The organism is Brooklawnia propionicigenes (assembly GCF_030297015.1).
Lineage (GTDB): Bacteria > Actinomycetota > Actinomycetes > Propionibacteriales > Propionibacteriaceae > Brooklawnia > Brooklawnia propionicigenes.
This window is the reverse complement of record NZ_AP028056.1, coordinates 2,241,971-2,299,641: the sequence shown is the minus strand read 5'-3', so window position 1 is coordinate 2,299,641 and position 57,671 is coordinate 2,241,971. Positions and strand designations below refer to the sequence as shown.

General features: G+C 63.9%; 56 protein-coding genes, 2 pseudogenes and 1 CRISPR repeat array (2 of these 59 running past the window's edge). Of the genes and pseudogenes, 43 read left to right on the top strand and 15 right to left on the bottom strand.

The genetic code is table 11. The features are described from left to right. Positions 1-99 carry the 3' end of an Acg family FMN-binding oxidoreductase gene (locus QUE25_RS10465; protein WP_286264753.1) on the top strand. It extends 1,143 nt beyond the left edge of the window, so the window shows 99 of its 1,242 coding nt (coding positions 1,144-1,242); its start codon lies beyond the left edge, outside the window; the stop codon is at positions 97-99. Positions 100-180: 81 nt separating this feature from the next. Here QUE25_RS10465 and QUE25_RS10460 read toward each other — a convergent pair whose 3' ends face one another. Continuing rightward, positions 181-867 carry a class I SAM-dependent methyltransferase gene (locus QUE25_RS10460; protein ID WP_286264751.1) on the bottom strand — a complete coding sequence of 229 codons (687 nt, stop codon included), beginning with the start codon at positions 865-867 and terminating at the stop codon, positions 181-183. Between the two features lie 67 nt (positions 868-934). On the opposite strand from QUE25_RS10460, the gene QUE25_RS14905 reads away from it, so the two are divergent. Continuing rightward, the gene (locus QUE25_RS14905; RefSeq protein WP_425332710.1) at positions 935-1,423 is read left to right on the top strand and encodes a GNAT family N-acetyltransferase; all 489 of its coding nucleotides are present in this window, start codon (positions 935-937) and stop codon (positions 1,421-1,423) included. Positions 1,424-1,597: 174 nt separating this feature from the next. Then, positions 1,598-2,644: an alpha/beta fold hydrolase gene (locus QUE25_RS10450; protein ID WP_286264747.1), complete on the top strand. Its 1,047-nt coding sequence runs from the start codon at positions 1,598-1,600 to the stop codon at positions 2,642-2,644. Here QUE25_RS10450 and QUE25_RS10445 read toward each other — a convergent pair. Continuing rightward, entirely contained in the window at positions 2,641-3,648 is a 1,008-nt protein-coding gene (locus tag QUE25_RS10445) for an NAD(P)-dependent alcohol dehydrogenase (RefSeq protein ID WP_286264746.1), read from the bottom strand. The genes QUE25_RS10450 and QUE25_RS10445 overlap by 4 nt on opposite strands. A gap of 503 nt (positions 3,649-4,151) precedes the next feature. Here QUE25_RS10445 and QUE25_RS10440 point away from each other — a divergent pair. The 4 genes from QUE25_RS10440 (at position 4,152) to QUE25_RS10425 (ending at position 6,816) form a co-directional block, all read left to right on the top strand. After that, positions 4,152-4,973, top strand: a complete 822-nt coding sequence (locus tag QUE25_RS10440) for a class I SAM-dependent methyltransferase (RefSeq protein ID WP_286264744.1) — start codon at positions 4,152-4,154, stop codon at positions 4,971-4,973. Between the two features lie 216 nt (positions 4,974-5,189). Further along, on the top strand, positions 5,190-5,663 hold the full coding sequence (locus tag QUE25_RS10435) for a type IV secretory system conjugative DNA transfer family protein (protein WP_286264743.1): 474 nt from the start codon (positions 5,190-5,192) through the stop codon (positions 5,661-5,663). Then, positions 5,660-6,151 (top strand): DUF4913 domain-containing protein, encoded by a 492-nt coding sequence (locus QUE25_RS10430; RefSeq protein WP_286264741.1) that lies wholly within the window; start codon positions 5,660-5,662, stop codon positions 6,149-6,151. Before QUE25_RS10435 ends, QUE25_RS10430 begins: the two co-directional genes overlap by 4 nt. Before the next feature lie 332 nt (positions 6,152-6,483). Continuing rightward, a complete protein-coding gene (locus tag QUE25_RS10425) occupies positions 6,484-6,816 on the top strand; it encodes a hypothetical protein (protein ID WP_286264739.1) in 333 nt (110 codons plus the stop codon). Positions 6,817-7,428: 612 nt separating this feature from the next. On the opposite strand, the gene QUE25_RS14900 is transcribed toward QUE25_RS10425, so the two are convergent. The 5 genes and pseudogenes from QUE25_RS14900 to QUE25_RS10410 form a co-directional block, all read right to left on the bottom strand. Beyond that, a complete protein-coding gene (locus QUE25_RS14900; protein ID WP_425332772.1) occupies positions 7,429-7,542 on the bottom strand; it encodes a hypothetical protein in 114 nt (37 codons plus the stop codon). A gap of 26 nt (positions 7,543-7,568) precedes the next feature. Next, positions 7,569-7,964: pseudogene (locus QUE25_RS14895) on the bottom strand (primase 1D-like protein); the annotation flags it as partial. 781 nt (positions 7,965-8,745) lie between these two features. After that, positions 8,746-9,882, bottom strand: coding sequence for an ISAs1 family transposase (locus QUE25_RS10420; protein ID WP_286264634.1), 1,137 nt, complete (start codon positions 9,880-9,882; stop codon positions 8,746-8,748). An 88-nt stretch (positions 9,883-9,970) separates the two neighbouring features. Beyond that, positions 9,971-10,900, bottom strand: a complete 930-nt coding sequence (locus tag QUE25_RS10415) for a hypothetical protein (RefSeq protein WP_286264737.1) — start codon at positions 10,898-10,900, stop codon at positions 9,971-9,973. A gap of 485 nt (positions 10,901-11,385) precedes the next feature. After that, the gene (locus tag QUE25_RS10410; RefSeq protein WP_286264735.1) at positions 11,386-11,664 is read right to left on the bottom strand and encodes a hypothetical protein; all 279 of its coding nucleotides are present in this window, start codon (positions 11,662-11,664) and stop codon (positions 11,386-11,388) included. Between the two features lie 27 nt (positions 11,665-11,691). Between QUE25_RS10410 and QUE25_RS10405 the strand changes: the two genes are divergently transcribed. Both QUE25_RS10405 and QUE25_RS10400 read left to right on the top strand, forming a co-directional pair. After that, positions 11,692-11,964: a transposase gene (locus QUE25_RS10405; protein ID WP_286264732.1), complete on the top strand. Its 273-nt coding sequence runs from the start codon at positions 11,692-11,694 to the stop codon at positions 11,962-11,964. After that, positions 11,961-12,845, top strand: a complete 885-nt coding sequence (locus tag QUE25_RS10400) for an IS3 family transposase (protein WP_286264730.1) — start codon at positions 11,961-11,963, stop codon at positions 12,843-12,845. The genes QUE25_RS10405 and QUE25_RS10400 overlap by 4 nt, the downstream gene beginning before the upstream one ends. Here QUE25_RS10400 and QUE25_RS10395 read toward each other — a convergent pair. Continuing rightward, a complete protein-coding gene (locus QUE25_RS10395; protein WP_286264715.1) occupies positions 12,810-13,022 on the bottom strand; it encodes a hypothetical protein in 213 nt (70 codons plus the stop codon). The two genes, QUE25_RS10400 and QUE25_RS10395, sit on opposite strands and share 36 nt — an antisense overlap. A gap of 92 nt (positions 13,023-13,114) precedes the next feature. On the opposite strand from QUE25_RS10395, the gene QUE25_RS10390 reads away from it, so the two are divergent. Further along, on the top strand, positions 13,115-13,897 hold the full coding sequence (locus QUE25_RS10390) for an IS630 family transposase (protein ID WP_286264713.1): 783 nt from the start codon (positions 13,115-13,117) through the stop codon (positions 13,895-13,897). Then, positions 13,897-14,268 (top strand): transposase, encoded by a 372-nt coding sequence (locus QUE25_RS10385; RefSeq protein WP_286264711.1) that lies wholly within the window; start codon positions 13,897-13,899, stop codon positions 14,266-14,268. The genes QUE25_RS10390 and QUE25_RS10385 overlap by 1 nt, the downstream gene beginning before the upstream one ends. 796 nt (positions 14,269-15,064) lie before the next feature. Here QUE25_RS10385 and QUE25_RS10380 read toward each other — a convergent pair. After that, entirely contained in the window at positions 15,065-16,129 is a 1,065-nt protein-coding gene (locus QUE25_RS10380) for an AlbA family DNA-binding domain-containing protein (RefSeq protein WP_286264709.1), read from the bottom strand. Between the two features lie 218 nt (positions 16,130-16,347). On the opposite strand from QUE25_RS10380, the gene QUE25_RS10375 reads away from it, so the two are divergent. The 9 genes and pseudogenes from QUE25_RS10375 to QUE25_RS10335 all read left to right on the top strand — a co-directional run. Further along, on the top strand, positions 16,348-16,923 hold the full coding sequence (locus QUE25_RS10375) for a recombinase family protein (RefSeq protein WP_286264707.1): 576 nt from the start codon (positions 16,348-16,350) through the stop codon (positions 16,921-16,923). Between the two features lie 447 nt (positions 16,924-17,370). Next, entirely contained in the window at positions 17,371-18,504 is a 1,134-nt protein-coding gene (locus QUE25_RS10370) for a hypothetical protein (RefSeq protein ID WP_286264705.1), read from the top strand. Positions 18,505-19,252: 748 nt separating this feature from the next. After that, complete coding sequence (locus QUE25_RS10365; protein ID WP_286264703.1) at positions 19,253-19,837, top strand: hypothetical protein; 585 nt, start codon at positions 19,253-19,255, stop codon at positions 19,835-19,837. A 28-nt stretch (positions 19,838-19,865) separates the two neighbouring features. After that, complete coding sequence (locus QUE25_RS10360) at positions 19,866-20,651, top strand: transposase (RefSeq protein WP_286264701.1); 786 nt, start codon at positions 19,866-19,868, stop codon at positions 20,649-20,651. A gap of 300 nt (positions 20,652-20,951) precedes the next feature. After that, positions 20,952-21,857, top strand: coding sequence for a hypothetical protein (locus tag QUE25_RS10355; RefSeq protein WP_286264699.1), 906 nt, complete (start codon positions 20,952-20,954; stop codon positions 21,855-21,857). A 243-nt stretch (positions 21,858-22,100) separates the two neighbouring features. Then, a complete protein-coding gene (locus QUE25_RS10350) occupies positions 22,101-22,283 on the top strand; it encodes a hypothetical protein (RefSeq protein ID WP_286264696.1) in 183 nt (60 codons plus the stop codon). A 6-nt stretch (positions 22,284-22,289) separates the two neighbouring features. Beyond that, the gene (locus QUE25_RS10345) at positions 22,290-23,279 is read left to right on the top strand and encodes an SDH family Clp fold serine proteinase (protein WP_286264695.1); all 990 of its coding nucleotides are present in this window, start codon (positions 22,290-22,292) and stop codon (positions 23,277-23,279) included. Positions 23,280-23,442: 163 nt separating this feature from the next. Continuing rightward, entirely contained in the window at positions 23,443-23,586 is a 144-nt protein-coding gene (locus QUE25_RS10340) for a hypothetical protein (RefSeq protein WP_286264693.1), read from the top strand. A gap of 244 nt (positions 23,587-23,830) precedes the next feature. After that, positions 23,831-25,486: direct repeats of the CRISPR family, unit length 37 nt; unit sequence GTTTCTATGCGCTTTGACGCGCGAGGTTCCTCGGAAC. A 340-nt stretch (positions 25,487-25,826) separates the two neighbouring features. Beyond that, positions 25,827-26,114: pseudogene (locus tag QUE25_RS10335) on the top strand (IS256 family transposase); the annotation flags it as partial. A 281-nt stretch (positions 26,115-26,395) separates the two neighbouring features. Here QUE25_RS10335 and QUE25_RS10330 read toward each other — a convergent pair. Both QUE25_RS10330 and mobC read right to left on the bottom strand, forming a co-directional pair. Further along, positions 26,396-28,069: a relaxase/mobilization nuclease domain-containing protein gene (locus tag QUE25_RS10330; RefSeq protein WP_286264691.1), complete on the bottom strand. Its 1,674-nt coding sequence runs from the start codon at positions 28,067-28,069 to the stop codon at positions 26,396-26,398. Then, positions 28,066-28,461, bottom strand: a complete 396-nt coding sequence (gene mobC, locus QUE25_RS10325; RefSeq protein ID WP_286264689.1) for a plasmid mobilization relaxosome protein MobC — start codon at positions 28,459-28,461, stop codon at positions 28,066-28,068. Before mobC ends, QUE25_RS10330 begins: the two co-directional genes overlap by 4 nt. Positions 28,462-28,679: 218 nt before the next feature. On the opposite strand from mobC, the gene QUE25_RS10320 reads away from it, so the two are divergent. From QUE25_RS10320 to QUE25_RS10310, 3 genes are read left to right on the top strand one after another with little or no spacing between them, the layout of a single operon-like run. Further along, entirely contained in the window at positions 28,680-30,290 is a 1,611-nt protein-coding gene (locus QUE25_RS10320; protein WP_286264687.1) for a class I SAM-dependent DNA methyltransferase, read from the top strand. Continuing rightward, positions 30,271-31,461 (top strand): restriction endonuclease subunit S, encoded by a 1,191-nt coding sequence (locus QUE25_RS10315; protein WP_340312689.1) that lies wholly within the window; start codon positions 30,271-30,273, stop codon positions 31,459-31,461. Before QUE25_RS10320 ends, QUE25_RS10315 begins: the two co-directional genes overlap by 20 nt. A gap of 3 nt (positions 31,462-31,464) precedes the next feature. Further along, positions 31,465-34,626, top strand: coding sequence for a type I restriction endonuclease subunit R (locus QUE25_RS10310; protein ID WP_286264685.1), 3,162 nt, complete (start codon positions 31,465-31,467; stop codon positions 34,624-34,626). 148 nt (positions 34,627-34,774) lie between these two features. On the opposite strand, the gene QUE25_RS10305 is transcribed toward QUE25_RS10310, so the two are convergent. Then, on the bottom strand, positions 34,775-35,878 hold the full coding sequence (locus QUE25_RS10305; RefSeq protein ID WP_286264682.1) for a HigA family addiction module antitoxin: 1,104 nt from the start codon (positions 35,876-35,878) through the stop codon (positions 34,775-34,777). A gap of 478 nt (positions 35,879-36,356) precedes the next feature. Between QUE25_RS10305 and QUE25_RS10300 the strand changes: the two genes are divergently transcribed. From QUE25_RS10300 to QUE25_RS10285, 4 genes are all read left to right on the top strand, one after another. Next, a complete protein-coding gene (locus tag QUE25_RS10300; protein ID WP_286264681.1) occupies positions 36,357-36,794 on the top strand; it encodes a multiubiquitin domain-containing protein in 438 nt (145 codons plus the stop codon). Then, positions 36,791-37,171, top strand: a complete 381-nt coding sequence (locus tag QUE25_RS10295; RefSeq protein ID WP_286264679.1) for a hypothetical protein — start codon at positions 36,791-36,793, stop codon at positions 37,169-37,171. The genes QUE25_RS10300 and QUE25_RS10295 overlap by 4 nt, the downstream gene beginning before the upstream one ends. A 19-nt stretch (positions 37,172-37,190) precedes the next feature. Further along, on the top strand, positions 37,191-38,651 hold the full coding sequence (locus QUE25_RS10290; protein ID WP_286264678.1) for a ThiF family adenylyltransferase: 1,461 nt from the start codon (positions 37,191-37,193) through the stop codon (positions 38,649-38,651). Positions 38,652-38,941: 290 nt separating this feature from the next. Next, positions 38,942-39,160, top strand: a complete 219-nt coding sequence (locus tag QUE25_RS10285; RefSeq protein ID WP_286264677.1) for a hypothetical protein — start codon at positions 38,942-38,944, stop codon at positions 39,158-39,160. Positions 39,161-39,352: 192 nt separating this feature from the next. On the opposite strand, the gene QUE25_RS14890 is transcribed toward QUE25_RS10285, so the two are convergent. Together QUE25_RS14890 and QUE25_RS10280 are read right to left on the bottom strand one after the other, a co-directional pair. Beyond that, positions 39,353-39,940: an RBBP9/YdeN family alpha/beta hydrolase gene (locus QUE25_RS14890; protein ID WP_425332771.1), complete on the bottom strand. Its 588-nt coding sequence runs from the start codon at positions 39,938-39,940 to the stop codon at positions 39,353-39,355. 316 nt (positions 39,941-40,256) lie between these two features. Continuing rightward, positions 40,257-41,123 carry a DUF1295 domain-containing protein gene (locus QUE25_RS10280; protein ID WP_286264676.1) on the bottom strand — a complete coding sequence of 289 codons (867 nt, stop codon included), beginning with the start codon at positions 41,121-41,123 and terminating at the stop codon, positions 40,257-40,259. 122 nt (positions 41,124-41,245) lie between these two features. Between QUE25_RS10280 and QUE25_RS10275 the strand changes: the two genes are divergently transcribed. The 3 genes from QUE25_RS10275 to QUE25_RS10265 all read left to right on the top strand — a co-directional run bounded on the left by QUE25_RS10275 (position 41,246) and on the right by QUE25_RS10265 (position 44,721). Further along, complete coding sequence (locus QUE25_RS10275) at positions 41,246-43,120, top strand: AMP-dependent synthetase/ligase (protein ID WP_286264675.1); 1,875 nt, start codon at positions 41,246-41,248, stop codon at positions 43,118-43,120. Between the two features lie 4 nt (positions 43,121-43,124). Further along, entirely contained in the window at positions 43,125-43,559 is a 435-nt protein-coding gene (locus tag QUE25_RS10270) for a DUF2177 family protein (RefSeq protein WP_286264674.1), read from the top strand. Between the two features lie 346 nt (positions 43,560-43,905). Further along, complete coding sequence (locus QUE25_RS10265) at positions 43,906-44,721, top strand: tyrosine-type recombinase/integrase (RefSeq protein WP_286264673.1); 816 nt, start codon at positions 43,906-43,908, stop codon at positions 44,719-44,721. A 209-nt stretch (positions 44,722-44,930) separates the two neighbouring features. Here the strand turns inward: QUE25_RS10265 and QUE25_RS10260 are convergent, their stop codons facing one another. Further along, positions 44,931-45,635 (bottom strand): hypothetical protein, encoded by a 705-nt coding sequence (locus tag QUE25_RS10260; protein ID WP_286264672.1) that lies wholly within the window; start codon positions 45,633-45,635, stop codon positions 44,931-44,933. 391 nt (positions 45,636-46,026) lie between these two features. Here QUE25_RS10260 and QUE25_RS10255 point away from each other — a divergent pair, with 391 nt between their 5' ends. The 13 genes from QUE25_RS10255 to QUE25_RS10195 form a co-directional block, all read left to right on the top strand. Continuing rightward, the gene (locus QUE25_RS10255; RefSeq protein ID WP_286264671.1) at positions 46,027-46,806 is read left to right on the top strand and encodes a ParA family protein; all 780 of its coding nucleotides are present in this window, start codon (positions 46,027-46,029) and stop codon (positions 46,804-46,806) included. Positions 46,807-46,865: 59 nt separating this feature from the next. After that, positions 46,866-47,207, top strand: coding sequence for a hypothetical protein (locus QUE25_RS10250; RefSeq protein ID WP_286264670.1), 342 nt, complete (start codon positions 46,866-46,868; stop codon positions 47,205-47,207). After that, the gene (locus QUE25_RS10245; protein WP_286264669.1) at positions 47,188-47,544 is read left to right on the top strand and encodes a hypothetical protein; all 357 of its coding nucleotides are present in this window, start codon (positions 47,188-47,190) and stop codon (positions 47,542-47,544) included. The genes QUE25_RS10250 and QUE25_RS10245 overlap by 20 nt, the downstream gene beginning before the upstream one ends. Next, positions 47,541-49,205, top strand: coding sequence for a sigma-70 RNA polymerase sigma factor region 4 domain-containing protein (locus QUE25_RS10240; protein ID WP_286264668.1), 1,665 nt, complete (start codon positions 47,541-47,543; stop codon positions 49,203-49,205). The genes QUE25_RS10245 and QUE25_RS10240 overlap by 4 nt, the downstream gene beginning before the upstream one ends. A 182-nt stretch (positions 49,206-49,387) precedes the next feature. Next, a complete protein-coding gene (locus tag QUE25_RS10235; RefSeq protein ID WP_286264667.1) occupies positions 49,388-49,792 on the top strand; it encodes a hypothetical protein in 405 nt (134 codons plus the stop codon). Beyond that, positions 49,789-51,204, top strand: a complete 1,416-nt coding sequence (locus QUE25_RS10230; RefSeq protein WP_286264666.1) for a M23 family metallopeptidase — start codon at positions 49,789-49,791, stop codon at positions 51,202-51,204. Before QUE25_RS10235 ends, QUE25_RS10230 begins: the two co-directional genes overlap by 4 nt. Next, positions 51,201-51,767, top strand: a complete 567-nt coding sequence (locus QUE25_RS10225) for a DUF6668 family protein (RefSeq protein WP_286264665.1) — start codon at positions 51,201-51,203, stop codon at positions 51,765-51,767. The genes QUE25_RS10230 and QUE25_RS10225 overlap by 4 nt, the downstream gene beginning before the upstream one ends. Positions 51,768-51,782: 15 nt before the next feature. Continuing rightward, positions 51,783-52,034, top strand: coding sequence for a hypothetical protein (locus QUE25_RS10220; protein ID WP_286264664.1), 252 nt, complete (start codon positions 51,783-51,785; stop codon positions 52,032-52,034). Positions 52,035-52,096: 62 nt separating this feature from the next. Then, entirely contained in the window at positions 52,097-52,759 is a 663-nt protein-coding gene (locus QUE25_RS10215) for a DUF8175 domain-containg protein (protein ID WP_286264663.1), read from the top strand. A 2-nt stretch (positions 52,760-52,761) separates the two neighbouring features. Beyond that, entirely contained in the window at positions 52,762-54,402 is a 1,641-nt protein-coding gene (locus QUE25_RS10210; protein WP_286264661.1) for a hypothetical protein, read from the top strand. Beyond that, entirely contained in the window at positions 54,386-55,891 is a 1,506-nt protein-coding gene (locus QUE25_RS10205) for an SCO6880 family protein (protein ID WP_286264659.1), read from the top strand. Before QUE25_RS10210 ends, QUE25_RS10205 begins: the two co-directional genes overlap by 17 nt. After that, positions 55,888-57,384 carry an ATP/GTP-binding protein gene (locus QUE25_RS10200; protein ID WP_286264657.1) on the top strand — a complete coding sequence of 499 codons (1,497 nt, stop codon included), beginning with the start codon at positions 55,888-55,890 and terminating at the stop codon, positions 57,382-57,384. The genes QUE25_RS10205 and QUE25_RS10200 overlap by 4 nt, the downstream gene beginning before the upstream one ends. Then, positions 57,381-57,671, top strand: the start of a protein-coding gene (locus tag QUE25_RS10195) for a type IV secretory system conjugative DNA transfer family protein (RefSeq protein ID WP_286264655.1). Its footprint extends 1,458 nt past the window's final position; only the first 291 of its 1,749 coding nucleotides appear in the window; the start codon lies at positions 57,381-57,383; the stop codon falls past the right edge of the window. The genes QUE25_RS10200 and QUE25_RS10195 overlap by 4 nt, the downstream gene beginning before the upstream one ends.

Genomic DNA, 57,671 nt, shown 5'->3' with positions numbered 1-57,671 from the left:
GCTGGCCAGAGCCTGCTCGCGTTTCGTGTCGGCTACCCCGAACGCGCCGCGAACCCCAGCCCCCGCCGCGATCTCAGCGACGTCGCGCGGGGACGCTGACGCGGGACGACACCGATTAGGTGCTCGCGAAGACGATCTCAGCGCTCGATTCGGCAGCCATTTCGGTGAGACCGTTGAGCGTCAGTGGCGGCGGATCAGCACGACCACATCGTCGAGGGTCGCGGGTTGACCGTCAGGTGCGGTGGCCTGCCGGGAACGGACCTCGGCAAGCAAGACATCCCAGACGTCGTGGTCGAGCTGAAGTTGCTCGACTTCTTCTCGTGGGCTGAGGAAGCGATGCTCGTGTCCGTGGGGCGCGTCGGACCAATGTGGCGCCGCCGCATGTGAGGTGATCAATAGGTATCCGCTGGCCGCGACGCGTTCGGCGGCTTGGCGGAGGATGCTCTCGCGAGGCAGGTCCACGGGCGAGTGCAGGAAGCTCACGGATACGAGGTCAAAGGCGCCGGCGGGTACCGTCGCGAGGTCCGCGGCGAGAAACCGGGCGCGGTCGGGTCCGAGGCCGCTCGCCTCGGCGGCCGCGGTGGCGTGGCGAATCGCGGTGGCCGAGATGTCGATACCGGTAGCCTGCCAGCCGTGCTGCGCAAGCCAGATCACATCGGCGCCCTCTCCGCAGCCCAGATCGAGGGCACGGCCCGGGACGAGCGTGCCGGCGATATCGGCGAGTACCTGATTGACCTTGCCGGACCAGACTTGGTCGGCGCCGGCATAGCGTTCCTCCCAGAAGTCGACCGGCGCGATCTCTGGCCACGCTCCTGGGTCGTGCCCCGCGGTGTCGGAGTCACTGCCATCCCAAGGGTTATCCGTCATGCGTCCATCCTGTGCGGCGCGACCGTAACTACGCAACAGTCTTGCGGTGTCAACAACAATTGGACGCATGTCCCCTGCCCCGCCGCGCATTCAGATCCGCCGTTACGAAAGACTCGACGCCGCTGCCACGCTGGCCATCCTTGTTGCCGCCATAACGCAGACCGCTGGGGCTGACTACACGTCGGAGCAGATCGAGGCTTGGGTCAGGTCGGGGCAGACGGACCCCGCGAGCTGGCATCTGGCCATGAGCAGCAGGAACAGCTTCGTCGCGACGGTCAACGGCGAAGTAGCGGGGTTCTCGGATGTTGCCCCAGATGGATACATAGCCATGATGTTCGTCTCCCCTGACCATCGGGGGATCGGCATCGGGCGACGGCTTCTTGCTGAGGCTGAGCAGCAGGCTCGCGAAGCCCGAACTCCGGGTCTCCAGTCCGATGTGAGCATTACGGCTCGGCCATTGTTCGAAAGGTGCGGTTTTCGGCTGGTGAAGGTTCAGCATCCAGTCAGGGATGGAGTTCTCCTCACGAATTTCAGGATGGAGAAGCTGCTGCAATAGGGTCGGGTTCGGCGGCCCCGCGTCCGTCATTTCTCATTGCGTCCGTCAGTGCTCATCTCTCATCCTCGACGACCGTGGCACTGAAAGGACTGTGGCCCTGAAGAAACTGTGGCACTGAAGAAGCTGTATCACTGAGGTATGGCCCGGCCGGGCTGTCGACGGAAGGTGGATCAGATGAGGGTTGCGATCTCGACCGCGGCGGCTGTCACCCTTGCCGCCGGTGGAGCGTTTGGCTGGTACGCGTGGAACAACACGAGCTACGCGCGACGCGACGCCGCGCGGGTGCACGCCGCCGGATACGTGCAGCGGTCGCACACCCTGCACAGCGGCATCAACCTGGCCTACGCGGAGGGACCTGACAATGGGCCGCCCGTCCTGCTGTTGCATGCGCAGACCTCGGCATGGCAGACCTACAACCGCGTCCTGCCCGGCCTCGCGCGGGACTTTCATGTGTTCGCGATCGACCTGCCCGGCCACGGTGCGTCGTCTCGCACGCCCACCGGATACGACGTGCACACGCTCACCGCGGAGGTCGCCGAATTCGCCCGCCAGGTCATCGGGCAGCCTGCGATCGTCTCCGGGCACTCCTCCGGCGGGCTCATCGCGGCACAACTCGCCGCCGAATTCCCCGAGTTGGCGCAGGCCTTGCTGTTCGAGGATCCGCCGTTCTTCTCCACCGACCCCGACCGCGCGCCCCGCACGTTCAACTATGTCGACCTAGCGACGCCGGCACACGAGTTCGTCCACCAGGAGGTCGAGCACGACTTCACGAGCTGGTATCTGGAGCACAACGCCTGGATCGGGTACTTCGGTCGCAGCCGCGACCGAATCGTCTCCTACGCGAAGAACTACCGCCGCTCCCATCCGGATCGCGCACTGAGTCTCTGGTTCGCGCCACCGAGAACGAACGAGGTATTCGCCCACCTGAACCAGTTCGATCCCGCGTTCGCCGACGCCTTCTACACCTTCAGCTGGCAGCAGGGTTTCGACCAGGCCACAACGCTGAGCCGTGTCCGCCAGCCCGCGATCCTCGTGCATGCGAACTGGCGAATCACCGAAGCCGGCATCCTCGAGGGGGCCATGACCGACGAGGATGCCGCTCGGGCCTGTGCTCTCATGCGGGACTGCCATCTCGAACGCGTGGCCACCGGTCATGGATTCCACGTCGAGAAACCGGCCACGTTCGTCGACCTCATGCAGCGGCTGGCAGTACGAACCTAGACCTCGACCGGTGCCGGCGCGGCGTCGTCCAGCAGCACCAGTGGCTTGATCAGATCGGAAGGCTTGTCCTTCATCAGCATCACCGCCTGCTCGACGCCCTCGATGCCGGTGAACCGATGAGTCACCAGCCTCGCGGGATCGAGCCTGCCCGTGACCACCAGTGAGGCCAGCTTCTCCATGCGGAGCCGACCCCCTGGCATCAACCCGCCGTGCACCGATTTATTGCCCATGCCACAACCCCATTCGAGGCGCGGAAATATCACGTGATCGCCCTCGTCCAGGTAATTGACATTGCCGATGCATCCGCCGGGCTTAACCATTTGCACGGCCTGCACGAAGGTCTTAGCGTCACCGCCGGCAACAATCACTCGATCAACTCCGCCGCTCAGTGCAAGAATTTGGTCGGCAATGTCGCCCACATGATAATCGATGATCTGCGTCGCGCCGTATTCCCTGGCCAGCGCAACGCAGTTCGGGCGCGAACCCACCGCGTAGATCTCGGACGCCCCGTGAATCGCGGCGCCCGCCACGCTCATCAGCCCGACCGGACCGATTCCCACGACGGCTACGGTATCGCCAAACTCCACCCCGGCCAGCTCCACGCCATAGAGCCCGGTCGACACCATGTCCGACAGCATGCAGGCGGCGGCGAGGTCCATTCCGGCGGGCAACAGGGCGAGGTTCCCGTCCGCATCGTTGACGTGGAAGAACTCCGCGAAAACTCCATCCTTGGAGTTCGAAAACTTCCAGCCGCCCAGCAGACCGCCGGAGTGCATCGCGAATCCCGCCTGCGCCTCCCGTGAGCTCCAGTCGGGCGTGACGGCAGCCACCAGCACCCGGTCACCCGGCTTGAAATCGCGGACGAGCGCGCCCACCTCGACCACCTCGCCCACCGCCTCATGCCCCAGAACCAGATCGAAGCGCTCGCCGATCGACCCCGACCAGACAGTGTGAATGTCCGAGGTGCATGGGGCGAGGGCAATCGGACGACAGATGGCGTCCAACGGGCCACATGTGGGCCGAGGCTTGTCAACCCAGCCAGTATGGCCGATCCGCGTCATTGCGTAGGCTTTCATGAAACACCCCCAATTATGATTTAAAAGCCGACAATTAAGAGCTAAACCAATTCGATTGAAAAACAGGACCGGACAGCAAATAGACGGCGACCACAAACACTTGCCACTGTGCAATCGTGTTGTGGATAACAATATGAGACGTCGCTGACAATGTCGATACGTTACATTACGTGACAAATCGCCACCATGGCGCGCGAGGAAGCGAGCAGGACGAGGGCGCCCGATCCCTTGTGCCGCCCCTTCTCCTGCCCGACCGGCTAGCCGACTGGTCGGAGCCCCCGGCGTGACCAATGCGGCGGGAGTCGGTTACGCCCCAGCCAGCGCACGGAGTCCATCCGGGACGACTCATCGGCGATCGGACGCGTCGGTCGGCAAACATGCGGCCGACCCGCTGCTCGGCGACCAAATGCCGCCCCACCTACAGTGGGCATATGGTCACTCCAGCCTCGCCGACACCTCCGGCGGATGACGCCGCGCACCGTCACCCCGAGATCGCCCAAGCGTTCGGGTCGATTGCGGAGAAGTACGACCGCGCACGACCTCGGTACCCGGCCGCACTCATCGACGCCATCGCCGAGCGGCTACCCGGCCACACGCTCCTCGATCTCGGGATCGGCACCGGAATCTCGGCCGAGCCCTTCCGAGACCGCGGGTTCGCGGTGCTCGGCGTCGAACCCGATCCGAAGATGGCCGCACTCGCACGCAAGAAGGGTTTCGAGGTCGAGGCCGGCCGATTCGAGGATTGGGATCCAGCAGGGCGGACGTTCGACGGCGTGATCGCCGGGCAGACCTGGCATTGGGTCGATCCGATCACCGGCGCCGCGAAGGCCGCCATCGTGCTGCACCCCGGCGGTCGACTCGCGGTCTTCTGGAACGCAGCCATTCCGTCGCCGGAGGTCGCTGCCGAGTTCGCGAAGGTCTTCGAGTCGCTCGATACGGGACTCCCCTTCAACCCCTGGACCGCCTCGCCGCAAGCCGATCCCTACGGATCGATCATCGACCAGACAGCCGACGGCCTGCGCGCGACCGGCGCCTTCGGGGCGGTGGAGCGCCTGACCTTCGACTGGCAGTCGACGGTCGGACGCGACGCCTGGCTTGAGCAGACCTCGACCGCCGGCGGCATCAACCGCCTTCCGAAGGACAAGCTCGACGTGCTTCTCCGGGGGCTGGGAGAGGCGATAGACGCGGTCGGTGGGACGCTCGTGATCGACTACACGACGGTTGCCGCGATCATCGAGCGTCTGCCCGATTAAATCGAGCGCCTGCCCGATTAATCAGACTAAGAACTCGCGCCGACCAACTCGCTGGCGTCGTACAGCCTGTCCCAAGGATGGCACCTCAGCCGCCGGGCCTCTCTCGTCACCGCGCTCACCGCCGCCATCGCCGAAGCCGCTGAAACCCTCGCCGCCCAAAGCACCGGCGGCCGGCTCCCCACACCCTTACTCGGTGTCCTGGATGAAGCCGCCAACGTGTGCCGCTGGACCGACCTACCGGCGCTGTACTCCCACTTCGGATCCCGCGGCATCATCCTGATGACCATCCTCCAATCCTGGTCCCAAGGCGTCGACGTCTGGGGAGAATCCGGCATGCGCAAACTCTGGTCAGCAGCCAACATCGCCATCTACGGCGGCGGCGTCAAAGAACGCGACTTCCTCGACACCCTCGCCACCATGATCGGCGACTACGACAAGACCACCCGCTCCGTGTCCGTCGGCAAAGGTCACCGCAACATCACCCAACAACTCAACAGACAACGCATCCTCGACCCGGCCGACCTCGCAGCCATGCCACCCGGCAGAGCTGTGGTGTTCGCGTCTGGCGCCCGACCCACTCTCATCGCCACCCAACCTTGGATGACCAGCCCTGACGCGGCCGCAATCCGGGCATCCGTCGACGCCCACGACCCCAGCCGAGACACCCAACTACAGGAGACCTCAACATGACCGGCATCCCCGACTGGACCACCGACCCTGAGTGGCCTACAGACCATCCCACGACCCCGCAATCGGAGACTTCTGAAGCGGTGGACGAAGCCGACAATGACGCGACCCCGGAGACGGAACCGCCCCCAGAGCTGTACTTCGGCAGCACCGACGAATTCGTCCGCGAATTTGTCTGCCCGGTCTTCCGCCGCACCGTCGGCGAAGCCGGACGAGCCGAGTACCGCTGGTCAGCCCGCTGGTGGGAATCCGCCGAAGCCGTCATCCGCCTCGAAGCCATGTGGCGATCCTGGGAACAAGCCCGCCTTGACCCCGCCACCGGCATCAGCACCTGGCTCCGCGACCACGCCGACTACCACCTCAGCGTCCTCATGAGCCCCACCGGACCCTTCGCCAGCTCAAGAGATACCGCCACCGTCAACGGCCACCTCCCCTACACCGCGCCACCCCCTGGACTGTTCCCTGACGTCCGCGCCGAACCAACTGGGTGATTGCCCTTGAGTCAACCGCGCGTCTTGGCGTCAGACCAGACTAACGGACTGAGCACATCGCGTCTGCCGCCGGGATCTGTCTGTGGGAGTCGCTAGGCTTGGCGCCAAAGGGGAGGAGGTCCGCTCTGGTGCGCTTCTCAAGAAGACGGTCCTCTCCACCAGCGGTCGCGACCCTGACCGCTGCGACCGCGCCAAGCAACGATGTCTCCAGCAGCAGGTACGACCTCGCACTCACTGAGGCGCGTCGCGGTTTCGACGAACAGGCGACTCAAATGACACGCGTCCGGACCACGATGACTGGGCTCCTCGCATCGGGCGGCGTCACATTCTCAGTGCTCGTCATCGCAACGGGGCAACCGATGGGCGCGAATCAGCAAAAGCTTCTCATCGCAGCAGCAGTCGCGTTCGGCATTCTCGCGATCTGCGTGGTTGTCGGAGCTTGGCCGAGAAAAGTCACCCCAGGAGTCCGACCAGTCGACCTGATCGTCTGGGCCGACGAAGGCGACCTGCCCGACACAGCGGCCCGCAATCTCGCGCTTCACTACGAGGATGCCTACGAAGCAAATAAGAAGCAGCTGGATCGACTGACGCACCTGCACATGGTCTGCCTCTTCATGTTCGCTCTCACTATCGTGATCCTCACCGCCCGACTAATTGGAGTCTAATGCCCGAGAACCCCAAGCCCGCCCTTCCTCCGCCATCCCCGGCGCCAACGAGGCCGAGTCCATTCCGCGAGTCGGAGTGGAGAAATCACCCCGTCCCGCCGAAACCGCCTGCGAATGCTCCCCGAAAGAAGACCGACGACCGACAGAAGCCCTGACAGTGACCGATCGGCATGGTGCTAAGACCTCTCCACTGCACTTCCACCGACGCGGACATCAGCGCGCATGGTGAAGCAAGGTTGCGAAGGGCCAGCGAGTCCAGGCATCCCCGCGGCAGGTCACATCGCACTTTCGGTACGCCGTAGCCCCAAACGTGGCACCGCGTCTCTCGAGCGTCTCAGATTCGGGGTGATTCGTGGATCTTGGCGGTGACACGCCCGTTCACGATTCGGAGCCCAAAGGCCCTCTTGTTTCCGGGAAACGGCACCGGCCATTGATCGCCGAGGCCAAGCCCATGCCAATGCGTCATGAGGACCAGCGGATGATGCTGGTCCTTGAACTCTCGCGTCGTGCAGTTCTGGGACCTGCTGGACACCGCCTCTTTGCCCTGGCATAAGGACCCCGGGCTCTTGTCTTGCGACATAGTGCCCGATGCAACACTCTCAGCCTGCGTTTCTACTCGACTGGACCCGCGGGTACCGGAGATATCTCCTGTCGCTCAAGACTTGTGGACAAGCGAAGTGCCGCTCGGCCATCGACGATCTGGTGGGCCACCCATCGGGCGTCGATGACCGGACTTGACTGAGCAAGCTACACCGGGCGAGGACTTGGACGAGATCGGGCCATTCGACGAGGCGGTCTCCGTACAGGTGGTATGAGTTGCCCGAAAGGACGAGCAACCCGTGGAGCCCTAGAACCTCCTGGGCCGCGGCAACTGCCTCTTTGGAACGTGCACCCGACGCTGGGATTCCGAAGTCCATCATTACGAGGTGACGCAAGGCGCCTTTCTCTGTCCAGACGCGCGAACTCAAGCTAACGAGTCGACGCCCGGACAGCCCTTCCCAAGTGCCTCTCAAGAGTCGTTGGCGGAGCTGGGTGACTGATAGGCGCTCGCTTCGCTCGGGCACGGCGTTGTGCCGAATGGCGCCGGCAAAGAGCGCCTGTCGGGTAGCAGGTAGCAGTGTCCAACCCGGCGGCCTCGGCGACGACATGTTCCCAGAATCCGTATCCCTCGTCGAGGTGGCGGCGCCTTGCACTTGCCGTAACTTCACTCGCAGCAGCCGAAACGCTGCTCCCTCGGAACGAGGGCGCCCGCTCTGTATACAGCAGCTCGGTGGTCTCTACGCCGCGACCCAGCAAGTGTTCACTTAATGCGTCAGCGAGTTTGGCCACTGGTCGCTCCTGAAATGTGGGGACTCGTTCGAATGTCGTACGGCTGTTCATGCTGCATCTGCAAAAAAATTGGCCGCGGCCTGGGAGTGGCCCGGATTTACCCTCCGCACGATAACTAGCCTCAGGCTAGACCGTCAGTCGGCTCCGATGGATTAAGCCGCCTGCTCGCTCAGTATTAGCGCGTGCTTTCCGACGGCTTCGATCGAACGTCTCCGGGTTACTCCTTCACCAGTCTGCCATACGGAGTCAGCAACTCCAGTTAGAATCGATCCAGCCAAAGTCGGAACCCATGAATCCGTTCCGACAAACAGCCCCGTTGCACCAAAGGCAGCGAAGCCCGTTGCGAAAGCGCGGAGCCCCCCGGCCAGGATCGAAGTGCGCTCTCGCCGCAACTTGATCCGGACCCGATCAGCTACTGCACGCATTGATGACTTAACGGCTTCTTTGGCTGAATCAGCAGAGTCATGATCGTTGAGATAGCTGAGCGCTGCCTTCAGTTCAGTACGCCATTCCTCGAAAACCTCCGAATCCATGCGAATGGCAGCCAGTGTCCTCGCGTCTAGGTTAGTGATGGACGCAGGGCCCCGGAAAGGTCTTGTTTCAGCTTGTGAGGGCGCATGTGATGGCTCTTTCGGGGTTGCGGGCGTGGTGGCGTAGGGCGGTGGCGATGTTGTCCCAGCCGGTGAGTCGCAGGATCGAGATCGCGGTGTTGCGCAGGCTGGCCATGACATGGGCGGCGTGGCCGGTGCGGACGTGGGAGCGGTCTTCGTCGTAGGTGACGTCGCGGACCCAGTGCAGGGCGTTCTCGATCGACCAGTGCCCTTGGACCCAGGCGGCCAGGGTCGCCGGTGGCGCGTCGTGATGGTCGGCGGAGGTGATCAGGTACACCACCTCGACGGTCTTCTTCCCGTTCTTGGTGACTGTGCGGCGTAGCTGGGCGACCTGGGCCGCGCCGGTGAACTCCGGCCAGCCGGGCAGGGTGGGCGTCTCAATGACCTTGATGGTTCGCGTGGCGCGCCTGCCGTGGCCGTGCTGGGTCGAGGTCGATCCGACGGGCACCTTGTTCCAGGGCAGCGCTTTGAGCGCTGCCAGCAGGGTGGGGCGGTTGGCCTTGACGGTGAACACATAGTCCGCGCCGGCAGCGATGATGGCCTTGGCGGTGTCGTCTTGGGTGTGCATCGCATCGGCTGTGATCACGCATCCGGCCAAGTCAGCCGGGTCAAAGCCGGCGAGCAGATCCCGCACCGCAGGGATCTCATTGCTCTTCGCCTCGACCGCGTGCTGGCCGAGCACGACGCCTGTGGCGTGGTCGAGTGCGGCAATCAGATGCGGTGCGCTGCCCGCTTTGGAGCGTGCACCCCGCACCGTCTTGCCGTCGATCGCGACAACCCGACGGCCTGCGATGTGGCGGACCCGGCACCAGGCGAACACCGCCAGCGCAGCATCCAGAGCGGCCGCGTCGATCCGGGCGAACAGTTTGCGCAGTGTGGACTCCACCGGCGCGCGTTCCAAGTCGAGCCGGTCCAGGTGCCCAGCGTCGAGATCCAGCGCCCAGTCCCCGATCGCTGCGAACGAGCGCGCTCCGGCGAGCACCGCACACACTGCGACGGCGAGCATCCCGGCCAGCGGGTAGCGGACCCCGCGTGGGTCTCGGGGATCGGGAACATGGTTCAAGGCGGTCATCAGGTCACCGGCGCGTTCGATCCTGCTCGCGCCGACTGTCGGGGAAGATGGCATCGGCGGGTGTGGTCCTGGGTCGGGGAAGGTTGTATGGCAACTCCCATCCCAGCCCCACAGGCCACACCCGTCCCACACGCCACGCCGGTCACACCCCCACGTTCTCCCAAGTCACAGGCCCATCAACCGACCTTTCCGGGGCCCTGGTGATGGACGGAACTTCCATCTCGACTAGCGTCGACAACAACTCAACGTCGCCGACTGTCGGGGCGGTTAACCCGGACCCCCGTCCGGCCAAAGCTTGGAGGATCTTCGCGTGTCTCCAAGACGGGAGCCACAAGTCCGCCCCAGGCTGCTGCGCGCTCCGGATGGCCCGCACCAGATCGTCATCCCAACTGGGGGCGCAGAAAGAGTCATCCCACCAAGCTAACTGCAGCATCTCACGTACGTCATCGCGCTCTCTTGCGGCTCGATACATGGCCGCGCTAACGGGGTGCTCCGGTCGCGAGCGCCAAGCACCAATCTCCAGCAGTTGTGTGAGAAAGACCGGGTCAGCGAAGGCTTCATCGACGAAGTCGCGCACGACGAGCCCGTCACCACTCCAACCATATCGCAGCCTGATAACCCCCTTCTTGACCAGCGGGCGGATGAATTCCCACTCGATCAGGGACTGGAGCAGAACCAAGAGGCGAAAGTCTCCATATGGTTCGTAGAAGTTCCACAGGCAACTTTCGAGCGGGTCACTCATGTAAATGCGATGAGCATAGAGGAGTGTATGTCGAATGTGCTGGATCGAGGCGCCTCCTCGGGGTGGGGCGCCCCCAACTCCGCTATGCCCAGTGGCGTAGTTGAAATCGGAGTCAAATACGCCCGGGGACAATTCGCTGATCAGGTAGTCGTTGTCCTCCCGCTCGAGTCCATAGGCACGTATCTTCTCATGAATGGCTTTGGCTGAATCTGAATCGAGCTTGGCGCCAATAGCCTGCTGGATTCTCGTCGAGTCGGCAGATTGTAGTACCTTGATCATCTCATTCGCGCTCAGGCCGATTTCGTGCTCCAAATACTCAACGGAAAGCATTTCACCCCCGACAACTAGACTGCGTTCAAGGCCCTGGCCCCTCAGTGCCCTTGAGGGGGTGTTACTGCCTAGAAGTCAGGCTACTCATCTCTCCGGGTAGTCGGCGGGGACCAAACAGGGATGGACAACGGTGAACTCGTGGGGGTAGCGTGGTCCCGCTCGGCGACAAGGCGCACTAGCCAGTTCGTGACGACATCGAGCCCATCATGGGTATGCTCGCTCAAGACTCTCGACATGTCGGTGAGGTGACGCCTATCGAGGCCGATGTCCGACTCTGGGCATGTGAGTGATGTCACGACATCGGCATGTGGGTGAAGTCACGCCCTCGGCGTCGGCGGCCGCCGATAGATGGGTCCGCGATCGGGTCACCCGCCAGCATCGCGTGGGTCGGCATGGAGGCGGGTGCTCGCGCGGTCAGGCGACGCGTCCCTTCTTCAGCCACCGGGCGGCGACTAGTGGGCATCTTCGTTAGTTCGTCGGGGGGTTCAGATCCAGGCTGTGGGGTCGTTGAGGTAGAGGCCGCAGGCGGTGTCGAGGGCGTCTTCTGCTGGGCCGCTCATGACCCCGGTGGGCAGGAATGAGTCTTCGTAGCCGTCGTGGCTGGCCCGGTAGATCGCGAATCCCCACTGGTTGGCGTAGCCGGCGTAGCGGAGCCGGCACAGTTTGAGGACCTCTGGACCGTTCCCGGTTTGGTGGACACTGGTGAGGTTTGCGGTTCCCGATAGGGTGAAGGGGAGCTGATTATGGGATCTACGCGGAGGCATTTCACGGCGGAGTATAAAGCTAACGCGGTGGCGTTGGTGTTGGATGATGGGCGGTCGATCGCTGAGGCGGCACGGAATATCGGCGTCCTCGAGAAGACGTTAGGGAAATGGGTGAAGAAAGAACGAGACTTGCGCGATGAGCAGCGTGACCCGGACGAGCCTTTGACCCGCTCGGAACGGGCCGAGCTCGAACAGCTCCGCGCGGATTACCAGAGGCTGCTGGACGAAAACGCTCATCTCCAGATGCAGGCCAGTTTCGCAAAAAAAGTGGCGACCTGGTTCGCGAAAGACCAGCAGTGAAGTTTGCTGCGATCGCGGACTGGGCTGATCAGGGTGTTTATCCGGTGGTGTTCATGTGTCGGGAACTCCAGGTGTCGACCTCGGGCTATTACAAGTGGCGGAGTCATCGGGTTTCGGCCAGGCACGACCAAGACGATCTGCTGATGGGATTGATTCGACATTTTTACGCCAGCAGCCCGGGCCAGCCTGGGGTCCGACGCATTCATGCCGAACTCGCTGCTGGCGGGCACCGGGTATCGCGCAAGCGGGTGTGGCGGCTGATGCGGGCGCTGGGTGTCCAGGGCCGTCATCCCGCGGCGTGGCGGCGAACCACGGTGGCTGGCGAGCATCCGGTGCCAGCCCCGGACCTGATCGGTCGAAGGTTCGAGGCGTCGGCACCGAACGAGAAGTGGTGCGGTGATATCACGTATGTGAAGACGTGGAATGGTTGGGCTTATCTGGCGACGGTGATCGACCTGTATTCCAGGAAGGTGGTGGGCTGGGCTGTCGATGACCATATGCGTACCTCGTTGGTCACTGATGCTTTAGATATGGCTCGGGTTCATCGCCAGCCTCGGACACGCGTGATTTTTCATTCGGACCGTGGGACGCAGTATACGTCGACGGATTTTGCTAAGTACTGTCGGAAACACAAGATTCGTCGATCATTGGGCCGTACCGGGATTTGTTACGATAACGCCGTCGCGGAATCGTTCTTCGCGACCTACAAGAAGGAACTCATCCATACCCGGCCTTGGCCAGATCTCAAGACTCTGAAGAAGTACACGTTTTCTTGGATTGAGGAATACTACAACCAGACTCGTCGCCATTCAACGCTCGGATACTTGACACCGCAAGAATATGAGCTAGGCTACAGAAACATACTTGAACTCGCAGCCTAAACAGCTATCCACTTTATCGGGAACACTCCACTCACCGTCGGCGAGGACGCCGTCGACGTAGGCGAACCCGGCACGGAAGCGGATCTGGACCCGGGTGAGGGCGGGCCAGCGTTCTCGGGCACGGATGGTCAGCCGGGACTCCAACGAGTTCTTCGTCGATTCGGGGATCTTGGCCATTGCCCCATCATGACCCACTGACCTTGCCCTTCTTCGCGCCCGCACGGCGTGGCGTCCGGCTGTCGGACGGGGAACGTCCCAAATTGGGGGTCATGGTGACCACTTCCCCGTTCATCATCGTCCCCGACCCCGCCGACCTCACCGCCTTGACCGGCCTGGCCAACTCCCGGCGCGCCGAGCATCGCCAGGTGATCCGCGCCCGGATCATCCTCGCCGCCGCCCAGGGCCACCCGAATGCGGCGATCGCCGCCGACCTGGACCTGCACGTCGACACCGTCCGTAAATGGCGCAATCGCTACGCCCACAACGGGTTGGCCGGGCTGCAAGACCTGGCCAGATCCGGACGGCCACCGGTGTTCACGCCGGTCCAGGTCGCCCAGGTCAAGGCGTTGGCCTGCACCCCACCGGCCGACAGTGATGTGCCGCTGGCCCGCTGGTCGGCCGCCGAACTGGCCGTCCAGGCCGTGAGCCAGACCATGGTGACCTCGGTCAGTCCGAGCACCGTCAGCCGCTGGTTGACCGCCGGCGCGATCAAACCCTGGCAGCACCGGTCCTGGATCTTCCCCCGCGACCCCGACTTCGCCGCCAAAGCCGGCATCGTGCTCGACCTCTACGACCGCCGCTGGCAAGGCGCCGAACTCGGCGCCGACGACTACGTGATCAGCGCCGACGAGAAATCCCAACTGCAGGCACTGCATCGCCGCCACCCCGACCTGGCCCCCGGACCCGGACGAACCCGCCGGGTCGAGTTCGAGTACCGCCGCGGCGGAACCCTGGCCTACTTCGCCGCCTACGACGTCCACCACGCCCACGTGATCGGCACCATCGCCCCAACACCGGCATCGAACCCTTCACCGAACTCGTCAACCAGGTGATGACCACCGAACCCTACGCCTCGGCCCGCCGCGTGTTCTGGGTCGTTGACAACGGCTCGTCCCACAACGGCGCCCGCTCGGTCGAACGCATGCGGCAAGCATGGCCGATCGCCACCCTCGTCCACCTGCCCGTGCACGCCTCCTGGCTGAACCAGGTCGAGATCTACTTCTCGATCCTGCAACGCAAAGCCATCAGCACCGGCGACTTCGCGAACCTCGACGACCTCGCCGCGCGAATCCTCGCCTTCCAACAGCGCTACAACACCACCGCCAGCCCGTTCGACTGGAAATACACCCGCGGCGACCTCAACGGCTACCTCACCCCACTCCGCCGCCACGACACCACCGAACCGACCCAAAAGGCAGCCTGACCCCCGACGAACTAACGGAGATGCCCACTAGCGCGTTGACGACATCGGCTCCGCCCAGCCGTAGCGCCTCAGCTGCGCTGTTTAGACGGGCACCTGTCGTGTGGACGTCATCCAGAACCAGAACCCGGAGGGAACGATAGGGCAAGGCCGCGATGAATCCGTCCTTGCTAGCTTGCCTGAACCCAAGCGCGCCATGACCACGCGTAAGCAACTGGAGGCAGGGAATCGGCAACCCGAAGCTCGCCACCACCGATTCAAGTACATGAGGACCCGGGTGTGTGGTCGACGGAACGACCGTGAGGGCGTCGACGTTTCCGAGCTCGCGCACCAATCGCGCCCAATGCTCATCGAAGATAGTCTGCGAGAATACCTCGGATGACGTCCCTATACGTCTCTACTGGTGCAACGCCCTCTTCAGGTCGTCCCTTGTAGTAGCTGAGCCAGTCGCGCAACAAGGACGGCTGCTTGTAGAGACTCAGCACGCTGATGGGTAGCGCCGGCATTTGGAGATCGCGGCGAATGTCGTGGCAGTTGGAGCATTCCAGTTCCGTTGGCTGATCATTCCATGTTTGGCATGTCTCGCACACGTCAGGGCGTCGACCTGGTGGAGGCACCAGTTCGTCCCAAATGCTGTCAGGAGTTCTCACTGTGTTAGGCCTTCAATGATCTCTGAAGCCTTGTCGCAACCGATCTGGCCTTACATGCAGCTATGCGAAGACACGGGTTTAGAGCTGCCAAGCGTATGGGAGTGCACGAACCAATGACCCATTGGCGGAGGCAAGACGCTGCCGGCTAGCTAGATGCTTACCTTGTAGTCGAAGGTATCGGGGCATGTTTGGATTCGAATTGCCTGGATACTGGAGTGCATTCCGATGCTGCCTGCCGGCCCTGCTCGCAGAAGCAACTTGACGGCGGAGTGCAATTCTCCAAAGCTCTCCGTGCAGACTGCAATAAGGTTCCCCGGCTCTGGCGTGTTGTGATCAGAGATAGCGTAGGGCCGATTTAGTGCCTTCATTGTGTCGCGAACGTCAGAATATGCTGTTCGAAGGTCATATCCGGCTGGGTAGACTGCGAGCATATGCGTGGTGCGCGGCGGCCACAAGGTGGACGGTCCGCCCGGGATACTGGCCGAGAACCTCAGGCGAGGAACAGGGTGCAGCCAAACGCTGACAGATGGTGCAACCGAAATTGCTGGCTGGTCCGTGATGACGGCAAACAACCGTTGCGCGGCATTACTCTCGTCGAAGTCCACGTGCGCGTCCAGCGTGGTGCACACGAGAGCCACCCGTTCCATAATGCGTTCCTCGAAGCCGCCATCAACTAGGCGGTCCTCCAGCATAACGATCTGCGCAGGACTGGCCTGCTCCGACTTCTCAGCGATCCGGGTGAACACAGTTCCGGCTCTTGCGCCGGTAGGTGAGTCCCTGTGAAGCGTATACATGCGGTCACCATCCTTCGGCGGCTCCACCTCAATGATCAACACATTTCGGTCGTCGACTGTGACGTTGTGGAGATGCCAGCGGGGGGCTTCCTTCCCTGTTCCAAGATATCTGGAAAGCTTCTGCTCAAGGCTAGCCGACGCCTGAGGCTCTATCCCGCCGATGCCTTCTTCTGAAGCGCCCACCACAATGTATGCCCATCCTTCGCAGTAGACAGAAGCGGCCCGCACATCGCGGTTAGCCATGGCTAGAATCTCCTTCGCCAGAGCAAACTGATCTACCTTGGCGGCTAGGTCAAGGTGCGACTTCCATTCCAGCCACAGCGTCTCATCGACTTCCTTGGCAGCGGAGATCGCTCTGACCAGTTCGATCCACGACTGATCGTCAGATAGAGGTCGGGTTGAGTGGTCAGCAAGTGACATGAAGCCATTCTGCTCTCCAGGAGAGCAGAATCACGTGGAATGACTGCGATGGATCTAGCACCGGTCGTCCCGTGGATGTGCCGGGTACCACACTTCTCGGATCGGAGCTTCTGATTCGTCCAATAGGGTGTACTCGATCCCCCCGAAGAAGGGCCAGGACCGCTGCGTAGGATGAAGTCATCACAATGGTCAGTCGACGGAAGCGACGGGAGGTCTCAATGGTGAGTGGACGATTGTACGGCTACGCTCGGGTCAGTTCGAAGGACCAGAACCTGGACCGGCAACGTGAGGCGCTGGCCGGCGTCGACGTCTTGGTCGAAGAGAAGGTCTCGGGGAAGACCTTCGCCGATCGTGCCAAACTGAGGACCCTGATCGATTTTGCGCAGGCTGGGGACACCATCAGGACCAAGTCGATCGACCGGCTGGCGCGCGACACCCGCGACCTGCTGCGTATCGTCGACGAACTGGCCAGTAAGGGGGTGGCCTTGGAGTTCATCGACTCTCCCTTGCTCAACGTCTCGACCAAGGAGGGTCGAGCGATGATCACCATCTTCGCTGCGTTCGCAGAGCTGGAGCGCGAGTCCATCCGCGAGCGGCAGCTCGACGGGATCGCTCTCGCCAAGGCTGCGGGCAAGTACGCCAAGGCGCCCAAGCTCGATGCCGCGAAGATCGCTGCGGCCCGGGAGCGGGTCGAGGCCGGCGTACCAAAGGCTCGTGTGGCCCGGGATCTCGGGGTGAGCCGGCAGACGCTCCACTCAGCGCTCAACGGGAACGGGCGATACGCGGCGGCGTAAGAGGGTGGCACTTGTCGTCCAGGTAACGCGGGCGTGGCTGGTGTGGTCCACGGGAGAGTCGGCATCGACGGCTTCGCCGGGCCGGTTGGCCGTCTTGCGCCATGTCTAGACCTCGTAGCATGAGTGTTGCTTTGGTTCGGCTGGGACTCAATAGCGACGCTTACCGACAGCCTGGAGCCGGTCGGGTTGGTGTACACCCCAACGCACTTGTGCAACCCCTACAACTTTGTGATGTGGCAAAGGAACGCACGCTCGGTGCCACCGTTCTCATCCGATGTGCGGACGTCCATGTCGGTGGACGTGATCTCCCACACCTGCCGATGGTCGTGACGTCCCTCAACTGCCCTTGGACGGACCTCGACCTAGAAGGGCGTGACCTCACTCATGAGCCGAGTTACTGTCGGGGCGAGCTGGGGTGGTCGGCCAGTAGACCGGGGGTGAGCTGCTGTGATCGCTCTTGAGGGATATGCTCCTTCGGTGGATTGGGGCGCGTTATGGGGGGCGGTGTCAGCGTTGGATTGGACTCGCATATTCGGAACGCTGGGAACTCTGGTTGTCTCCATTCTTGCGTTGTTCAAGTGGGGCGAAAGACAGAAAGCCCTGAGGGAGCAGATCGTAGGCGAACTGGAGCTGCTGGCCCGCGTAGAGAAGAACGACATCCTCAACAGTCACACGGGCGCGCCTGCATGGCTACACGGAAAGATCATTCTAGATATTGCCAAGTTGACTGGCACTCCCCTCGGGGCGCGGAAGAAGCCTGTTCCGTGGGGAAGTGCGGCGCTGGCAGCGATCCTGGCCTCTGGGCTGGGCGTGTGGACATACATGCTGAACGCAAGCGGTTTCGTCTGGTATTCGCTTATCCCTGGGTTTATCTCTGTCCTATTCGGCGTCAGCGTGTTAGGCATGCTCGCCAATCGCGAGATTCCTCCAGACGACGCCCTACCGACAGGAGCAGTACCATTCAAGAGTGACGTCGCCGTGGAGCAGATTGCCGCTGCGGTCGCCACGCTGAGCACAAAAGCCGACGAGTCGCGTTTCGCCTCGACTGGAGTAGCTGGCGTTGCGCTCCGAGTCTTCGAGTTTTTGCAGGCAGGCAACTTCGGTGCTGCGCTAGAATTCGCAGATCCTCTTTGGCTGGAGTGCCGGCTGCGCAGTTGGCTCTGGAACAACTACCTGATCAATGTGTTCCATGAAGAGAAACTTGAGCCCTTATTGAGCAGTCTTAAAATGGTCCACAAGCCGGCTGAGGTGTGGGATGCCTTCGTGGTGAGCGAAGGGAAGGACTTTGAATCTGCGTGGAAGGGTTTCGGCGAGGTAGGGGCAGGTACCACTCGGCGCCGCATGAGCAGAGACACTGAGCTCATCATTCTGGCGCCAGTGCACGATTCAGGAGGGTACTACGTGCCCAGCGCTACGGTCCTGCCGCGATCCCTAACGTTCTTGATGCGCGAGACCGATGCCGGATGGAAGCTCGTCAATCACGGCGGCGGTGCCCTGCCCCTCGCCGAGTGGCCACCGGTCTGGTGGATGGTAAACGACCCCGCCATCGGATCGGAGGTCCAGCCCCTTGACTCCAACTAACGCTACGCGAAGTCGTCGAACCGTCTCGCGCCAATCCGGATGAGTCACAGACCCATCATGTCGGTCGGGGAGCGCCTTGGCCAGCATCCCAGGACGCGACCGCACTTGCCGCACCCCGGGCGATCGATTCTCTTGGCTGAACGCCGGATCTGCGCGATCCCAAACGTCCTCCGCGCGTTCCCGCGGGAACGTCTTCACGTGGCGTCAGTCGTGCCGATATCGGGAACGTTGGATGGGCTGTGCGGTGCTGCACGTCGCGCACTCTCATGCCGCGGTCAGCGCGGACGACCATGCCGATGATCGTGACAACACTCAACTGCCCAGTCGCGGACGTCGCCGTGGGTGGACGTGGCCTCGCGCTCGCGCTGACGAGCGTGATCGTCCCTCTGGAGTGTGGCGTTGCATCCCAACGGCAAGGTCGTGTAGGTGCTGGACGCTGATCTGGTTGCCGACAATCTCGTTCCGCGGGGCCGCCGCCCGCCCCGCCCGCCGACCATGTCCCAGGCCGGCTTCTGCCCTGCGCCTGCGGTGTTCATTGACTAGAGTCTTCAAGGTGATTTCGGAAGACCCGCGGGCAGGTTGTCGCCTGACGGCCCCCAACCACAGAGGTGCGGAGATCCGCTTACGGGAGATCAGGTCACACGAGGGCAGCCAAGCACGGGCGTGGGAAGAACTGACCTACCAATTGCGCCCACCGGCTGGTGTTCACCACGTCGAGACACGGAAGACCCGGGCCCCGGATGCCGGCGTGGAGTGGTACGAGGTCTACGACGATGGACCCGGGGAGGGATTTCAAGCGAAGTTCCATGCCACCCTCGAAGATGCGCTGGGTGGCATGCGCGAGTCGTTGAAGGCCGTCTGCACCAAGCGACCGAAATTGACGAAGTTGACCTTTGTCCTCCCGTACGACTTCACGGACTCCGGCACGGCGAACAACAAGACCGGCCAAGATCGCTGGGATGATGCGGTCGCTCGATGGCGAACCGACTTCCCGGCAGCAAGCCAGATCGAGTTCAAAACGATTCGCGCCGGGGACATCACGGCGAGGCTGACGATGAAGGAGCACGCTGGCCGTCGCGAGTACTGGTTCGGGGGGGTGGATATCACCGACGGCTGGCTAAGACAACGCTTCGTCGAATCGGCCAAGGTCGTAGGTCAACGCTACACGCCCGAAGCCGACTCTCCTTCCTCAATTAACGCCACCATCGACGCAGTGTCGTGCGGCCCAACGTTCCTCACCGAGCTTCAGTCCCTCATCACTAGAGCCACCACCGCATGCAGACAGGACTCCGGAATTAGGGGCGCCGGCCAGGCGTCAGCAACTCCGTTGTGAGGTCCCCCAGATCCGTGGAGTGCAACGCTTGGAGAAGGAGTTGGAGGACGCCTGTATCAAGTTGGCTGCTGTGGTGTCGGGCCTGCAGGGCAAGTCCGCGACCGCAATGTTGAGGGGGATCGTGGGTCGAGAAGACGATCCCGCCGTGTTGGCTGGTCTCGCCCAAGGCAAGCTGCGGTCCCGTCTGGATGAGTTGACCGACGCCCTCACCGGCCGGGTTAACGATCACCACAGGTTCATGATCGACTTCCGGCTCCGACGGATCCAGCAGGCCACCGCCGACATCGACGCCCTCGATCGTGAGGTCGATGCGTTGATGGAGGCCGAAGGGTGGACCAGCGCCCGCGACCTGCTGGTCAGCATTCCCGGGATCGGTCCTCGAGGTGCTGAGGAACTCATCGCCGAGATCGGCGTCGACATGAACGTGTTCCCCACACCCGCAGCACTCGCCTCGTGGGCAGGGGTGGCTCCGGGCAGCTACCAGTCTGCCGGGACCAACAAGCGGGTTGCGACTCCTCCGGGTAACCACTACATCAAACGCACCCTGGGGATCGCGGCGATAGCTGCTGTTCGGAAGAAGGGGTCCTTCCTGAACATCAGGTTCAAGCGGCTGACTGCTCGACTCGGCTACTCCAGGGCCTTGGTGGTGACCGAGCGCTCCATGATCACCAGCATCTGGCACAAGTTCACAACCGGCGAGTTCTACTACGATCTAGGTGATACCTACTACGCCCGACCCGCCAATGCCGCCAGCGTGCGCCGCAAGATCCGAGACCTCGACACCGCCGGCTACACCGTTACACCCGCCGCCTAACCAACCGGTGGTAAAGACGATTTCGAATCAACCCTTCGAGGCCTTCACGACCTTGGCGTGACGAACTACCCGATGCACAGAAGCCCCTCAACGCTCGGCTGACGCCGATGCTGCAACGCCTCAACTGCCGGCGACCGGCGGGGCTGATCGGGTGCCGGCGCCAAGTGATCAGCAGCAGTCGGTCGTGGTGGCCGCGTTCAACAGGCCTGCCGGCTCGGTGATCCCACCGAGCCGGCCCGTATCGCCGACGCCGGCGCGGCGTTCCGAACGTACGACCCCGGCCGGTGTCGGGGAGGAGCAGTGACGCTCGGGGTGGTGCACGCCGGATGCCACATCGTCGGCGAGGAAAGGAACCTGATGATGTCCGACAACGACGGTATCGACGACGCGCTGCGCAACGCTGCCCAACTGACCGCTGGGATGTTGGCCCGCCTCGGAGAAGCGCAGTCCCGCGCCACCCAACAACACGCGATCGACCAGGAACGCGCCGTGACGGCGGCGTCCACGCAGGCCGAGGATCGGATGCGGCAGGCCGCTGCACAGGAGCAGGCTGCGATGGCACGGCTGCGGCTGGTTCATGACCCCAGCTGGTGGGCTGCCGCGACCATCCCGCAGGTCGGCGATACCTGGAAGATCGCCGACGCCTACCGAGGCCACCCGGATGTGGATGCGGCCCGCGAGGTCATGGCCCGCGGGATCGCCACCGGATGGGGTGTCACGCCCGAACCGGACCTGGATGCGGCCGCGGTCCGTCGGCTCCTAGAGCAAGCCGAACGCGGCTGGCAACAAGAGCGCGACGAAGTCCGCCGCGCCGGACGTGACCGCAGCAGGGCCCGGACCGTCGAGGATAAAGCGGACCATGAGGACAGGCACACCCAAGGCGCCAAAGACCCGACGCCGCTATCCGAAACGGAGGCCGGTACCGACCAGGTGGGTGAGGTCGAACAGGCCCGAAAGCGGGCCGATAGCCTCGATCAGGAAGCTGAGGACGGGTACGACTCGGCCGAACAGCGCCAAGTCCGTGCCGAGGGATACGCCGGATCCGGGAACCAGCGCGCCACCGAGGCACGCATCCTCGCCGACAAGGGGAACGCGTTCCCCGCGGTGTATGCGACCCGCGCGCGACCCAGCCGTGGACGCCGCTCTTCCCGCGGACCACACCAGCCACACCCGCGCTACCGGGTCGTCGGTGACCGGGGCCGATAGAACCCGTGACCCGGACTCACGTTCAGGGCGACCGGGGATCAGTGAACCAACGCCCGCAGGTCACAATCGCTGCTTTCCCCCGAGCTGTGGGCACCCCAGCCGCCGTGTCAACCTCGCCAAGAATGTCTCACGAACGGTTGTTGGGGCGCGTTCCGCTGGCTGTGCTCGGCTTGCCGACCGCCGCGCCGCGCCGTGGCGATTGAGACGAGCTAGGATCGGCTTACTCGGATGGAGGAGCGTCACATGGCCAATGATGACTTGGAGCGCAGCCGCCTTGAGCTGTTGAGCAGGGGACAGTCGAACAATAATGTCGCGACCGGCATCAGGCTAGTCAAGCTCGCTTCTCGATGGGTTCACCCACCTGTCTATGTCAGCAGCAGCAAGGTATTCTTCAGCACCACGACAACCAGCCAAGCGGCCCGGTGAAGCATCGTGCCTTCATGGGGCGAGCTGCTCGCGGACATCAACGACCAGGCACAAGCCCATGGGGGTCTTGTCAACCTCGATGACATGAGGGGCGCCCACCTGCGTCGTGTACAGGAATGTACAGACAATGATGTCGTTCTGTACGCCACCGATTTCCTTGGTAGTGCAGGCGGCATTCAAACCGCCATCAATCTTCAAGATCTACAGGGTTTCATGGAGGTCATGCGAGGGCTCAAAGGGCCCGGACTCGACCTAATTCTGCACACTCCCGGTGGGCAGGCTGAAGCGACAGAGCGTATTGTTCGGTACATCCGCTCGAAGTTCAGCACCTTGCGAGTAATTGTCCCGTTCGCGGCAATGTCGGCAGGGACGATGTGGGCAATGGCTGCAGACGAAATCATCATGGGGAAGCACTCACAGCTTGGCCCCATTGATCCCCAGGTTACGTTGGGCAACAGCCTCCAGATGCCTGCGGGGGCTCTCATTGAGCAATTTAAGGGCGCGATTGACGAATGCGCCCAAAGCCCAGAGAGAATAACCGGTTGGTTGCCGACGCTCCAACAGTATCCACCCGGTTTGCTCAATTTTTGCGAATCGGCGACGCAGCTGTCCAAGAAATTGGTTACGGAGTGGCTCGGACAGTACATGCTGAAAGACAATTCGGATGAAGCGGAGCGGGCTGCGGAATGGTTGGCGAACGACAAGGAGCACCTGTCGCACAGTCGTCCGATCACCCGTGAACAACTCATTGATCACGGGATTCGTGTTACTGCGCTTGAGGATAACCAAGACCTTCAAGACGCTGTATTGTCGGTATTCCACATGGCGACCCACACTTTCACGATGTCCACGGCCGTGAAGATCATCGAGAATCACATGGGACGCAGGTACGTTCAGCATGGCGGCCAAATGGTTCTTCAGCAGGTACCGCAAGGCATACCCCCCCAAGGAGCCCCACCACAAGGACTTCTCGGGGAGCTGCAACCACGGCCGTGACTAGGCGCCACACAGGCACACCGACCGCGGGTCAACGCGCACGGCGAACGCATTCACGAAGCTGAGCGCCCAGCAGGGCATACGCCCGTCCACGGGCCGGGTCGGGTCGTGCTTTGACAACGCCGCCGCCGAAGCCTTCTTCAGCAGCCTCGAATGGGAAGTCTTGTCCCGACGCACCCGCCAAGCCCAGGCCGTCGTGATGGACTGGTACTACGGGTTCTGCAATCACGGCTGGCGCCACTCGAGTGCCGACATGAATAGCCCGATCAACTACGAGAACGCCGCCCTCACCCGAGACGCGGCATGAGGAACCTTCTCGACGAGGTCCTTCCCCGAGCAGGACGACCAAGTCGCCCAACCGCGGGCCTTGCTGACCGCCCGAGCCGTGCCGAGCAGGTCCGTCGTGAGCACGCCTCGATCGCCGGGCTGGCCCGGCTCAAAACCAAGCGCTGAAACGGCTCAAGAAAAGTCGATCACACACATCTAGCGCTTTGACGCGCGAGGTTCCTCGGAACCAATGCAGCCAAAGTTGCACACGGCTATTCGGGGATGTTTCTATGCGCTTTGACGCGCGAGGTTCCTCGGAACCGGCTGGTACCTGTACTGGCTGAGCGAACACCGCGCGAGTTTCTATACGCTTTGACGCGCGAGGTTCCTCGGAACAAGGTGTCGTTCAACAACTGTGCGTACATGAACGTCTCTATGCGCTTTGACGCGCGAGGTTCCTCGGAATCCCAGGGGTAGACCCGGGAATACGGCGGGCCCTCGTCCGGTTTCTATGCGCTTTGACGCGCGAGGTTCCTCGGAACTACCGCCCAGTTCAACGGCGGGGAGGTCACATTGGTTTCTATGCGCTTTGACGCGCGAGGTTCCTCGGAACATTAGGCACGTTCATGTGTCTGATAGGCGCAAGCGCCGTCGTGTTTCTATGCGCTTTGACGCGCGAGGTTCCTCGGAACAATTGCCCGCAATTGTAGAGCTGGTAGAACGGCTCACGGTTTCTATGCGCTTTGACGCGCGAGGTTCCTCGGAACTGGAGCCTCGTCTGCCGGCGAGGCTAGCAAATAGCGGGTTTCTATGCGCTTTGACGCGCGAGGTTCCTCAGAACAGCCCAAAAAGTCCAGGCGGTCGTCTGCGACCGTTTCTATGCGCTTTGACGCGCGAGGTTCCTCGGAACGCAAGTAGGGGCTTGTGGCTGAGCTTCTCAATGGGGGTTTCTATGCGCTTTGACGCGCGAGGTTCCTCGGAACCGGCTGCGTTGTCGTGGACGTCACCTCCAGCCTGTTTCTATGCGCTTTGACGCGCGAGGTTCCTCGGAACGCGGCATCCTGCTGTTCCGTCCCGCACCGGAGGTGCCGTGTTTCTATGCGCTTTGACGCGCGAGGTTCCTCGGAACGGGTCGCTCGTTTTGGGTGGGGTTGCTCGTCTGTTGGTTTCTATGCGCTTTGACGCGCGAGGTTCCTCGGAACCGACGGAAGTTGCCTTTAGCTGGCGGAACCCTAGTTTCTATGCGCTTTGACGCGCGAGGTTCCTCGGAACGGCTGTTCTCGCCGCCATAGCAAACCAGCGAGGTGGTTTCTATGCGCTTTGACGCGCGAGGTTCCTCGGAACACCAGAACGCCGCCCGAGTCAAGGCAAACGAGCTACTCAAGTTTCTATGCGCTTTGACGCGCGAGGTTCCTCGGAACGACGCCGCTGGCGGCGTCATGGGCTGAAGATGACGAGTTTCTATGCGCTTTGACGCGCGAGGTTCCTCGGAACTGTCGTCGTCTACCGCTCCTTCGGCGACCTCAGGCAAGTTTCTATGCGCTTTGACGCGCGAGGTTCCTCGGAACCTCATGCTTGAGGTCGCCGAACAACAAGCTCGTGTTACTGGTTTCTATGCGCTTTGACGCGCGAGGTTCCTCGGAACTGGCATTGATGATCGTTTAGGTTACCTCATGCGGTTTCTATGCGCTTTGACGCGCGAGGTTCCTCGGAACTGCCGCCACGTGGGAGCGCGGGGGCGGCTTGACCTCGGGTTTCTATGCGCTTTGACGCGCGAGGTTCCTCGGAACGGTCCAGCTGTTTCGGCCGAGGGAGGTGGTTGGACCTAGTTTCTATGCGCTTTGACGCGCGAGGTTCCTCGGAACCATTACAACAAATCTGGCGTGATGTAACCGTGCAGAAAGTTTCTATGCGCTTTGACGCGCGAGGTTCCTCGGAACCCTACCCCTCGAAATATGGCCTTCCACAAGCGGTGATGGACGTGCATTGCACGCACCTCGCGACAGACTACGTCAAGACCTCCCCTCTGCACCAACTTTGGTGCGTTTAACCTAGTCAAACACATGCACGCACCCGCCCAGCGATGACGACTCGCAGGACAGAATCACACAGACCAGAACAACACCTTTTCTGGTGACTTGGTTTGTCCCAGCGTACCCAACTGTGCCCAGCAGTTGACGCATTGACGTGCAAACCGAGCAATGATCAGAACATGTGGATGGCCCTCGGCCGGGTGACGTGAACGGGCGCACCTTCCCGAGGATGATCTGATGTCGAAGTAGCGAGCACTGGATCCATCTACGGACCACCAACCCGATCGAGTCGACGTTCGCCACCGTCCGGCTCCGCCAGCGCGTCACCAAGGGACCCGGCTCCCGAGCCGCTGGGTCGCTATGGCATTCAGGCTGATCGAGTCAGCCCAAGCCAGATGGCGTGTCATGAACGGCCCCCAGCTCGTCGCCCTCGTCCGCGCCGACGCCCGCTTCGACAAAGGCAAACTTATCGAACGCCCCGACAAACCCGGCGGAGAACCACAAGCCGCGTGACACGCCCATCCACAGGTCTTGACTATTGCTCCCAGTGGCTCGCGGCTGCTGACTGATCGCCTCGGACCCGCGAGCTTCGCCGATATCAGCTGGGACGCACGAGCTTCCTGAAGGCCATTAGGATCGCGAACGGGACCGACTTGTTGGGCAATCGGTTTGCGGCAGTGGGCGCAGATCGCCTTGGCGTGCCGGGGTGCGGCCGGCCACGGGGAGACAGCGAGGTTGAGCTCGCGGCGGCGGTCAGCCGGACGGTGAGCAGGGGGCGGCGCCCGCATCTGCTCGCGGACGCTCACCATCAGATCGTTATCGCTCGGCGCCGGCCGGGGTCGTGCGGTCAGGACGCCGCGCCGGCGTCGGTGGTGCGGGCAGGCTCGGTGGGGTCACCGACCCTGCAGGCCGGCTGAACGCAGCAGCCACCACCGACTGCTGATCACTTGGCGCCGGCACCCGATCGGTGCCGTGCGCTCGCGGCATGGATGCCTCCAACTGCTGCAGCATCGGCGCCAGCCGGGTGTTCAAGACGCGGTTGATCTGCTCAGCCCGGCGCAGCTCCCCGACCGCCTGGTGCGCCTCCGCGACCGCCCTACCGAGAGCGAGCAACTGCCGCAACAGGAGCGTCCGGGTGAGCATCTCCTGGGTCTTGCGTCCCTTCCCGACCCCGGCCAGAATCAGCCCGGCGATCGACGACATCCCGGACACCCGGTCCGGTCGCGGCAGCGGCGGGCGACGCAGTTCGGCCGAGCGGGCGATCGCGTCCGCGGCCTGCGCCAACGGACCGGGGGCGGGTTCGGTGGCCACTGACCACGCCGACAGCGCGCCCGACACCTGCCCCGCTGCTCGCCCCCACCCGGCCAGGTCATTGGGTGGAATCGCGTGCAGCTGTGCGCGCATGGCGTCCAGATCGGCGGTCAGCTTCTGCGGCAGGCCGGGTGCGGGTTCGCGAGTTTCGCGTCCCGGCTCTGCGACCCGGATACCACGCCATGCGGCACGCCATTCCGCCGATGCCGCCAAGCTGGTTTGGGGTGTGTCCGGCCACGCCTCCCGCAACCTGGGCAGCGTCAGATCATGGGCGAGGTGGCCACCGCCGAACCAGATCGGACGCTCCCCGTACCGAGGACGCGCCGCCACCCGATAGCCGACCACCACATCCTGAGTACCCCGCGCGAACCGCGGCCTGATCAACAAACCCTGCCGGCGAACCCGGCGGACGAACTCCCCCTCATCAGCCGCCGCCGTGCTGGCCGCCCGCACCTGCCGGGCCAGCATCCACCGCACCGCCTCGGCCGGCGTGTAATGCGCGACGATCGCGTGCCGTTCAGCCTTCGGGATCTCGCCCCAGGTGCGCTGCTCTCGTCCGGCCTCGTGTGCTCGCGCGTGCGCGGCACGGGCCCTACGGCGGGCCTCGGCCTCGATCTCGCCGGGCTTGTATCCGATGCACGAGCATCCGTTCATGCCCACCTGTCGCAGGCCATGCTGCGCCTCAAGCTCGCGGCACGCCGACTGGGCACGCTTCCAATCCCGAAACACATCGGCCACCGACCCGTCCTCATGCACCAAGTTGACCGCCAGATGAATATGGTCGTTGCCGTTGCTCGACACCCCGTGACGGATCGCCACCCACCGCAACGACGGCTGCTCCAGGTCATCGGTGACAAACCCCATGCGGGTCATGAACTGCTCGGCGATCTCGGCCCATTCATCATCAGCCAGCCGTCCCTCGGCAGCATCCAGCGACAACGAGCAATGCCACACATGCCCACGCGGCACCTCGACATCGAACGCCCTGGTGGGAGCCTCCAGATCGTTGCCCATCGCGGTCGCGTCCGCATACGAAAGCTCCGCGTCGCTGTGCCAGGCCATCTGCCACGAACTGCCCGCCACCAAATGCGGATCCGTATGCTCATTGCGTTTCCCCGGGCCCACCAGGTACTTGATGAGCCGGACCATGTCCTGGCCACGCCGCACGTTCGGGATCACGATAGACCAAACCGTTCGATCTGACCGTCAATCCTGTGCAGTGTCGACCAGGCCGCGGACAGCACCGCGTCGGTTTGCGGCGGCAACTCCCGTGTCGAGTTCGCCACCTTAGCGATCTGGTTGACATTGTTCGCCACGTTCCCCAGCAAACGATGAATCACCAACAACTCCGTCAGCAGCTCACGCTTATCCGCCGCCGTGATCTCGTCCGAACGCTCCAACGTCGACATCACCAACAACCGCGGGATCGTCACTCGGTGCCGGGCCGCAAGAACCACCAGCTGCGCCTCCTCGGCCTCGGAAACCTTCACCTCATGCCTGAACGGACGCCCGCCGGTCACGTTGCGTGCCCGCCGGCGAGACAGCCGTCGTAGACCGCCCGGTTCCACCATCTCCGCACCCCCTCCGGACCCAACGCCCAGCGCAGCGCCCCACCCGGCCGGGTGGGCTCACCACAGGTGTGAAATCACCGGTGCACAGCACCCACGACTTAGCCCGGCTAAGTCCTAGCTTGCTCTCCGCAAGTCGCCTCTCCGTCAGGGCAGGGCACGTCGGTGCGAAGCTCTAGGATGAACGGAGCGACCCCTGACAAGGAAGTGAGTTCCATCACATGGCACCTCGCGGTACGAAGACCGCTCCCCTCGGCTTGGAGGACGCCCTCTGGGCTGCCGCCAACCAGCTCCGCTCAAACATGGATGCAGCCGAGTACAAACACGTGGTCTTGGGGCTGCTGTTCCTGAAGTACGTCTCGGACAAGTTCGAATACCGCCGAACAGAGCTCGAAGCACTTGTACAAGACGAAACGAGCGACTACTTCATGCCCACCGCCGCCGCCCGACAGATGGTCCTGGACGACCGAGACGAGTACACCGCCGCAGGCGTGTTCTGGGTCCCCGAAGGCCACCGTTGGAGCGACCTCCGCAAGGCCGCGAAACAGCCCAACATCGGCTCCCGGATCGACGCCGCGATGGAGGCCATCGAGAAGGAGAACCCATCCCTGAAGGGCGTACTCCCAAAGAACTTCAACCGCCGCGAACTCACCCCCAGCACGCTCGCGGGCCTGATCGACACCTTCTCCCGCGACGACCTCGCCGCAGCCGAACACCAAGGAACCGACGTCCTCGGACGCGTCTACGAATACTTCCTCGCCCAGTTCGCCTCCAACGAAGGCAAGAACGGCGGCGAGTTCTACACGCCCCGCTCAGTGGTCTCGCTGCTGGTCGAGATGCTCCAACCCTTCAACGGACGCGTCTACGACCCCTGCTGCGGCTCAGGCGGCATGTTCGTCCAAGCCGAACACTTCGTCACCGCCCACGGCGGCGCACGCAACGACATCTCCGTATTCGGCCAAGAACAGAACCCCACCACCTGGCGGCTCGCGAAGATGAACCTCGCCATCCGAGGCATCGAAGCCAACCTCGGCCCGGAATGGGGCGACTCATTCCACGACGACAAACACCCCGACCTACGCGCAGACTTCATCCTCGCCAACCCACCATTCAACATCTCCAACTGGGGCGGCGAACGCCTCACCGATGACAAGCGCTGGAAATACGGAACCCCACCACCCAGCAACGCCAACTACGCCTGGCTACAGCACATGCTCCATCACCTGTCTCCCACAGGGACGATGGGCGTGGTACTGGCCAACGGCTCGCTCACGGTCAACTCGTCCGGACAGGGAGACATTCGCCGCAAGATGATCGAGGACGACGTCGTGGAGTGCATCGTCGCATTGCCCTCGCAGCTGTTCTACTCCGTGCAAATTCCCGTATCGCTGTGGTTCCTCACCAAGGACAAGACCGCACGCAAGGTGGGGTCTGAACGACCACAGCGGAACCGCAAGGGCGAGGTGCTGTTCATCGACGCTCGCGACATGGGCTACATGGAATCACGCACCCACCGCAACCTCGCGTCCGAGGACGTGGCGCGAATCGCTGACGCGTACAACGCATGGCGTGGCACTCCGGACCTTCAGCCCTATGAGGATGTGCCCGGCTTCTGCGCTTCTGCCGAGATCTGCCAGGTCGCGGACGCGCGCTACGCCCTCAGCCCGGGGCGCTACGTCGGCGCAGCACTGGAGGAGGACGACGGTGTGTCAACTGAGGAGAGGATCGGTGGGCTAGTCGCCGGGATTCGCGCCGACCTGACACGACGTTCAGAGATACACGAGAAGATTGAACGCGCCTTAGACACACTGGATGTGGTCAATCGTGGATAGTTGGCCGGCGTTGACGCTACGAGACCTGTGCGCCAAGGGGAGATGTGACATCAAGACCGGCCCTTTCGGCACGATGCTGAAGGCAGCGGAGTACGTATCGGAAGGCGTCCCGTTGATTTCGACAGGGGAGATAGGCCACGGGGAGTTCCGAATCTCCTCGAGCACCCCTCGAGTTGGTGAAGCGACCCTTGAGAGACTACCCCAGTTTCGACTACGTGAAGGAGACGTGGTCTTCGCTCGCAAGGGTGGTGTTGAACGGAACTGCTACGTGTCTTCGACAGAGGACGGTTGGTTTCTCGGATCCGATGCCCTTCGCATCCGGGTTGGTGAAGACGTTTGCGGTCGGTTCCTTGCGTACCATGTGGCAAGCCCCTTCATCCGTCGTTGGCTTGTTCAGCAGGCAGGCGGCTCGACGATGGCATCGCTCAATCAGGAGATTCTTGAACGCATTCCAGTGTCCCTTCCCCCTAGTGACGAGCAACGGCGCATCGCGGATGTACTCGGGGCCTTCGATGACCTCATCAGGACGGATCGACGGCTGGCGGAGCAGCTGGACGCCCTACGCAGGACTTGGGTCTCTGGTGCCCTCGCCGCATCGTCAGTCACTACTAGCCTTAACGAGGTCGCCTCGTTCGTGAACGGACGCAACTTCACCAACGGCGCTGATGGCACTGGCCGGCCCGTGATCAGGACCCCCGAGGTTCGTTCTGGACCAGGTGGAAACACTGTCTGGAGTTCGGTTGCCGTCGCCGATGACGGCCGAATTGCCCGCGTCGGAGACATCCTGTTCGTTTGGTCTGGTTCCTTGATGGTCAACCGCTGGATCTACACGGACGGACTGGTCAACCAGCATGTCTTCAAGGTGATCCCCAACCAGGTGCCAGACTGGTACGTTTTCGCCCTCATTGAGGCACAGTTGCCCTGGTTCGTCAGTCTGGCGAAGGACAAGGCGACGACGATGGGCCACATCCAGCGTGCGAATCTCGATGTACCAATGACAGGGCTTAATCCGGACACCATCGCCCGCCTCGGCCCTGCCATCGAACCGATCTGGTCGGCCGCACTAGAGCTCCGCCTCGAAGCACAGGAGCTGGCTCGTCAACGTGACGAGCTTCTTCCGCTGCTGATGTCGGGCCGGGTGCGAGTGTCTGAGGTGGAGGGGGTGGCCTGAGCGATGGCTGTCGCGGAGTCCGACTTGGAGGACTGGGTATTGGAGATGCTGGCCGGCCACGGTTGGCAGACGCTCCACGGCCCTGAGATCGCGCCGGGAATGCCCGGCGCAGAACGCTCGGACTACCGCGAGGTCGTGCTTGTGGAACAGCTGCGGGGCGCGATCATCGAGCTCAATCCCGAGCTCCCCTCGGATGCTGTCGAGGATGCCATCAAGACGGCGATCCGTCCCGAATCGGCTGTCATCCAAACCGAGAACTGGCGCGCCTACCAGTTGTTGATCTTCGGCGTACCGGTCGAATACCGCGACGCCGAGGGCGTCCTACGAAATGCGCGGGCGCAACTCGTGGATTGGGCGAACCCACTCGCGAACAATCTACTAGCGGTTAACCAGTTCACCATTCAGGGGCCAAAGAAAGACCGGCGTCCGGACGTGGTGCTGTTCGTGAACGGCCTGCCTCTCGGGTTGCTGGAGTTGAAGAAGCCGGGTGAGGAGAACGCCACCCTCGCCGGAGCATACGCACAGATCCAGACCTACAAGGCTCAGATTCCCGACCTGTTCACGTGGAATCAGGGCGTAGTGCTCTCGGATGGCATCTTGGCCCGGATGGGCACGCTCACGGCCCCTGCGAACCATTTCCAGACGTGGAAGACCGTCGACGGCCAGTCGTTGGCGCCGAAGTACCGGCCCGAGATCGAGGTGATGGTCGAGGGCTACCTACGCCCTGAGGTGTTCCTGGACTGGGTGCACAATTTCATCGCGTTCACCGGTGACGGCGAGAAGGCCACCAAGATCGGCGCGAAGTACCACCAGTACTGGGCCGTCACCAAAGCGGTCGCAGAGACGATCGAGGCGGTCGAGGGCGATGGCCGTGCCGGGATCGTGTGGCACACGCAGGGTTCGGGCAAGTCGTTCGAGATGGCCTGGTATGCGGGCAAACTGATGCGGCACCCGGCGATGGACAACCCGACGCTGGTGGTGCTGACCGACCGCAACGATCTGGACAATCAACTGTTCGAGGAGACCTTCGCAGCGACCAGGCCCGGCGCACCTTTGCCGGAGGTGCCGGTGCAGGTCGAGTCCCGGCAGGACTTGAAGGACCTCCTCACCGGTCGCCAATCGGGCGGCATCGTGTTCTCCACGATCCAGAAGTTCGGACTGTCCAAGGACGAACGCGAGGCCGGCATCCAGTTCCCCGTCTTGTCGGAACGCACCAACATTGTCGTGATGGTGGACGAGGCCCACCGCTCGAACTACGACTTCATCGACGGGTTCGCCCGACACCTGCGCGACGGCCTACCGAACGCCACCTTCATCGGCTTCACCGGTACACCCATCGAGGTGAAGGACCGGTCCACGACGGCGGTGTTCGGTGATGTCATCGACACCTACGACCTCACTCAGGCGGTCGAGGATGGTGCCACGGTCAAGGTGCTGTACGAGGCCCGCCTGGCGAAGGTGCGCCTGCCCGGAGGAGCATTCGACGACATCGACGACGCGTTCGCTGACGCCGTCTCGGGTACTGAGGAGGAAGCCCAGGAGCGGCTGAAGTCGCGCTGGTCACGGGTCGAGGCTATCGTCGGCGCAGACGAGCGGCTGGACGAGTTGGCCCGCGACATTCTGGCCCACTGGGAGGCCCGTCACGAGCTGATGCCGCAGTCCAAGTGCATGGTCGTCACGATGTCGCGGCGGATCGCGGTCGCCCTGCACGACAAGTTCAAGGCGCTGCGTCCCGACTGGTACGACCCGGACGACACCAAGGGCCGGATGAAGGTCGTCATGACGGGGTCGGCGACCGATCCCGAGTCCTGGCAGGAACACATCCGGAACAAAGCGCAGATGCGGGCGTTGAAGGCGCGAGCTTCCGACCCCGACGATCCCCTGGAGATGGTCATCGTCCGGGACATGTGGTTGACCGGGTTCGACTCGCCCGCGATGACGACCATGTATGTCGACAAGCCGATGCGCGGTGTGTCGTTGATGCAGGCCATCACCCGGGTGAACCGCACGTTCAAGGACAAACCCGCCGGGCTGATCGTGGACTACATCGGTATCGCTGAAGACCTGAAAGAGGCGCTTGCCGACTACACCAAACGTGACCAGGACAACGGCCAGGTCGGTGCCGACATCGAGAAAACGGCCATCCCGGAGATGCTCAAGGAACACGACATCGTAGTCTCGATCCTGGCCGGCTTCGGCTGGCGGCCCCTGCTGGCAGACAAGGGCCCTAAGGCGTTCCTCCATGCCGTCATGGATTGTGTGGAGTGGCTGCTTGACCAAGAACACGTCGAAGACGCCTTGGAAGGTGTCGAAACCACCGACGAGGAGAAGAAGCCCCTGACGACCAAGCAGCGCTTCGTGGAGCACACCAAGCGACTGCGGTCGTTCTTCTCGCTCGTCCCGGCCACCCCAGAGGCGACCCGCATCCGCGACGACGTTGCCTACTTCGACACCGTCCGCGCCGCGATCGCCAAGATCGAGAACGCGGGGCGCGGCGCCACCGACACCGCCGCGGAACTCGACACCGCCATCCGACAGATCGTGTCGGAGAACATGACCGGCACTGGCGTGGTGGACATCTACGCGGAAGCAGGGATCGCGAACCCCGACATCTCGCTGATCGATGATGCCTTCGTCAAGAAGATCACCCAATCCGACCGCCCCAACGTTCAGATGGAAGCCCTGAAACGACTGCTCAACGCCGAGATCAAGGCCATCGCCAAACGCAACATCGTCAAGGGCCGCGAATTCTCCGACATGCTCAACGAATCCCTGCTCCGCTACCAGAACCGCAGCCTCGACACCGCCGCCGTCGTGGCAGAGCTCGTCCGGCTCGCGCAAGCGTTAACCGCTGAACGCAACCGTGGGCAGCAGACCGGACTATCCGACAACGAACTCGCCTTCTACGACGCCCTGCGAACCAACGAATCCGCGGTCGAAGCACTACAGGACGACGTCATGAAACAGATCGCCCACGAACTCACCGAGATCGTCCGCCGCGACGCCAAGACCGACTGGGCGGTCAAGGAGCAAGTGCGCGCCAAGCTACGTTCGACGATCAGACGGCTGCTGCTCAGGCATGGCTACCCGCCGGACAAGGCCCCCGCGGCAACCGAGCTCATTCTCAAACAAGCCGAGGTCCTCGGCTCCTCGGAGTCGAGATGACAGTCGGCAGCCAAGCCCCACATCCAGGAGCAGACAGAGCAAGGTGCTCCACCGATGGGAATCAGGCGCTGTGCCTGGTTGTTCCGGATTTTGATCCTCCCGAATGCGATTCCGGGGTGATGGGCAGGTTCAGAGATTACTGCCCTGTCTACGTGAGCACCTCCGCGAGATCAACCTTGCTTCGCAGCTTCGCGATTGGCCCACCCCAAGTGTTGGTCCGGAAAGCCCACTGGCCCGCAACCAGACTCGGCGAGACGCCGAGTGTCTCTGCCAGAGAGAGAATTCCCTGCGGCGTGGTCGTCTCAACGAGGGTCGCCTGGTAGGCAGGAGGAATCAGAAGATCCTCAGCGAATGCATTTGCGGCCGTCTCGTGCAGGTCAGCGTCATCCTTCGCCTTGCACGAGACATCTACATAAGTGCTTCTCTTCGGGTGAAGAAGAACGTGAGCGATCTCATGCAGAATCGTGAACCACAGGCCATCAAGCGACTTGTATCGGCTTGTCACAGCAATCATTGGAGTCCCGCTGATCCAGCGAGACACGCCGCTGATTCGAGTACCCGGGATTTCTGGTACGAATACGAGAACGACACCGGCGCTGAGCAGCAGACTCTGCGCTTCCTGGAACGCACTGCCCACATCATTGACAGTGAGCCTGGGAATGAGTGCGGCGACGGCGGTCAGTTTCACCGGGTCGTAGGTCGGAGCATTGGCGATGAGTTCAGACGCGTGCAGCTCCGAGAGCCGAAGCCAGAGGGCCGTGAGGTTCGGATCAATCGGATAGACCTGACTTCTCTTGTACGAGGCTTGAGGCTCGAGCCAGGTTCGTGCAAATGCGTTAGGCGATGCCACAGAAAAGAAGGCGAGGAGCTTTTCCGCGACCTCGGTACCGGAATCTGTCGTGTCAATTACTTTGCGGTCGACAAGGAGTTGGCGAGGAAAGGATCCGGCCCAGTCGACGAAGCCAGCGAGCGCATTGCGCTTCTCGATTCGTGCCTCCTGCGCCTGGTACGCCGCTTCTGAGCGGAGCCAGGTCTCCGCAGAGGTGCCGAGGACCTGTTCCAGGGTGACTGCAACATCAGGCGAAAGTGACGCTGTTCCCTTGATCACGAGATTGATGTGCTTTGGGCTCAGCCCGGTGCGCGCGGCGAGCTGAGCTTGGCTCATGCCGCGCGCGTCAAGTTCTCGTTGGAGCAGACGACCTGGCCGGGGTGCGAAGTCGAAGTGGGCATCTGAAGCGGTATATCTGGTCATGAGTCTCGATTCAGCTCGTGCACCGAAGGATCGATTGGCCGCGAACGCGTAGGTCCCGGATAAGGAGCGCTTGTGTGAGAGCGTGATCAAGCAATGACGCTCGGTCCATAAGGGTGCAGGGCACCCCGTCGGAGCTGAGCGGTCTTGCGTACATGTCAACCTCCTCGATCGAGAGAGTCAGGTCTCCCGCCTTGACGTCGATTCGAACGCTTTGGAACGTTGCGAGGCTTTCGAGCCGCGGGGCTTGCGAGACAACGCAAAGCAGATCCTCCGCCGCCTCAGCCTGCGCCCCGGCGGCGGAGCGGAGAAGGCCCTTGGAGGCGCAACAGCCTTGGAGCTGAGCGTCGAGCCACGCGAACTGCAAAGCTTTACCTCTTTGGTAAACAGTACTTGTGCTATGGTGGATTTACCAGATAGGTACATGCTACCCGCTTACAGGTCAGCGGGGCAGCGACACGCAATAAGGAAGGAGGGCCAAATGGCCCCCAATACCCCAGCGCCTCTGCAGATCTTCATCGACGGCAAGGCATTCACCACTCAGGATGAGGACCAAGAAGCCGCGGCACTGCTCCGACTCGCCGGGCGCGATCCGAAGATCTTCGACCTCTTCCTCGTCAAACGGAATGGTGTAGAGAACGAGATTCGTGACGGCCAGATCGTCAACCTCAAAGATGGCGAGCGATTCGTCTCCCGGCAGAAGATCCGATTCACCATCGACGGCGAGCCATACAACACCTACGACGACGACCAGACCGCGGCCGCCCTCCTCCGTCTCGCCGGAGTCGATCCCGCTGACTACGACCTCGCTCGGATCCTGCCGACGGGCGGCACAGAATCATTCCGGGACGCGACGATCGTGAAGATCACAAACGGTAACGAATTCGTTACTGCCAAGCACGTTGGTGGTGTCGCGTGAGCGACCCGCTCATCCCGACCGGAGCGCTCCTCCAGTTCCTTGAGGACATGACTGCTGCGGGCGCTCCGGCCTGGATCGACGGTCCGCAAGTCCTCTACCGCGTCAAGGCTGTGGACGGCGCGCTCGCGGGACAGATGGTGACAACCGGGGTAAGCGTGTCCGAGGTACAGAGCTGGCCCGCAGTACCGCCTCACTGGATCCACCTGCACGACTCAATCAAGTTCGCCCAGACGAACACGGATAACATCGACTGCCCTCCCGGATGGAAACGACACTCCCGCCAATTCGTCTACACCGACATGTCCGTGCCGCCCGCTCTCGCATGGCTCCGGCATGTGCGCGGCTTCATATCCATCGCGACCTCGGAGACGGTCTGACGTGCGGTACTCGGTAGCCATGACTGAGGAGATTGAGACGGCCATGCGGAAGCACCTCATCCGCGACGACGGGCAGGAAGACGTGCTCATCGCATCGTACCGACTCTCCACGGGCGCCGAACGCACGACGGCTCTCATCCGGTCCGTGATCTTCCCCGACGAACACGACCGTCACGTGCACGGCAACGCGTCGTTCACCAGCAGGTATGTACTTCGCGCGTCAAGCGAAGCGCAGACCCTCGGTGATGGAGTTGCGGTCCTCCATTCCCACCCTGGTGCTCTCGGCTGGCAGGGGCTCAGCCGCATGGACTGGGAGACCGAGTCAGAGTACGAGCGCGTCGCACGGAGGATCACCAAGATGCCGCTCCTAGGCATGACGCTCGCCGGACGCGACACTTCATGGTCAGCTCGCTTCTGGTTCGACAAGAGCACGCCGACATGGGCGGAGTCCGTGCGGGCGGTCTCCCCGAAGCTCGCTGTCACATGGAACGACGAGCTTCGTCAGATTCCCCGCGTGACGCGTTCGCAGCAACGCACTGTTTCGTCGTGGGGAGAACGGACGCAGGCATCGATCGCGCGATTGCGTGTTCTGATCGTCGGCAGCGGGAGCGTCGGTCTCGATGTCGCGCAGCGTCTCGCAGCGACGGGCCTCGCGACAGTGGGCGTTATGGATTATGACGCAGTCGAAGCGGTGAACCTGGATCGCATGATCGGCGCGACCCGCCTCGACGCCGCGCTCGGGCGACCCAAGGTTGACGTCGCCGCACGTCTGATGAAGTCATCCGCGACTGCAGAGCCATTCGAGGTCTTGCGCCACGAGGTCAGCATCACCGACCCCGTCGGAGTGAGCACTGCACTGGACTACGACGTCATCTTCTCTTGTGTCGACCGGCCCTGGCCGCGCGCGGTGCTCAACGCAATTGCCTACTCGGACCTCATCCCGGTCATCGACGGTGGCATCGCGCTCGACACCTTCCCGGACGGGCGCATGCGCAATGGGATATGGCGCGCACACACTCTGGTCCCCGGTTCTCCGTGCATGGCCTGCTTAGGCCAACTCGTCGTCGGCGATATTCCCCTTGACAAGGAGGGACTACTCGATGATCCCGAGTACATCTTAGGAGCAAACCGGGATGCACCCTCCCGTCAAAACGTCGCTGCGCTTTCCGCAAGCGTCAGCGGAGCGCTCCTGGCGCAATTCGTCAGCCTTACCGCCCATCCAGGCGGACGCGGCACCCCGGCACCGCTCCGATACATCCTATCCACCCACACCCTCGAGCACTCCATCGCGAGCTCCGGCCAGTACTGCCCCTACGAGACTCGGACGGCCATCGGCGATGCCCGCACCCCGATCGCCGAGCATCGCGACGACTGGCGCGCCATCGTCCACGAACGCACGACCAGCAAGGCCCAGATCCGGCTCCGCGCCCTTGCCGCCGTCGAGAACTTCCTGCAACGACGGATCTCCCGGATCAGGTAATTCACCGGACCAAGAAGCCATCTCCTCCGCCGACGGCCGACCGTCGTGTTCGGCTTTTCCCAGGCGATTGGGCCACGATCAGCCCGCACTCGATCGAGCCTCGGAACGGCCTGCAATTCAGACATCGCGATGTCATACCCCGCGGGGGAACCACCATGGGCGCTCTCTTACGAGCGGCCACAGCCCGGGTCTGACCATCGGGGTCTGACAGCCAAGCTGTCGCGGAATCGGCTCGCCGCGCCGTGCACGCGGGCCATTACACCCCTTGCAGAACCGAAGGGAGCCCGTCGATGAGCTTGCTACTCAAGGCGCAGTCGTTCCTGCGCAAACGCATGGAGGCGCTGCGCACGTATGTCGCTGACATTGACGGCATCGACCGCAGGCGCCACGAGCTAGATCCCGCGTCCACGCGCGCCTGGACGAAAGTTGCCCACGCCGGGTGGGCCACCTCGGACCTGACCAGCTTCGGTCTGAAGGCGCGACGTGACCACGACCAAGACCACCAGTGACGGCGATCGGCGTCGACCTTGTTGAGCCCGCATCCCAGCCTCCCACCCTCCAGACCAGAAAGATGATCCCGATTGTTGGCCGTCGGCGAGGTGCTAGCGCACACCCAGCGGTTGTACCGGCAGCGCATCCACAAGCCTGTGCGGCGCTACCTGCACGGCCGCCATCTTTCGGGCGCCATCTCCGGTCGGGCGTCAGATCCGCACTGTCGATGGCGGTTCCGGCTGGCGATCGAAGCCGGAGACAAACGCCGTGAGCAGGTCACGGCCCTGACGCCAAGGCCCAAGTCCGCTGTCGGCATTGATGTGCCCGACTGGCCCCAGCGAGATCCACCCCGCTCCGAGAGCCCTCGCAATCTCGGCGGAACGCTCCGACCCGCAGTACTCATCATTCTCGCTTGCGATGACAAGAGCGGGCACCGGCAGAGCATGCTCCAGATCGATCCGCGCGAATGGCGAGTCCGGGAGAGGGAACGACGCTGCAACCGGATCCGGCAGGGCGACCAGGAACAGCCCGGCCACAGCTTGCGGATTTCGTCGCGCCCATTCGATCGAAAGCAGGCAGCCGAGGCTGTGCGCTACGAGCACGGGCCGGCGATGATCGGCGGCCCGCTCAAGAGCCGAAAGCCAGTCCCCGAGATCGGGCTCCGTCCACGACGCTGGACTGATGCGAACCAGGTGTGGGTTCTGATCCTGCCATCGCGTCTGCCAGTGTCCCGCCCCGGAGTCCCCGAAACCTGGAACGATGACCACGTCCGGCTCTCCGGAGCCAACGGGCCACATCATGCTGGCGGTCATCAATCAGTCCTCTACGCATAGGAAACGGACGAGTCAATCCTGCCCTCTTCGTGATGGTTCACGCCGACGCGCTCATCCGGGCCAGCACAAACGACAAGGCCCGAACCTCGACCAATGAGTCATCGATCGAAAGCTCGAGCCTTGTGCATAGGGTGCGCACCACTGCTCGGGCGACATCGGCTTACGCGGACGAGGCAGAGCAGAACCCGAGGCGGCCGCGACCCGGCACAATAGCGTCATCAGGCCGGCGCCAACGGCTGAAGGCCGTTGCCTGCACCGCCCGATCCTGGTCCCGACCGCCTCACGGACGCGGCACTAGGATCGGCGTTCGGGCTTTGTACTGCTCGTAGTCGGGCTGGCCGCCCCACTTCGAGTCGGCTTTCGCTTCTAGCATCGGGATGCCGCTGAGCTTGGTCAGCAACAGGGCGACGAACACCGGTGAGGCCAGGGCGATCCAGTCCCAGCCTCGCAGCACGGGGATGGCCACTACCAGCGCACCGGTCCAGATCACGATCTCGCCGAAGTAGTTGGGGTGCCGCGACTTCGCCCACAGCCCGGTGCTGATGAATCTCCCGGCGTTGGCCGGGTCGGCCTTGAAGGCAGATTTCTGGAGGTCGGCGACGACCTCGAATCCGAATCCGAAAAGCCAGATCGCCAGCCCGATGATGGCGAAGGCGTCCAGACCGACGCGGTTGACCGAGGTGATTGCGATCCACGCCGCCGCGGACGTCATCGCCACCCACAGCCCCTGCAGCGTCCAGGTCAGCAGGAACCGGAGCGGGTTGGTTTTGATCTCGTCGAAGCGGTCGTCGGCACCGGCCCGGCGGATTCGCATGAACAGGAAGCTGCCGAGTCGGGCCGCCCAGATCACCACCATCGCCGCCAGCAGGCCCGCGCGCGGGTCGAGGTCGGTAGACAGCACGGCCGCCAGCACCGTGACGATGATGAAGGTGAGGCTGCCGGTCAGGTCGAAGAAACGCTCTGTCCGCAGCACCAGGGACGGAACGTACACCAGCCACTGGATCACAAATGCGGCCGCCACCGCCCAGCAAAACAACGGCAGCCCGGCGACCTGCGGGCTATGCGTACTGCCGCCCCAGGCCAGTCCCGCCCCCATCAGCACGACGATCGGGATCACCACCGCAGCTTTCCGGCTCTGTTCAGACATTCCGACCCTTCCATCCACGCGGATACCGCCAGTATTCCATTCGAAGGGGGAATGGGTTGAACCATAGTTGGGTTGAGTAAGTGGGACACAGTTGGTCGACACTGCGACTACCGGGGGGACACGTGCAGGAGTACACGAACGAGGAGCGGGTCGATACCGAGGGTTGCGCGAATGTCACCGACCTGCTGGTGCGGCGGGTGCGCAGTCATCCCGACCACATCGCTTTTGACGTCGCGCACGGTCCGGCCTGGCGTCCGGTCACCACGGCCGCTTTCCATGCCGAGGTGATGGGTGTCGCGAAGGGTCTGGTAGCCGCCGGTCTGCGTCCGGGCGATCGGGTGGCCCTGATGGCACCCACCCGCTACGAATGGGCGATCGCCGACTTCGCCATCTGGTTCGCCGGCGGCGTGGTCGTGCCGATCTACGAGACATCTTCGGACGAACAGGTGGCTGCCCGGCTCGCAGATGCGCAGGTGCGCCTCGGCATCGGCGGCAGCGCGTCCCACGTGGAGGCGCTCACAAAAGGCTTCCAGGCAGGTGGCTTGCGCACCCTCGGTGTCTGGTCGATGGACGCCCGGCCCGGCGCAGACCTCTCCGAACTCGTGCTTCTCGGAGCGACCATCGAGGATGCCGAGATCGAGGCTCGGCGCACTCGGGCCACCCTCGACGACATCGCGACCATTGTTTACACCTCCGGTACCAGCAGCGCCCCGAAGGCGGCGGTGATCACACACGGCAATTTCGTGGGGGAGGTCTTGGCCGTCGCGGCCGCTTACACCGAGGTGGTGAACGACCGGGGCAACACCGTGATCTTCCTGCCGCTCGCCCACGTGCTGGCCCGCGGCCTGCAGCTGATCTGTTTGGCCAAGGGGATGCGGATCGCGCACCTGTCCGACCCGAAACAGGTGATCTCGTCCCTGCCAGCTTTGCGTCCGACTTTCTTGGTGGTGACGCCGCGGGTCTTGCAGAAGATCGACGCGGCTGCCGCGTCCGCTGCCCAGGAGAAGCACCTCGGCGCGCTGTGGGAGGTGGCCCGGCGCACCGGCGTCGAATGGGGGCGCTTCGCCGAGGCTCGCGACGCGGCCGTCCTTGGCCCGACCAGCGGGGCAGCACCACGCGCCCCGCTCGGGCTGCGGCTGCAGCACGGGCTGTTCGACACGCTTTTCTACACTCGGCTGCGCGAGAAACTGGGTGGCCGGATCGACTACCTGTTGTCAGGCGCGGCTTCGCTGGACGCCGAGCTGTCGCTGTTCTTGCGGGGCGCAGGCATCCCGGTAATCGAGGGCTACGGACTGACCGAAACCACCGCGCCGATTACCGGCCACCGTTCTGGCGCGATTCGCTCGGGAACGGTCGGCGTGCCGATCCCCGGCGCCACCGTCCGGATCGCCGACGACGGTGAGGTGCTCGTCAAAGGTGTCGGAGTGTTTCCCGGTTACCTGCATGAGGCCGACAACCGCGACGCATTCACTGTTGACGGGTTCTTCCGCACCGCGGACCTGGGCAGCCTCGACGAGGACGGGCACCTCACGCTGACCGGTCGGGTGAAGGATGTCATCGTCACCTCGGGTGGCAAGACGGTTTCGCCGGCGGTCTGGGAACAGGCGGTCGAGTCGAATCCGCTGGTCGCCCACGCTGTGTTGGTGGGCGAGGGCAAGCCGTATCTGAACGGGCTGGTGCTGCTCGACCCCGACTCCGTCCGTGACTGGGCGTCGCGTCGCGGCATCGGTGACTTGGGCTGCCTGAAGCCTCCGTTGACCGGGGCGCTGTCGATCAACGACAACCGGCTGGCCGACGCCATCACCGGAGTGGTGAAGGCGGCCAACGCGCGGCTGGCCCGCTCCGAACAAGCTCGTCGCTTCGCCGTTCTGCTGGCCGACCTCAGCGAGGCGGGCGGGGTCGTCACCCCGACCATGAAGCTGAAGCGTGCCGCGTTCACCGCGGGTGTCGCCGACATCGTGGAGGGCCTTTACCACGGCGAAGGACTGCCCGCATGACTCGATGGTGGACGACATGAAGCGTTGGTGGTCGGCTTACGGCATCGCGTTGGCGGTGTTCTTGGTGCTCGACGGGGTGTGGATACCACTCGTCGCGCAGCCGATCTACCGCTCCGGTATCGGACCGCTGCTGGCCAGCCAATTCAACCTGGTGGCGGCCGTCGTGTTCTACCTCGGCTTCGTCGCCGGCCTAGTGCACTTCGGAGTCCAGCCCGGACGAGATGTCGCGTTGCCCGTCCGAGTCCGGGATGGCGCGCTCTATGGGGCGTGCACCTACGGCACCTGGGCCCTGACTGCCGCCGCGGTACTGCGCGAAGTCCCCTTCTTCATCACGATCACCGACATCGCCTGGGGCGTGGTGGCCTCCGCTGTCTGCACAGCGGTCACCACCGTCGTGCTACGCCGGCTGCGCGGTGGCAGTGCCGACAACCAGAAATGATCTGGTGTACTCAATCGCGTGCCGGGCGGCTTCTGCGTAGCTCATCGTCCGGGCGAGAGCAGCGCTGAGCGCGAGCATGTGCTCGCTAGCCTCGTCGATCTGAGTGCTGGGTTCACGGAACATTCCTGTGCAGGCTCATGGGTTTCGAGACCGAGCCTCGTCCGCGTAAGCCGATGTCGCCCGAGCAATGGTGCGCCCACAGGGGCTCGAACCCTGGACCCGAAGGTTCAAGTAGCGTCGTGAGGCTCTCCGACTGGCGACGCAAACGTGGCGCGATATTGAGAGCTGAAGATTGCGTCTGTGGATAACCGGATTTGGCGTTTCCGCCGGTGCGATGGTTCTTTTCATGGTTGCGTTTTCTGATGTATGGGCAACGCCGGCGTCCGGATTTGAAGCCCACTTGGTCGCGGCCGATCGGTCTGATGAGACGATCAAGACGCGGATGCATCAGCTCGACCGTCTCGCACGCGCCTTTCCGGCCGGGCCACGCTCCGTGTCCGAGCTCGCGCTCGAGAACTGGCTCGCATCAAACAGATGGGCCTCCGAGACCAGGCGCAGCATGAGAACATTCCTGCGGACCTTCTTCACCTGGGCTACGAAGTACGGCTACTGCACGGCTGACCCGGCCGAGAATCTGCCAGCCGTCAGACGACCTGGACCCTGCCCGCGGCCGGTTCCTGATGAAATCTGGAAGGCTGCCCGCGCGGCTTCGGAACCGCGTGTGCAGTTGATGATCGATCTGGGAGCTCAACTCGGGCTGCGCCGCGCCGAGATCGCCGGCGTGCATCGCGACGATCTGATTCAAGATCTTGTTGGGTGGTCGTTGATCGTCCACGGGAAAGGGCGCAAGGACCGGATACTGCCTCTTCCGGACGACATTGCCAGGCGACTTCTGGAAGCGACCACTTGGGTGTTTCCTTCGGACGACGAGGGACAGCACCTCACAGCGGACAGGGTCGGCAGGCTAATCAAGGACGCTGCCGATGGCGAATGGTCAGCTCACCAGTTGCGCCATCGCTTCGCCACGACGGTCTTCGGCAAGACAGGCGACCTCCTGTCTACGCAGCAACTCATGGGGCACACGAGCCCAACAACAACCCAGGGCTACGTTCTGCTGGGGCAGGACAGGCTACGCGCAGCAGCGGCTGCCGCTGTCGCCTAGCTGCAACAGGAACGGGACCGTGACCGGTACAGACGAGTGCCTCAGCCTTCTTCGTCAGCAGTAGGCAGCCCAACGACGCACTCGGCCCGTGCGAACTCATGAAGTGTGCTCGCGCCTCGCTCAGTGTCTTGTGCGCTCATTCCAGTCCAGAGTCATTGAAAGTAAGGGTCGAGACGTGGCAAGGGAAGCGCGACAAGTGTCGCTCGGAGCTATTCAACTAGTGACCTCGTTTTCACGACGTCAACTCCGGCCAAGAGAGCGTGCCTCACGGCATCACCCCCTCCTCCGATCGTGCGATTCAACACGAACTTGTCCGGAAGCGCATTAATCACAGCATCCTCAAGCAGCTCGGGGCGGGCAGTCTCTGCGGCGAATATCCTGGTCGTGTCCAGTGCGCGGAAGCTATCAATCGAAAGCACTGACGTATCCACCCCACCCCAGATCAGCCGGTCGAAGGACCTACTGGCCGACCAGTGCTGTCTTACGCGCGCCTTGATGCCACCTGCTGCGGTAGTGACGCCTACGTACGCCTGACAATACCGATCGAGCACGAGGACATACAGGCCCCGCTTGCCATCCCAGGGGCGTAGGTCCGCAACCGCGACCAGCTCTCCGTGAACGGCGATAACCTTCCCCAGTGCTTGGTCAAACTCATCATGATCGAGGGATGCAAAGTATGCCAGGTTGAGGTCGTAATTTCGGAGCGCTGCAGATTGTTGCCGGAGACACCAAGCATCGGTGTAGAAGCGATGATCCTCGTCCTCGTAGTCAGCGGACCGCGCGTTCCACAACTCAGGATCAGCCTCCCGTGGCAGCCAAAGCGACGATCGCTTATTGATCTGCGCGTAAGTGTCACGCGTCATAGACAAGCCGTACTTGCTACCCTTCTGCACTCTAAGACCAAAGTGCTCCATCATTTTCCTCTTTCCTGAGTTCGCCGACGCACCGAAGGATGGTGAATCTCCCAGTCCGAATGTAGATCTCAGGTTGATTCCACGCCCAATCCTCTGCGCAGGCTACTCGGGCACACGATTCTGCCGATGCACGACCGAGATCGACCGGTGCTAGCTCTCCCGCGTCTCCGATCTTCGTACGGAACTCGCTCCGCGGCGCAGCTAAGGCCAAAGACCTTCGATTCTCTCCGTGGCGGCCTGTGCGCCTGCATGTGCACGCCACTCATGCCAGCGGGTCCGGCATCGCTGGCGGGTGCGTCAGATGGACTCTCACAAGAAGCCCTGTGGATATCGATCCATTCCACTGTCTGGACGCACTCATAACCAGTGAAGGCAAATGAAGGAGGACACGATGACACCGGTGGTGGCGATCTGTAACCAGAAAGGTGGCGTGGGCAAGACGGCGTTGACCACGGCCTTGGCGAATGTGCTGTCAGCGCGCGGCAGAGTTCTGGTGATCGACGCCGATCCCCAGGCGAATGCGTCAACGATCCTCGGTATCGAGAGCGACGGCCGTGTGACGCTAGCGGACCTACTCGCGCCGGCGCGGCCTGCCCATCTGAGCGGGGCGGTGCGGCTCGCGACGGCTCCCGCGGCAGATGCCTGGGGTCCTGTGGACGTGATTCCTGCCGAACGCGGTCTGGCGGATCGAGCCTTCGATCAAAGCCTCGGGCGTGAGTCACGCCTGCGCGATGTGATCGCCGCTCTCTCTGACACCTATGTCGCGGTGCTGGTCGATTGCCCGCCATCGTTGGACATGCTGACGGTGAACGCGCTGACGGCTGCTTCGATGGCACTGATCGTGACCGAGCCGCGCTCGTCGAGTGTCAACGCGATCGCTGAGATCTTGCAGACCATCGCGTCAGTCCGAACCCTTTACAACCCGCGCCTGGAGTTGGCCGGCATTGTCGTAAATCGGTGGACACAGACCCGAGTTGATCGACGCGCGCACTTCGAGGTGCTCACAGCGGACTACCGGGAATGGCTGCTGAATCCGCCAGTTCCGGACCGGGAGATCGTCAGCGTCGCCGCAACGAACCGGTTACCGGTCCCACGCGAAGGAGCGGGCATTGAGGTCATGTCCGCAGTCGCTGCGCTAGCCGACCAGCTGGGGATCGAGAGCCCGAAATGAAGCCCATCCCCCAACCGCGCAGGCCAGATCCGCAGGCGATCGCCGCCATGAAGCAACCCGTGGACGATCCCGTGGTCGCAGGCATCACCGCACGGCCATCACATGCGTCCGCGGTCAGCAATCGGCTGACCAAGCTGACCGTCCGCTTGGATCGGAACCTTCTTGGTCGTGTCCGGGCAGCGTTCGTAGCGGAAGGCCTGCCGTCCGGCCACACGAGCCTGTCGGCCTGGGTCGCAGCCGTGCTTGAAGACCGGGTCATCCAGGCCGAAGCCAGCTGCAACGGCGGACAGCAGTTCGCGCCTCTCGGCGTCGACACCATCCCCAAAGGACGACTCTGCGGATCTTCCCCTGTGACCGACGGCCAGCACATCGAGTGTGGAGGTGAAAGCGATGAACATTGACCTAGCTACATCGATTGCCCGGATGTCGGCCTTGGTGAATCGCGCCTTGGAGCACGTGGACTCTGGTTCCGATCGGCGCAGCGGTGATGTCTGGTGGCAGCTTGCGGCCAGCACGCTTCCGGCTCAACTCTTGATTCTTCAGGCGGCCTTTCCCCAGTCCCCAACCGACCAGCCTCCGGACTGCCCGCAGCTCGCATCCTGCACCAGCGCTGATCTGTGCCTCGTCCACGTAGACGCCGAGCTAGCCGCTTGGGATTGGGACGCGCTGGACCGCGAGACGCTGCGTGCGGGTGCACAGCTCGTGCTGGATATCTCCGACCTGCTTCGCATGCCATGAGTACCTCGGACGCGATCAGATGGTCGATCACCGTGCTCAATTCCGGTGATCCGCTTGCCTTGGCTGATTGGGCCCAGATTGCCCGCGCCAGTCGAGCGACACTGGCGGCCGGCGGGATCCGTGATCAGGCGGTGGAGTTCGCCGCCGCGGTCAGTCAACTCGTCGATCCAAGAAGAGACGCGACAATTCATCCCATCGTGGAGGCGCTCAGCGCTGGGCGCAATCCGGACGCGCAACAAGTACGGACGATGTTGGCCATCGCTACTCACGCTTCTCGTCGCGGCCAGTCTGGCAGGTGGGATGGGTTGCTCGCCGGGGTTGAACGCTCAGCCCTTGATGCGGCCTCTGGCCCGCCAGTCAACGATCTTGAGGAGGCCCTGCGCAGGTGGCCGGCCATAGTTGCCCAAACCAGCCTGGACGCCGGTCCCCAGCTGCTAACCGCAGTTGCCCGACAACAGATCGCGCTGTTGGCGATCACCAGTCACCTCGCGTCGAAGGCTGAATCACCGCTGGCCGATGAGATCGGCATCCCGCGCCTGCGACAGAGTCTGGCCGCCTGCACCCAAGGCTGGCGTGAAGCGACCGGCACCTGGCAGTCCAGCAGTGATCAGCGAACCGTGCCGCGTGCTCAGGCGACGGCGCTGTCGATGGCCGCCGTGAGTACCAGAGACGCACTAATGTCGCATCGCGAATCGTCTGAGACTCTTCAGATCCTCATCCGAACGGGTGTCGGCGGCAACCTCCTGACGGCTGCTGCGGCATCGCAAGGATCATTTGACCAGCTGCTGGCTTCGGCCCAGGAACTGGACCAGCTCACGGCTCGGCTCAGCCATAGCACATCGCACCTCAACGTCATTGCGAACTCTCTTCCCGAGCAGGGGTCGGTGAGAGCGATGCCGGTCGTGACCCCGAGTGCGAGAACCCGGCGGCTATCTCCTGCATCGGCGGAGCCGCCATCTGTTGAATCGGTGCGGCTCACCCCGGCAATAGAACAAGAGCTTGCACGGCGGCGCGATCTTGGCGTCGCTGCACAGGCTGCTTTGGATGGTGTTCCGAGTGCCAAGCGCCTGATGGACGGCGCCTCCTCGGAAGAGCTCATGCGGCTGAGTTGGGAGGGCCGGCAGTCGGTCGGGGTGCTCGTTGCCAGCGTGCAGTTGGCGATCTGGTCGCGCGTCGGAGCGGCACCTCATGATCGGGACGAACGGTTCGCCGTGGCGGCAGCCGAGGTCTCGGCGTCGGTGCACCGGTGGAACCCACAGAGAGCTCGCTGGCTGACCTATGCGATTCAGGTGTCGGACTGGTCTCTGTCCAGGCATCGTCACGCGAGCGCGAAGCTGCCGATCCCAGTCCAGATGGCCGATACGTACTGCGAGCACAGCTATCAAGGCGTCGACCACAAGTATCTGGTCAGTGGCTTGCCAGATCCGGCAGACACTGCGACGAACACCGTCGACGGAGAACGCGCAGCCCAGCTCATTGATCGGCTCTCGTGGCCCAGCAACCAGATTCTGCGCGAGGCCATGGGCATTGCCCGCGCCGGCGAGCCATTGTCACTTGACCAGATCAGCCGGCGTCTCAATGTCAGCCCTTCGACTGTCAACCGCCACATGAAGATCGGCCTGAACGTGCTCCGCAGGCAGTTGGGGGTGGACGAGAGATGATCACAGCTCCGCACGAAGCTTCGTTGACGCATCGAGCATCCCGCGTTCGATTCAGGAGGCTAACCGTGCCTTGCGTCGCTGCTGTCCCGGCATTCATCGCGTTGGCCGTACTCGCCGGCTGTGTCGGCCAGGTCGCATCTGACGCCTCGAGTCCGGTCCCCTCGCCATCAGCATCTACGGGCATGGCGCCGACAGAGGGCGTCGTCTGGTCGGACGGCTCCTCTGCTGCGGCGTCCTCGCCCGGCCGTCTTGGGTTGGATGAGGCCAGCCGGTCGGCGGCGCTGGAGTTGGCGGAGACTGCGATGGGGTTGTTTGCGCGTCCTGACGTGCCGTACGAGGTGTGGTGGGCCGATCTGGAGCCGGTGTTGTCGGCGCGGGGAACTGCGGCTTATGTGACGGTGGATCCGGCGCGTATCCCGGTGCGTCAGGTGAGTGGGCCGGCGGGCCTGCCGGGGTGGACGACGCCGGAGGTGGCGCGGGTCAGTGTGCCAACCGATGTCGGTAGCTATCTGGTTGTTGTGTCTCGCAGCGATGCCGATCCGGTGTGGCGGGTGGAGCGGTTCATCGCACCGGGGGTGCTGTCATGAACCGGGCGAAACTCGCAGCAGCCGGGATCGTCCTGCCGGTGGCGCTCATCACCGCCCTGCTGGGGTTCTTGTTGTTCGATGAGGACCAGGCCGCCTGCATTCCTGCGGGGGCGGCTGTCGTTGTGGATCCGGGCTCGGTGCCGGCCGGGCCGGTGGCGGGTTTTTCTGGTGAGCAGCTGGTGAATGCCGCTTACATCATGGCTGCGGCGGCGTCGATGGGGTTGACGGTGCGGGATCAGCAGATCGGTGTGATGACCGCGATCGGTGAATCCGCGCTGCGGGTGCTGGAGTATGGCGATGCTGCGGGCCCGGATTCCCGCGGGCTGTTCCAGCAGCGCGATAACGGCGCGTGGGGCACGCTGGCCCAGCGGATGGACCCGTATGAGTCGGCGTTGAGTTTTTTCCGCGTCCTGGTCCAGGTCGACGGCCGAGACTCGATGGAGCCGACCCTGGTGGCGAATGCGGTCCAGCGCAACGCCGACCCGTACTACTACGCCCGGTTCTGGGACCCGGCCGGTGAGATCGTGCAGGCCCTGGCCGGCAGCACCACCACCGCCCAGCAGCCGGCCATGTCGTCGTCGGTGTACGAGTTGGGTCCGGTGCAGCCGCAGACCGCGGTGGTGGCGAACACGATCGGCCCCATGTTCGGGATCGCCACGGTCGGCGGGTGGCGTGATCCTGCGACGGAGGTCTACGACCCGAACGGTCATCCGGCCGGGTTGGCGCTGGATTTCATGATCAGCGATATCCCCGATGGTGTCGCGACCGGTGATCGGCTGGCCGATTATCTGATTGCTCACGCCGCCGAGTTGGGGGTGTCCTACATCATCTGGCAGCAGCGGATCTGGACAGCGTCGCGTGCAGCAGAGGGCTGGCAGCTGATGGAGGATCGGGGAAGCCCCACACAAAACCATATGGACCACGTTCATCTGTCGTTGACCGGTGACGGCAGCTCGGCCCTGTCGGCCGGCTGCGGTGCGACGAACCAGCAGGGTCAGGTCACCGCCGGCGGATGGTCTGCGCCGGCGTCCGGGCCGATCTCGTCGGGTTTCGGCCCGCGGGCTGGCGGGATGCATTACGGCACGGATTTCGCCCCGCCGTGTGATGCGCCGATCTGGGCGGCAGCGTCGGGGACGGCGACGTTCGCGGGTCCCGCGTCCGGCTACGGGAATTGGATCAAGATCGCCCACGACGGGGACGTCGTGACCACGTACGGTCACATGTTCACCGAGGGGGTCTTGGTGCGCGTTGGCGATGTCGTCCAAGCGGGCCAGCAGATCGGCCGGGTGGGGACCGCCGGTGATTCCACGGGATGTCATCTGCATTTCGAGGTCCTCACCTCCGGCAGCTATGTGGACCCACTTGTCTTCCTCAACCAGCACGGTGTGCAGATCCAAGGAGCACAGTCATGACCACCACCCTCGACCAGAAGACTGAATCCATCTCGGAGCGCGGGATCACCGTCCCGCAACCCGGTGTGCGCCTGCCGGAGCATCCGTTGAGGTTGCGGCGGGTCGGGATGGGCCGATCGCTGTGGGTGGTCGGCGCCCACGGCGGCAGCGGCGAGTCCACGCTCGCGAGCTTGGACGACGGGTGGGCGGCAGCCGATCACTGCTGGCCGCAGACCCTGCTCGGCACCCCTCGGGCCTGCCTGCTGGTGGCCCGCACGTCGGCGTCCGGCCTGGAATCGGCGCGGTCGGCTCTCCAGCAGTGGGCTGCCGGCGCTGCCGGTCAGGTCGATCTGCTCGGTCTGGTCCTGATCGCTGACGCGCCGGGCAGACTCCCCCGCCCGCTGCGCGAACTCGCCGAGGTCGTGACCGGCGGCGCACCACGCGCCTGGAGACTGCCCTGGATCGACCTGTGGCGATGCGGTGAACCCGCCTTCGCCGCCAGCCCGGTCGCCGTTCGTTCGCTGGTCAGCGACCTCCAAACGCTCACCAGCACCCCCACGCCCGCTCAGACATCATCACGATAAGAAGGAGAAAAGATCATGGTTCCCGACCCCGGTACTGGCTCAATGCCTCCTGGCTTCGACGTTTTCACCACCATCCTCGGATGGGGCAAGTGGATCGGCCTCGGCGTGCTCGTCGTGTCGCTGATCTTCGCTGGTGTCCGTATGGGCATCGCCAGCAACCGCCACGGCGACGGCTCGGAGCACGTCAACAGCATCGGCGGCGTCCTCGTGGGTGTCATCATCGCCTCCGCCGCGTTCAGCCTCGTCTCGTTCATCGCCGGGGCGTGACCGTCATGAACCAGCACCCCGACACGACGCCCCCACCCCGACGACCAGCAACACTGACCTGGATGGCAGCCGCACTAGCGGTCGCCATCATCGCCGCCGCCCTCGTGGTGTCTTGGCGGATCGCGTCACGCCCGGCCCCCGCCACACCCGAGACACCGCCGGCCACGTCCACCCAGGACGACCAGGGACAGTGCCCCGCGGGGCCTATAGAGATGGCCGGCACCGTGACGCTCGCACCGGAGGCGACCTGGTCGCTGGTCGGGAAGGTGGTCGCCCCGACGGTGCCCGAGGCCGGCCCCGCGACCATCGATCCCGACGGGTACCGCCGCTGCTACGCCCGCACCCCGCTCGGGGCGCTCACAGCGGCAGCCAATCTGGCGGCGATGGGCTCCGACCCTGCCCTGGCAGGTCGTCTTGCGGACGACGGGTTGATGCCGGGGGCGCTGCGGGACCGGCTGCTGTCGACCCCGGAGCCGAGCTCGGCCACGACTGGCGGCGCCCAGATCCGCGGGTTCCAGATGGTCAGCTACGACGGCACGGCCACGGCGGTCAACTTGGGAATGCAAGCCCAGAACGGCGGCTACGGGGTCGCGACGATCGAGCTCGTGTGGCATGAGGGCGACTGGCGTATCGGTGTGCGCGGTGAGGGCGAGGCCCAGGAGATGGCCGTCACCTATTCGTGGCCGCCCTCGCTGGTCGGCTTCGTGTTGTGGTCGGGGATCTGACGATGTCGTGCTCCTTGTTCGACATCGGCTGCCGCGTCGAGGAAAGCGCCGCGTCGTTGGCCACCAACGCGATCGACCGGCTGGCGATCGCGGTCACCGAGACCCTCGGCGACCTGATGGGCACCCTGGCGACCTCGTGGGTGCGTATCCAAACACCGATCCTCATCGACGGCAGCGGATCGACGGTCCGCGCGGCCGGTGACCACGCTCCCGGCGCCGACGGCATCGAGACCGTGCTCGGCTGGGTGATGTACACCGCATTCGGGATCATGGTGCTGGCGTTGATCGCGGCCGGCGTCCGGATGGGCACGGCACACCGCGACGCATCCCAACACGTCGGACGGATCGGCACCGTGCTGGTCGCCACGATCCTCATCTCCGCCGCGACCGGCATCACCGCGGCCGTGGTCCCCGCGACCAGCGTGCAAGGCTCGGCGCCGGTCGCCTACCTTCAGGCGTCCCTGTACTGGTACATGCTCGCCGTCGCGATCGTCGGAGTCATCGCCGGTGCGGTGAAGATGGCCTGGCAGCAGCGCGCCGAGGCCGGGCTCGACGTGCTGCGCTCGATCCTCACCCTGGCCGCGGTCGCCGGCGCCGGCTTGAGCGCGGTCGCGCTGCTCACCGGCGCCGCCGACCAGTTCGCCGTGTGGATCCTGGACGGGGCGATGGGCTGCAGCCTGGACGAGGGCGGCACCTGCTTCTCCCAAGCCATGGGCAACCTTCTTGTCCAGGGCGCTGGGGCGGGCCCGATCACGCTGCCCGGTCTCCTCACGGTGATCCTCGGCGGGCTGTCGGTCCTGGCCGTGATCGTGCAGATCATCTTGATGATCGTGCGGTCCGCGATGCTGGTCGTGTTGTCGGGGATGCTGCCCATCTCGGCCGCAGCCACCAACACGGCAGTCGGCAGCCAGATGTTCAAGAAGACCGCCGGCTGGCTGCTCGGGATGATCCTCTACAAGCCGGCAGCCGCCGTGGTTTACGCGACCGCGTTCATGCTCGTCGGTGACCGCTCGGACGATCCCGTGCTGTCGACCATCACCGGACTCACCCTCATCACGATGGCGCTGGTCGCGCTTCCCGCGCTGATGTCGCTGATCGTGCCCGCAACCTCCGCGGTCGCCTCCGGCGGGGGCCTCGCAGGCACCGCCGCGATGGCCGCGATGGCCCTGCCCACCGGCGCGATGTCCGCCCAACGCCGACCATCCGGCACCCCGGCAGCCCCCACCGGCGGCACCCCCGGGCCCACCGGACCAACCGGCGTCACCACCCACCAGTCCGGCGGTCCCGCCGGCAGCGGCGGCGGCACGCCACCTAGCACCGGAGCAAGCAATCCCGGACCGGGCAGTCCCCCACCGTCAGGTCCAGGCGGCAATCCGCCACCGCCAAGTGGTAATGCGCCCCAGCCAGGCGCGGCGAGGCCGGGCGGACCAGGCCAACACCCTGCCGCGCCGGCCACGGGAAGTCCCCCACCAGGAGCTCCGGCGTCGACCGGTATGCCCGGTGCTGGGGTAGCCCACACGGCGAGCGGAGCTACACCCGTAGGGACGGTCGCAGCGGCCGGCATGACGCTAGCCGATGGCGCGCGTCGTGGAATCAACGAATCCATGGGAGAGGAGAAGGGTCCAGATGGAGCGCAGCGGTGAACTCACTCAGATCCGCACCTACGGCAACTTCCGGCGTCCCACCACGGCCGGCCTGCTCGGCCTCGGCTCGTGGGGCACCGGCGTGCTACTCGCCGGACTGATCCTGGTCGTGCTCGTCGTCATGATCGCCGGACTGGGGTGGGGCGCGATCGCGTTCACGGCCTTGGCGGTCGTGTTGGCGTCGGTAGCCGTGCGAGACGAGCACGGCTCCAGCCTGCTGGATCGGGCCTCGGCCAAGATCACCTACCAGCTGGCCGCCCAGCGTGGCCTCACCTTGTACCGATCGGGCCCCCTCGGAACAGTCCCCTGGGGCACCTGCCAACTGCCCGGCCTGGCCGCCTGCCTACGGCTCAGCGAACACCTCGACGCCTACGGCCGACCCTTCGCGCTGATCTCCGCACCCTCGACCGCCACCCACACCGTCGTCATCGCGTCCGAACCCGACGGGGCCGCCCTGGTCGACCAGCCACAGATCGACTCCTGGGTCGCCGACTGGGGTCAATGGCTCACCAACCTCGGCGACGAACCCGGCATCGAAGCAGCAGCCGTCACCATCGAAACCGCACCCGACTCCGGCCACCGGCTCGCTCACGAAGTGGGGGGCGCCATCGACCCCAACGCACCCGCGTTCGCCCGTGCCATGCTCACCGAGATCGTCAAGGCCTACCCGGCCGGCTCCTCCACCATCCACGCCTGGGTCACCATCACCTTCACCGCCGCGAACAGCTCCGGCAAGAAACGCACACCCGAACAGGTCGGCCGGGACCTTGCCGCTCGCCTCCCCGGGCTGATGAGCACCCTGGGGTCCACCGGTGCCGGCGCGACCCGGCTGGTGGACGCGGCCGAGCTGTGCGAAATCGTCCGGGTCGCCTACGACCCCCCAACCGCGGATCTCATCGCGGGTGCCCACGCCGACAACGAGCCCGTCGACCTGGACTGGACCGATGTCGGCCCGGCAGCCCACCAAGCCGGCTGGGACGTGTACCGCCACGACTCGGCCTGCTCGGTGACCTGGCAGATGAGCAGCGCCCCGCGCGGCAACGTGCAATCCTCGGTGCTGGCCCGGCTGCTGGCCCCTCACCCTGACATCGCCCGCAAACGCGTCACCCTGCTGTACCGGCCCATCAACTCCGCGGTCGCCGCGGCCATGGTCGAAGCCGACGTCCGGGCGGCGAGCTTCCGAGCGACCTCGACCGAACGGCCCACCGCCCGGTCGATCCTGGACACCCGCTCGGCCGAGGCGACCGCCGCCGAAGAAGCAGCCGGCGCCGGACTGGTCAACTTCGGAGCCCTGATTACCGCGACCGTGACCGACCCCGCACGGCTACCCGAAGCCCGCGCCGCAGTCGACATGCTGTCCGCCACCGCACGTCTACGCGTGCGGCCCTGCTACGGCTCCCAAGACGCCGCCTTCGCGGCCGGCCTGCCCCTGGGAATCCTGCTACCCCAACTCGTGTCGTCCATCACCGCATTCAAGGACAAACTATGAGCCGTCACCAGAAGCCGGCAGCGCCGGCACCCCGCAGGCCCGGGCCGAAAGGCTGGCCCGGACGCGATCGAGGTGAAGCCATCCTCATCGACCCGGCATCCGAGTTCCGCGGCACCACCGTACAAGTGTGCGGGCTATGGCCGTGGGTCGTCGGCTCCGGAACACCCATGGTCGGTGTCCCGCTGGGACGCCACATCATCACCGGCGCCACCTTGTGCTGCGACCCCATCAGCTGGTTCCAACGCGCGAAACTGATCCGCAACCCCAGCGTCTTCTTCCTCGGCCTCACCGGTCTCGGCAAGTCCACCGCCGTACGCCGGATGGCCACCGGACTCGCCGGATACGGCGTCCTCCCGATCGTGCTCGGTGACCTGAAACCCGACTACATCGACATGGTCACCGCCCTCGGCGGACAAGTCATCACCCTCGGACGAGGCCGCGGCCACCTCAACATCCTCGACCCCGGACAAGCCAAACACGCAGCCCGCCGGCTCCGTGATGCTGGCTACGAGAAACAAGCCCAAGAAGTCGAAGCCGACGCCCACGCCCGACGCCTCACCATGGTCAGCGCCCTGCTCACCATCTTGCGTAAACAACCCCCCAGCGACGTCGAAGAATCCGTCCTCGACCAGGCGCTGCGGGTCCTCGACCACCAAGCCACCCACACACCCGTGCTGGCTGATCTTCTCGCGATCGTGCAAGATGGGCCCGCTGCGGTGCGTGAGGTGGCGGTCGATCGCGGCGACTTCGGCGAATACCAGCGCATCACCCGTGGCCTCGAAGCGTCCCTGATCAGCCTGAGCCGAGGTGGTCGGCTTGGCGAAATCTTCGCCCAGCCCACCACGAACCCCATGCAACTCGACCGGCCCGTGGTCTACGACGTGTCTTCCATCACTGAAGCTGACCACGATGTGCGAGCCGCGGTCCTTCTGGCCTGCTGGTCCAACGGCTTCGCCACCGTCAACATCGCCCAAGTCCTCGCCGACGCCGAACTCGAGCAGCGGCGCCACTACTTCGTCATCATGGACGAACTGTGGCAAGCGCTACGCTCCGGCAGCGGCATCGTCGACCGCGTCGACTCCCTCACCCGCCTCAACCGGCAAGTCGGCGTCGGGACCGCCATGATCACCCACACCATGAGTGACCTGCGGGCACTGCCCACCCCCGAGGACTACCTCAAAGCCAAAGGCTTCGTCGAACGCGCCGGCATGGTCATCTGCGGCGGACTCCCCCAAGCAGAAATGGTCGACCTCACCCCCGTCATCGGACTGTCCCAAGCCGAACAAGCCATGCTCGCCAGCTGGCAAGACCCACCCGCCTGGGACTCACGCCGCGGACAAGAAGCCGAACCCCCAGGACTCGGCAAGTTCCTCGTCAAAGTCGGCGGCCGCCCCGGCATCCCCATCCGAGTCGACCTCACCCGCACCGAACAACACATCCACGACACCAACAAACTGTGGCACCAACGATCCCGCGTCGGAACCCGACCATGACCACACCCAACAACCGACGGGCCCAGCCCTCCCTCTGGGGTCCGGACACGATCCTGATGTACGGGACCGGCGCCCTCACGATCAGCATCAGCCTGATCATGTGGATCAGCATCCAGGCGGGATGGCGTATCGCCGGGCTCGGACGCCCCCAAGGCGGATTCTGGACCATCGTCTTCGGCGCCATCCGCGGCACCACCACCTGGCCGGCAGCCTCCACCATCGTCGCCATCGCGAGCGTCCTCACGATCACCGTTGCGATCGCCGCCGGCTGGCTTCTGATCGGCCAC

Bases quoted from the DNA above. Each gene is read 5' to 3' on its own strand.
- QUE25_RS10460 (WP_286264751.1), bottom strand. From the start codon at position 867: ATGACGGATAACCCTTGGGATGGCAGTGACTCCGACACCGCGGGGCAC.
- QUE25_RS14905 (WP_425332710.1), top strand. From the start codon at position 935: ATGTCCCCTGCCCCGCCGCGCATTCAGATCCGCCGTTACGAAAGACTC.
- QUE25_RS10450 (WP_286264747.1), top strand. From the start codon at position 1,598: ATGAGGGTTGCGATCTCGACCGCGGCGGCTGTCACCCTTGCCGCCGGT.
- QUE25_RS10440 (WP_286264744.1), top strand. From the start codon at position 4,152: ATGGTCACTCCAGCCTCGCCGACACCTCCGGCGGATGACGCCGCGCAC.
- QUE25_RS10430 (WP_286264741.1), top strand. From the start codon at position 5,660: ATGACCGGCATCCCCGACTGGACCACCGACCCTGAGTGGCCTACAGAC.
- QUE25_RS10420 (WP_286264634.1), bottom strand. From the start codon at position 9,882: ATGCCATCTTCCCCGACAGTCGGCGCGAGCAGGATCGAACGCGCCGGT.
- QUE25_RS10415 (WP_286264737.1), bottom strand. From the start codon at position 10,900: ATGCTTTCCGTTGAGTATTTGGAGCACGAAATCGGCCTGAGCGCGAAT.
- QUE25_RS10410 (WP_286264735.1), bottom strand. From the start codon at position 11,664: ATGCCTCCGCGTAGATCCCATAATCAGCTCCCCTTCACCCTATCGGGA.
- QUE25_RS10395 (WP_286264715.1), bottom strand. From the start codon at position 13,022: ATGGCCAAGATCCCCGAATCGACGAAGAACTCGTTGGAGTCCCGGCTG.
- QUE25_RS10390 (WP_286264713.1), top strand. From the start codon at position 13,115: ATGGTGACCACTTCCCCGTTCATCATCGTCCCCGACCCCGCCGACCTC.
- QUE25_RS10385 (WP_286264711.1), top strand. From the start codon at position 13,897: ATGACCACCGAACCCTACGCCTCGGCCCGCCGCGTGTTCTGGGTCGTT.
- QUE25_RS10380 (WP_286264709.1), bottom strand. From the start codon at position 16,129: ATGTCACTTGCTGACCACTCAACCCGACCTCTATCTGACGATCAGTCG.
- QUE25_RS10375 (WP_286264707.1), top strand. From the start codon at position 16,348: ATGGTGAGTGGACGATTGTACGGCTACGCTCGGGTCAGTTCGAAGGAC.
- QUE25_RS10350 (WP_286264696.1), top strand. From the start codon at position 22,101: ATGGCCAATGATGACTTGGAGCGCAGCCGCCTTGAGCTGTTGAGCAGG.
- mobC (WP_286264689.1), bottom strand. From the start codon at position 28,461: ATGGTGGAACCGGGCGGTCTACGACGGCTGTCTCGCCGGCGGGCACGC.
- QUE25_RS10320 (WP_286264687.1), top strand. From the start codon at position 28,680: ATGGCACCTCGCGGTACGAAGACCGCTCCCCTCGGCTTGGAGGACGCC.
- QUE25_RS10315 (WP_340312689.1), top strand. From the start codon at position 30,271: ATGTGGTCAATCGTGGATAGTTGGCCGGCGTTGACGCTACGAGACCTG.
- QUE25_RS10310 (WP_286264685.1), top strand. From the start codon at position 31,465: ATGGCTGTCGCGGAGTCCGACTTGGAGGACTGGGTATTGGAGATGCTG.
- QUE25_RS10305 (WP_286264682.1), bottom strand. From the start codon at position 35,878: ATGACCAGATATACCGCTTCAGATGCCCACTTCGACTTCGCACCCCGG.
- QUE25_RS10300 (WP_286264681.1), top strand. From the start codon at position 36,357: ATGGCCCCCAATACCCCAGCGCCTCTGCAGATCTTCATCGACGGCAAG.
- QUE25_RS10290 (WP_286264678.1), top strand. From the start codon at position 37,191: ATGACTGAGGAGATTGAGACGGCCATGCGGAAGCACCTCATCCGCGAC.
- QUE25_RS10285 (WP_286264677.1), top strand. From the start codon at position 38,942: ATGAGCTTGCTACTCAAGGCGCAGTCGTTCCTGCGCAAACGCATGGAG.
- QUE25_RS14890 (WP_425332771.1), bottom strand. From the start codon at position 39,940: ATGTGGCCCGTTGGCTCCGGAGAGCCGGACGTGGTCATCGTTCCAGGT.
- QUE25_RS10280 (WP_286264676.1), bottom strand. From the start codon at position 41,123: ATGTCTGAACAGAGCCGGAAAGCTGCGGTGGTGATCCCGATCGTCGTG.
- QUE25_RS10270 (WP_286264674.1), top strand. From the start codon at position 43,125: ATGGTGGACGACATGAAGCGTTGGTGGTCGGCTTACGGCATCGCGTTG.
- QUE25_RS10265 (WP_286264673.1), top strand. From the start codon at position 43,906: ATGGTTGCGTTTTCTGATGTATGGGCAACGCCGGCGTCCGGATTTGAA.
- QUE25_RS10260 (WP_286264672.1), bottom strand. From the start codon at position 45,635: ATGGAGCACTTTGGTCTTAGAGTGCAGAAGGGTAGCAAGTACGGCTTG.
- QUE25_RS10255 (WP_286264671.1), top strand. From the start codon at position 46,027: ATGACACCGGTGGTGGCGATCTGTAACCAGAAAGGTGGCGTGGGCAAG.
- QUE25_RS10240 (WP_286264668.1), top strand. From the start codon at position 47,541: ATGAGTACCTCGGACGCGATCAGATGGTCGATCACCGTGCTCAATTCC.
- QUE25_RS10235 (WP_286264667.1), top strand. From the start codon at position 49,388: ATGGCGCCGACAGAGGGCGTCGTCTGGTCGGACGGCTCCTCTGCTGCG.
- QUE25_RS10230 (WP_286264666.1), top strand. From the start codon at position 49,789: ATGAACCGGGCGAAACTCGCAGCAGCCGGGATCGTCCTGCCGGTGGCG.
- QUE25_RS10225 (WP_286264665.1), top strand. From the start codon at position 51,201: ATGACCACCACCCTCGACCAGAAGACTGAATCCATCTCGGAGCGCGGG.
- QUE25_RS10220 (WP_286264664.1), top strand. From the start codon at position 51,783: ATGGTTCCCGACCCCGGTACTGGCTCAATGCCTCCTGGCTTCGACGTT.
- QUE25_RS10215 (WP_286264663.1), top strand. From the start codon at position 52,097: ATGGCAGCCGCACTAGCGGTCGCCATCATCGCCGCCGCCCTCGTGGTG.
- QUE25_RS10210 (WP_286264661.1), top strand. From the start codon at position 52,762: ATGTCGTGCTCCTTGTTCGACATCGGCTGCCGCGTCGAGGAAAGCGCC.
- QUE25_RS10205 (WP_286264659.1), top strand. From the start codon at position 54,386: ATGGAGCGCAGCGGTGAACTCACTCAGATCCGCACCTACGGCAACTTC.
- QUE25_RS10200 (WP_286264657.1), top strand. From the start codon at position 55,888: ATGAGCCGTCACCAGAAGCCGGCAGCGCCGGCACCCCGCAGGCCCGGG.